Genomic DNA, 56,866 nt, shown 5'->3' with positions numbered 1-56,866 from the left:
CGGATTGATCCACGCAAAAAGTCTTGTACAGCAGGCGCTCACCGCAAGCCGAAAACGCAACCGCCCGTCCGTTTTGCAACGGCCGGGCGGCGGGAATGACGCAGCAACGCCTTAGTGGTCGTGGCGCGTGGCCTTGTCCAGGTAGCCCATGGCGAAAGCCGAGAGGACGAAGGTGAGGTGCATGATCACGTACCACATCAGCTTGTTGTCTTCGATGTTCTTGGCGTCCATGAAAATGCGCAGCAGGTGGATCGAGGAGATCGCCACGATGGAGGCGGCCACCTTGTTCTTCAGCGAACTGGCGTCCATCTTGCCGAGCCAGCTGAGCTTTTCCTTGCCTTCATCGATGTCCAGCTGCGAGACGAAGTTCTCGTAGCCGGAGAACATCACCATCACCAGCAGGCCACCGACCAGCGCCATGTCGATCAGCGACAGCAGCACCAGGATCAGGTCCGCCTCGGCGATGCTGAAGATGCTGGGCAGGATATGGAAGATTTCCTGGAAGAATTTGATGGTCAGCGCCAGCAGGGCCAGCGACAGGCCGATGTAGATCGGCGCCAGCAGCCAGCGCGCGGCGTACAGGGAGTTTTCGACGAATCGTTCCATGGTGCTCGCAGGTGAAGTATTGGGAAAAAGGGCCGCGGCAGTATAGCGGATGGCTTTTGCGAGTTTTCCCGGCTTTCTATGGATAAATATGTCTGTGGATAAATAGGCAACGGCCACGGTGTGGAACCGTAGCGAACAGGCGCCCCGCGAGCTTCAGCGGATTGTGCAGGGCCTGCGCAAGCGGCCGTCAGCCTTCGGGGCGGAACTGGAAGTTGCCGACATGGCGTGAGCGTTCGCCGTTCAGGCGGCGCAGTTCGCCCTGCAGGTGCAACTGCCAGATGGGGGGATCCTCCGCCACGATGTAGCCCTGCTGGGCCAGGCAGTCGGAGATTGCCTCAAGCACGCCTTCGGCCACGAAAGGCCCGCAGAACGGGCCCTGCGCCTTGATGGCGGTGGGCTGCGCGCCGGACATCCCGGCAGCGCACAACAAGGTCCAGAGTCCATTCTCTCCGGCCAGCGGCCTGATCTCGCACTCGATGCGCGTAGTCAGCCCCAGACAGGGGCGGATAAGGCAGAGGTTACGCGGCATGGCGGCACCCTCGCGGTTGTCCTGAGTTCGAGACTACACCCAGGTTCCGACACGCGAAAGCGCGGATTTATCCCGACATCTTGTAGACAACGGAGTGTAAAACGCGCGGACAGGACGCCGAAGCGGCGCCCCTGTCCTGACGTCAATCAGTCGACGTCCTTCTTCTTGCGGGCGCGCTCTTTCTCCACAGGAGCCTTTTCCACCGGCACCTTCTCCGCCTTCGGTTTGCTGGCGGGCTTGGCGGCGGCGGGCTCCTTGGCCGGTTTTTCCTTCTCTTCCTCGTCCATGCCCAGCTCGGAGATTTCCTTCAGGCGCTCGACGACACGGGCGTTGACGCTGCCCTTGGGGAAGTGGCCCTTGGCATCCGGCGCACCGGCAGGCTCGCCGACCAGCAGGCTCAGCGCCTCGTCGGCCTGGCGCACGGCGTAGATGTGGAACTGGCCGTTGCGCACCGCCTGCAGCACGCGCTCGTCGAGCATCAGGGTGGCGACGTTGGCACGCGGGATGATCACCCCCTGCTCGCCGGTCAGGCCACGCGCCTCGCAGAGGCGGAAGAAGCCTTCGATCTTCTCGTTGACCCCACCGACCGCCTGCACTTCGCCGAACTGGTTGATCGAACCGGTGATGGCGAAACATTGCCGCAGCGGCGTGCGCGACAGGGCGGAGATCAGCGTGCAGACCTCGCCCAGCGAGGCACTGTCGCCGTCCACGTAGCCATAGGACTGCTCCAGGGCGATGCTCGCGGAAATCTCCAGGGGGAATTCCTGGGCGTAGCGGCTGCCGAGGTAGCCGGTGAGGATCATCACGCCCTTGGAGTGGATCGGCTGGCCGAGGTTGACCTCGCGCTCGATATCGACGATGCCACTGCCGCCCGGATAGACGGTGGCGGAGATGCGCGCCGGCATGCCGAAGGCGGAGTCGCCGACTTCCAGCACGGTCAGGCCGTTGCACTTGCCCACCGCGGCGCCTTCGCTGTCGATCAGGATGATGCCGGCAAGGATGTCGTCGAGAATCCGCGCCGACACGCGGCCAGTGCGGGTTTCCTTGGCCTTCAGGGCACGCTCGATGTGTCCCAGGTCGGTCACTTCCTGGCCGGCCAGCTGGCGGATGAAGTCCGCTTCGCTGACCAACTGGAACAGGTCGCCGATGCGTGCCGAGAGGCGACCCTGGTGTTCAGCCAGGCGGGCGCTGTAGGTCGCCAGGCGCGCCACGGCTTCACGGCTGAGCGGCGCCAGGCCCTCTTCCGAGGTGCGGGTCTTGAGCAGCTGGGCGAACTGTTCGAGGCTGTCCTCGGCGAGCGGGATGTCCTCGTCGAAGTCCACCAGCACGCGGAACATCTCCTGGAAGTCCGGATCGAGGTCCTGCAGCGTGTAGTAGATCTGCCGCGAGCCGATGATGATCACCTTGATGTTCAGCGGGATCACCTGGGGCGTCAGGCTCATGGCGGTGAGGCGGCCGAGTTCGGCCAGGGGCGATTCCATCTTCAGCTGGCGCGACTGCAGCGCGCGCTTGAGGGCGTCCCAGACGAACGGCTCGCTCAGCAGCTTCTCCGCCTCCAGCACCAGGAAGCCGCCGTTGGCGCGGTGCAGAGCACCGGGGCGCAGCTGGCGGTAGCTGGTGTAGAGCGCGCCCTGGTCGGAGGCGTACTCGATGCGTCCGAACAGGTTGTCGTAGGTCGGGTGCGACTCGAACACCACCGGCGCGCCGCTGGTGGCATGGTGGCCGATCGCCTGGTTCGGCGCGTACTGCTCTTCCAGGCTCTGCTTGCGCTGCGGGTCGGTGCGCTCGGCGTCCACCAGCTGGTCGACCACGGTCTTCAGCAGGTTGAGCTGCATGGCCTGCAGGTAGGCGCTGACCCCGGAGTTGTTGTTGTACTTCTCCACCAACGGCGCCAGCAGTGGCTGCAGCGCCAGGGTGATGGTTTCCTCGTTGAGCTGGCGCAGCTGGTTGCTCGACTCGCGCTTCCACTGCGGCAGGCTGGAAAGCTCCTCGTTGAGGTGCTCCTCCAGGTCGGCGATGTCGGCATGGAAGCGCTCGCGCTCCTCTTCCGGCAGCTGGGCGAAATCGGCTTCATCCAGCGCCTTGCCGTCCTTCATCGGGGTGAAGGCGATGTTGGAGCTGTCGCGGTAGAGGGCGACCTCCTTCTCCAGCGCCAGGCGCTCGACGGTGTCCAGGGCCTTGTCGTAACGCTGGTTGAAGGCGCGGTCGATGGCGCTCTTCTTCTGCTGGTAGGCCGGGTTCTCGAACACCGAGGGGAAGGTGGAGAGCAGGTTGTCGATCAGGTGGTCGATATCGGTGCCGAACTCGGCAGCGCTGCCCGGCGGCAGCTCGATCACGCGCGGCTCGCGCGAATCGTCGAAATTGTTGACGTAGACCCAGTCGGCCGGCGTCGGCAGGCGCTTGCCCTCGGCCTTCAGATAGCGCTGCACAAAGGAGAAGCGACCGGTTCCCGGTTCGCCCATGACGAATACGTTGTAACCCGGACGCGGCATCGCCACGCCGAACTGCAGCGCCTCGACCGCGCGCTCCTGTCCGAGCACGCCCAGGAAAGGCTCCAGTTCTTCGGTGGTCTTGAAGGGAAACTGTTCGGGGGTGAAGGGGCGGGTCAGTTCATCGGGCGCCAGGCGCAGGCCGGCAGCAACGGAATCGGGCATTGGAGGTCCTTGCTTCGGGCGGCGCGAGGCCGCGGAGATTCGACCGCATTCTCGCGCCGCCCGCGCGCCACTGGCAAGGCAGTATTGGTGACAGTTTCAGTCCACCGCATCGGCGCAGCGCAGGCAGTGCTCGGCGGCCGGCAGCGCGCGCAGGCGGCGCTCCTCGATGGCCTCGCCGCAGCGCGCGCACTCGCCGTAGGTGCCGTCAGCCAGGCGCAGGCGCGCCAGGCCCACCAGGCGCATGCCCGCGTCGGCTTCGGCGAGCAAGGCGCGCAGCACGTCGTCGTTCTGCCGCTGCTGGGCCTGCTCGGCGAAGTCCGGGGAATGGCTGCGACCGAGGTCGCGGCGGATGGCTTCGGCACGCTTGGAATACTCGGCCGCCAACTGGTCCAGCGCTGGCCGTGGATCGAAATCGACCATGACTACTTCCTCGCAAGGGGAACTGATTCAAGTGTGGTCGGTTCCAAGACTTCCGCCGCTGATGCCGATCAACTGCCGGTCATCCCGGCCCATTCAGCCGTGACCGGCCATACTGGCTGCGGCAGCGGTTGCCTTGACACTCGCAAGGCATTGGAGAAAAGCTCTGACCAGGCGCTGTTTTGCTGTCAGCGACTGTTCACCGGTCCCCGACCTCAAAAAGAGAGAAAAACGATGAAAAGGATTCTGCTCGGTACCCTCCTCGCCACCGCCTCCCTGAGCGCCCTCGCCGATGCCCCCGGCAGCGACGGCTGCGGCTGGGGCAACATGCTGTTCAAGGGCCAGCGCGGCACCGCCACCCACGTCCTGGCAGCCACCACCAACGGCACCAGCGGCAACAACACCTTCGGCATGACCACCGGCACCAACGGTTGCCACACCAACGGCGCGCTGACCTACGGCGGCAAGCCGATGATCGTGCTCAGCAGCATGATGGACGAGCTCTCCGAAGACATGGCCAAGGGTGACGGCGAAGCGCTGACCACCTACGCCGTCGTGCTGGGCGTGAAGCCCGAGGACCGCGCACACTTCGCCCAGGTCACCCACGAGCACTTCGCGCAGATATTCAACAAGTCCGACGTCACCGCCGAAGACGTCTACGCCAACACCCAGGCCGTCCTGAAACAGGACAGCACCCTGGCCAAGTACGCCGAACAGGCCTGATGGCCAACGCGAGCCCGCCTCCTGAGGGCGGGCTCACCCTTCCCTCCCAGTAGCCCACTCGATGCCCAAACGCCTGTTGCCCTGGATGGCGCTGTGCGCCTGCACCCCACTGCTGGCTTCGCCGGCGATCGACTCACAACGCCTGCAGAGCCTGGCCGACGAGCCCTACTGGCTGGCCCTGGGTCACTACGAGCACGCCAAGCTCGGTGGCTGGCGCAGCTTCGTCGACGACCCGAAGTTCTTCCTCGCCAAGGACGGAGACCGCCATCCGCAGTCGGAACTGGCCGCCACCGTGAAGGCGCTCTACGCCCCGGCCAGCCTCGGCGACAAGCACGCCCAGTGCGTGTACCCGGCGCGCACCCGCTGGCTGCGCCAGCAATTGCAGCTCGATGACCTGCCGGCCGTGGAGTGCAAGGAATTCACCACCTGGTACCAGGACATCAACCCGCACAGCGCCGTGCTGGTGTTCCCGGCCGCCTACCTGAACAGCCCGTCCTCGATGTTCGGCCACACCCTGCTGCGCATCGACCAGGCCGACGTCGACTCCGACAACACCGCCCTGCTCAGCTACGCGCTCAACTTCGGCGCCTACATCGAGGGCATGGACAACAGCATCCTCTACGCCTGGAAGGGCCTGATGGGCGGCTATCCCGGCCTGTTCGCCCTGGTGCCCTACCGCGAGAAGCTCTCCGAATACAGCCGCCTGGAGAACCGCGACCTCTGGGAATACCGCCTGAACCTGACGCCGGAAGAAACTGCGCGCATGGTCGAGCACGTCTGGGAGCTGAAGCAGATCCGCTTCAAGTACTACTTCTTCGACGAGAACTGCTCCTTCCGCCTGCTGGAGCTGCTGGAGATCGCCCGCCCCGGAACTGAGCTCACCGACCACTTCCCGCTCACCGCCATCCCCACCGACACGGTGCGCGCAGTGAAGGACGCCGGGCTGATCGACCGGGTGGACTACCGCCCCTCCCGCGAGCGCGAACTGCTGGCCCGCGGTGAACCGTTGAGCCACGACGAGAAGGTGCTGGCCCGCCACATCGCCGACGACGACAGTCAGCTGCAAAGCCCCGAGTTCGCCGCCCTGCCCGCCGACCGCCAGGCGCTGGTGCAGGACACCGCCTTCCGCCTGGTGCGCTACCGCGCCACCGGCCAGGAACGCGACCAGTCCACTGCCTCGCGCAGCTACAACCTGCTCAAGGCGATCAACAAGAACCCACCGCCGGCGCTGGACGTGGAGCGCCCCGGCCAGCCGGAAAACGGCCACGAATCGCGCACCTGGCAGGTAGGCGCCGGCAGCCGCGACGGCGAAGCTTTCGCCCAGTACGGCCTGCGCATGGCCTACCACGACCTCGACGACAACGCCTACGGCTTCCCCCTCGGCGCGCAGATCGAGATCGGCCAGCTCAAGCTGCGCCAGTACGAAGGCAACCGCTGGCAGCTGCAGCAACTGGACCTGGTCACCATCCGCTCCATGACGCCGCGCAACGAGCTGCTGAAACCGCTGTCCTGGCAGGTTGCCGGCGGCTGGGAACGAGTGATCGGCAAGCACAGCGACAACGACCACGACACCCTGGTCGGCCACCTCAACGGCGGCGCCGGCGGCAGTTGGAAGCTCTCCGACGACCTGCAGGCCTATGCCCTGGGCACCGCGCGCATCGAGAACAACCAGGACTTCGCCGCCACCATCGCCCCGGCCATGGGCTTCGACACCGGCGTGCTGTGGAGCAACCCGCTGGGCAACCTCAGCCTCGAGGGCAAGGGCGACTACTTCCACAACGGCGAAGTGCGCCGCACCCTGAGCTTCGGCCAGCAGGTGGAACTGGGCCGCAACCTCGGCCTGCGCCTGTCGGCCCAGCGCGAATTCAGCCATGAGGCCAGTCCGCGCAACGAAGTGATGCTGGAACTGCGCTGGTACCACTACTGACCGGGGAAGGCGCGCTGCGGCCAATGCCGTGCGCGCCTTCGCCGGCGTCACTCCAGATAGGCAGCCACTTCTTCCGCACTGAGGAAACGCACCAGTTCCACCGACGGCTGATGCGCATCGTGCAGCCGATCGGCAAAGCCCGACCAGGAGCGTGACACACCCTCTGCGGTATCCAGCGCAATCAGTACGCAGCGGCCATGCCTGCGGCTATTGCTGCGCAGCGGCGCCTCGCCCCACGCCCAGGCCAGATTGTTGACCAGCTCGCCCTTCTCGAAGGCGAAGGCCTGCAGCCACAGGTACTGTGCGCTGTCTTCCCGCGGCACATCGGCAACCGGGAGCGGTGCCGCGACCCGCAACCCGAGCTGCTCACCATGGGCAGCCAACAGCGGCTGCAGCAGGGAGAACGCATGGAAGTTGCAATTGATACCCTGCGCACTCACCACCAGACCACTGCGCGTCGCGGGCAGCACAACCACCAGCTCGTCTTCGTAGGTCAGCGCCGCGGCATGGTCGAGGAAGTGCAGATTCTCGAAGGGCAGCGTGGTGTTGGATTTCACCATTGCATCGATGTCGCGGAGCAGCTCGCCATTGGCCAGGAAATCGCGGTGATTTTCCCGCGAACGCATCAGCATGGTCATCAGCGGCAGCACCAGCAGATCGACCGCAGGATGCGCGCTGTCGATGAGTAGCGACTGCGAAGGCGTCAGGCTATCGAGCCGCGCGCGGGCCTGCCGGGCGGCGGCCTGCGCTTCTTCGTCGTCCTCGACCTCTTCGTCAGCGCAGTACGGACGCAGCATCGCCAGCGCACGCGCCAACGCGCCGAGCACCGCGGCGAAGGCAATACGCGGGCTGGCACCACCTTCCACCCAACTGCCGCAGAACAGCGCCAGCAGCGATGCGCGGTTGGGATTGAGCTCGGGAAACAATGCCGCGCACTGGGCAAGCATCGTGTCCGCAAGGGGCGTGCCCAGGGTGTCGCGGTACAGCTCGCGGACATCGGAGCGGCGGACGAAATCCTGCGCCTCGACCCGATCCTCCGGTGCACTCACCGGCTGGCGCAGGAACTCGACCAGCGATTCTGGCAGAGTGGTTTCGCAGGTCATGGCGTCTCTCCACGGGCCGCCGGGTCATCGAGCTGATACTCCGCGACGCCTTGCTCGGCGAACCAGCGGATCACCGTCTCGCGCTGCATCACCCGCGCATGCACCGGCGCATTGCCGCCGCCGGTCAGCAGCCGGCCAAGGTCGCAATCCCGGTCGCGCAGCTGTTCCAGCAGCGCGATATCGCCGCTGCGCACCGCATGCGTCAGCGCCAGGCGTTGCAGCTCGGACTCACCGGCAATCCGCCCCTGCTCCAGCGCCGTGCGCCAGTCGCGTACCAGCGGCCGCAGCGAATCCTGCAGCTGTTGCGCCAGCGCTGCGCCCTCGGCGCCCGAGGTGGCCAGCTCATCCAGGGCCTCGAGTAGTTCCTGCCCGGCATCCGCACCCTCGGCGAACGGGTCTTCATCGAAGCCCAGCAACGCGAACAGGCCATACAGGTCGTCTGCCACCCTGGTCAGGGCATCCTCATGCAGACGCAGTTGCCAGGCTGGCGGCAAGGCGCGACTCCAGGCATAGATGGCGCCGAACTCTTCCGGCTCGACGCAGACGTAGATCCGCTCCAGGTACTCGAAACCACCGATGGGCAGGAAGCCCACGCGGCCGTCCCACTCCTGACCATTCTCCTCGGCGACTTCCTCGGCGCACTCCTGCTCGTGCGCCAGCCAGCCCCAGAGGTCGTTGTAGCCGTCGCTGTCCGGATAGAACAATTCGTTGAAGGAGTAAGGATGGAGGTGGCCGTCGTAGTCCACGCATAGCTCGTAATCCAGCCGGCCACCGAAACTGCAGCGCCACAGGGCGACCAGTTCACGCGGCAGTTGGCTGCCCAGGCGTTGTTCGACCTCGGCCAGTTGGGCATCGCTGATCGGCGGCTGCGCGTCATGGATAATGCGCCCGGCGAACCAGGCCAGGCGGTGGTCACGCAGCAGTTGCTGCTGGGCAGCCGTGAGCTCAGGCATGTTGACTCTCCCGGCGCAGCACATCGCGCGCGCTCATGAGGGCAACACCCAGCAGGTTCAGCCCGCGCCAGCGCGCCGGGTTGCCCGCGTCGGGATGATCGACCGCCAGGCCGATGCCCCAGATGGCGTCCACCGGGCTGGCCTCGACCAGCACGCGATCGCCCGTGCCCAGCAGGAATTCGCGCAGGGCCGGGTTCTGCCCGAACTTGGCGTGGTTGGCGCGAGTGACGATGGCCAGGCGCTCGGCGTTCCAGGCAGCCTCGTCGAAGCCGAGGATCTCGCGGCCGATGGATTTGGCCTCAGCCGGCGTGCGCGCCGCGAGAATCCGCGCCAGCGCCGCCTCGTCACCGAACAGTCGGGCCTTGCCGGCCATCATGTAGTGCTCGGCACTGGAGTAGGTCACTCCGTCGATCTCGAAGGCCGCTTCGAACCACTGGCTGAAGCAGCTCTTGTCGACTTCCACGGAGTGCTTCGGGCGATGCCCCCAGAAGTACAGGTACTTGAACGCCTCGCCCGCCTCGATGCGTCGGCACAGCTGCTCGACACTCATCGGTTCTTCCATGATCGGCTCCTTGCCGCTACCGCAAAACGCCGATTCTAGCGCACCCCATCGGTGATCCCGGACCAATCCAGGCCGAAGCGCGCCAGGTACTTGCGCAGGCGGTCGGCGTCGTTGGGGTTCTGCTTTTCCTGGCGCGAGACAGCGAACAGCTGGCGACCGGCGTCGGACAGGCTGCGCGCCTGCCGGCAGACGTCGATCACCGCTTCCAGCTGCAGACGGTCGAACAGGTCCAGCGCCTCGGCGCCCTCCTCCCCCAGCAAGCGATCCAGCAAGCTCTGCGCCTGGGTCGCGCCCCAGGAGCGGCGCAGCCGGCCGATCTCTTCCTCCACCAGCGCCTCGTCGATCCGTCCGCTGTCGGCCAGGGTCGCCATGCGCGTGATGGATGCCGACAGCTCGCGGAAGTTGCCGCTCCACAAGGCCTGCGCCGAGTTGGCGAAAGCCAGGTAGCGCGTGCGCGCCTCGCGGTTGAAGCGCACCAGGCGACCCTGCTCGCGGGCGTGGCGTTCCAGCTCGAAGTCGATGTTCGGCTCGATGTCTTCGCGGCGCCCGGCCAGCCCCGGCAGGTCGAAGGTCCAGAGGTTGATGCGGGCGAACAGGTCCTCGCGGAACAGCCCCTCGGCCACCCGCTCGCGCAGATCGCGGTGGGTGCCGGCGATCAGCTGGAAGTCGCTGCCCACCTCGCGGTCCGAGCCCAGCGGGAAGAAGCGCTTCTCTTCGATGGCCTTGAGCAGCATGGCCTGCTCGTCCAGGCCCAGTTCGCCGATCTCGTCGAGGAACAGCATGCCGCCATCCGCCGCGCGCAACAGACCTTCGCGGGCGTTCTGTGCGCCGGTGAAGGCGCCCTTGATGTGGCCGAACAGCGCGGACATGGCGCCGTCGCCGCGCAAGGTCGCGCAGTTCACCTCGACGAAACGGCCCTGGAACTGGTGCCGTGCGCGCTTGAGTTCGTACACGCGGCGAGCAAGGAACGACTTGCCGGCGCCGGTCGGGCCGATCAGCAGCATCGGCGCGCGGGAGCGCCCGGCAACCCGCTCGATCTGCTCGATGGAGCGGTTGAAGTCGGCGTTGCGCGTGGCGATGCCGGACTTGAGGAAGGCCAGGCTTTCCTCCTGCTCACGGCGAAAGCGCGTGGCGATGCGGTCGTAGCGCGACAGGTCGAGGTCGATGACCGTGACCGTCCCTTCCGGCTGCCGCGCCTCGTCCTTGCGCCGCGCCGGCGAGGCCTGCACCAGCCGCGCCGGCAGGTAGCGCGCCTCGGTGAGGAGGAACCAGCATATCTGCGCGACGTGGGTCCCGGTGGTGATGTGCACCAGGTAGTCCTCGTGCTCGGTATCAAAGGCGTAGCCGCCGACGAAATCGTGCAGCGCGCCGTAGACCTCCTCAAAGTCCCACGGGTTGCGCAGCGCCATGGGCTGCAGGCGCACCTCGGTCTCCGGGGAGACGAGCCGCACATCGGCGGCAATGCGCTCGGCCAGCCCGATATCCCGCGCATCCAGCCCATGGATCAGTTCCAGGCGGTCGACCAGCAGGTCCTGCTGTTGGCACAGGCCGACCGTTGGCCGCCATTTCTGCCAGCGCGCTGCGCCCTTGCCGACGCGATCCAGGGTGGAACCGAGGAAGCCGATGGCGACGGTTTTCTTGGCTTTCATCTTTTATCCATGAAGATAAATAACGATCTCAGGATATCCATAAAGTCCATAACCGGCCAATCGTCGAGAATGGACTCCCGCACCAAATAAATAATTAACTTGTTATTTATCAAATAGTTATAAGAAAAGAACACCACCCGAAAACAAACCTGGCACGCCCCTCGCTATATCTCCCTCGACCGCATCGCTGATGCAGCCCACGGGCAGGGACTACCACTCCCGCCGGTGCCCGAGCCCACCCCTGGTGTCGGCTTCGTGCATGCCGCTGCAGCAGTCACGGTCGATGGCGCGGTAGCTCAGCCCGGTAGAGCACTCCACTTCGCTGGAGCCGTCGCAGGTTCGAATCCTGCCCGCGCCGTTCGATAGCTCAGTCCGGTAGAGCAGCCATCCACGAAATGGCCTGTCGCGGGTTCGACTCCCGCTCGAACACTGCCCTGTTAAGGCAGCTACTCATGAAGGCAACACCCCGCCGGTGGGCGACGGGAGAGGCGCAAAGAGGCCAGGAAGGCCGGACACGCCAGGGACCCGAAGCCACCGCCGGCCCGCCCGGTACGAGGACCGGGCCCGCGACAAGGCAAGTGCTGGCCGATGGATTCGGCGCAATGGACAGGCAGTCCGCAGCACCTGGCTCTCGCAGGCCCCCGCCTCGCCACCCGACGGGCTGGCGGACACCGGCACCCAGCACAACAGAAGCACGCACAACAGAAGAAGGAAGAAAGATGAAACTGCTGAAGCGCTTTACCGTGAAGAAGAACGAACGCGGCCTGCTGTACTCCGAGGGCGATTTCCTGGCAGTCCTCGAGCCGGGCATCCACCGCCATCTGGACCTGTACAACCGCCTGAGCGTGGAAACCTTCAGCCTGAACACCCCGCTGTTCGAACACCGCCTGGCTGGCTACCTGCGCCAGTCCGAACCGGCGCTGGTCGAACGCTACTTCACCCGCATGGACCTGGCCGAGAACGAGGCCGGCCTGCGCTTCGAGGACGGCGTGCTGGCGGAAATCCTCGCGCCGGGCAGCCGCCGGCTGTACTGGAAAGGCCAGACCGAACAGCGCCTGGAGCGCATCGACCTGAGCCAGGAGTACCGCGTGGCTCCGGCGCTGTTGCAGCAGATGCAGGGCAACCTGCGCGGTCGCAGCGTGGTCGGCGTCGAGGCGCTGCTGGTGACCCTAGTACCGGCTTACCAGGTCGGCGTGCTGAAGGTCGACGGCGCGGTGGTCGAGTTGCTGCCGGCAGGCCAGTACGGTTTCTGGCGCTACAACCGCCAGGTCAGCGTGGAGCTGATCGATACGCGGATCCAGGCGCTGGAAGTCAGCGGCCAGGAAATCCTCACCCGCGACAAGGTGAGCCTGCGCCTGAACCTGGCCGCCAACTGGCGTTACAGCGACGTGCTGACAGCGTTTTCCAGCCTGTCCAAGCCGCTGGAACACCTCTACCGAGAGCTGCAATTCGGCCTGCGCGCGGCGGTGGGCACCCGCTCGCTGGATGAGTTGCTGGAAAACAAGCAGCTCATCGACGACTCGGTCAGCGCCTACCTGAAGGAGCGACTGCCGGGCACCGGCATCGAGGTCAGCGGCCTGGGCGTGCGCGACATCATCCTGCCGGGCGAGATGAAGACCCTGCTGGCCCAGGTGGTGGAGGCGGAGAAGGCGGCGCAGGCGAACGTGATCCGTCGCCGCGAGGAAACCTCGGCGACCCGCTCGCTGCTGAACACAGCCAAGGTGATGGAGGACAACCCCACCGCCCTGCGCCTGAAGGAACTGGAAACCCTGGAGCGGGTAGCCGAACGAATCGACCGCATCTCGGTATTCGGCGGCCTGGATCAGGTATTGAATGGACTGGTAACGCTGAAGCAGGCCTGACAAAGGCCTGCCCAGCGCAGGAGTCGGCACCGTGAAGAGCAACAAGCAACGCCGCCGGGAAATCCGCCAGGCGCGCGAGCAACGCAAGGCGAAGAAGGCCGCGCCAGCCTGGCATCCTTCGGGCCAGGTCGCTCCGCCCGGCAGCGTCCCGGTCAACCGCTCGAACCTGGCGCCTTACAACAGCTACGGCGACCCGTTGTTCGTGCGCCGTGGCTGGTACGAGGACCGGGGTTTCACCTGCCATGACTGCGGCGCCGAGCAGACCTGGACCGCCGCCCAGCAGAAGTGGTGGTACGAAGACTGTAAGGGACAGGTGTTTTCCACGGCGATACGCTGCCGCGCCTGTCGATTGAACAAACGAATTCGCGATGGCCGGGCACAACCCGCTACCGGCCAGCTCGCCAAGCAAATGAAGAGAGTCGAAACATGAGCACCAAGACCTTCCAACTGCTGGAAGTCGCCAACGGCAAACCGATCAAGCTCTGGACCCAGGGCGTGCCGGTGGAAGACGACGCCAGGCAGCAACTGATGAACACCGCGAAGATGCCCTTCATCTTCAAGCACCTGGCCGTGATGCCGGACGTGCACCTGGGCAAGGGGTCGACCATCGGCAGCGTGATTCCCACCAGGGGCGCCATCATCCCGGCGGCCGTGGGTGTGGATATCGGCTGCGGCATGATCGCCGCACGCACCTCGCTGATCGCCGCGGACCTGCCGGATAACCTGCACGGCCTGCGCACCGCCATCGAGAAGGCCGTGCCCCACGGTCGCAGCAACACCCGGGCAGGCCGCGACAAGGGCGCCTGGGAAAACGTGCCCGATCACGCCGACAACGCATGGCGCGCACTGGCCGGCCGCTTCAAGGTGATTACCGACAAGCACCCGAAACTGGAGAAAACCAACAACCGCAAGCACCTGGGAACCCTCGGTACCGGCAACCACTTCATCGAGGTCTGCCTCGACGAAGCGGATCGCGTCTGGTTCATGCTGCACAGCGGCTCGCGCGGCGTGGGTAACGCCATCGGCAACCTGTTCATCGAACTGGCCCAGGCGGATATGCGCCAGCACATCGCCAACCTGCCGGACCGTGACCTGGCCTACTTCGAGGAAGGCAGCCAGCACTTCGATGACTACGTGGAAGCCGTGGGTTGGGCCCAGGACTTCGCCCGGCAGAACCGCGAGCTGATGATGCAATCGGTGATCGCCGCCGCGCGGCAGATCATCCGCAAGCCGTTCGAGGCGAGCCTGGAAGCGGTGAACTGCCACCACAACTACGTGCAGAAGGAACGCCACTTCGGCGAAGAGGTACTGGTGACGCGCAAAGGCGCGGTGTCTGCGCAGAAAGGCCAGCTCGGCATCATTCCGGGATCGATGGGCGCCAAGAGCTTCATCGTCCGCGGCCTGGGCAACGAAGAGGCGTTCTGCTCGTGCAGCCACGGCGCCGGGCGGACCATGAGCCGCACCAAGGCGAAGAAGCTGTTCAGCGTCGAGGACCAGGTGCGCGCCACCGCCCACGTCGAATGCCGCAAGGACGCCGACGTGATCGACGAGATCCCGATGGCCTACAAGGACATCGACGCCGTGATGGACGCCCAGCGCGAGCTGGTGGAAGTGCTGCATACCCTGCGCCAGGTGGTCTGCGTGAAAGGATGAGGTGAGGACATGCTGCAACCCATGGAAAACCAGCACATGCAGGAACTGCGCAGCCGCCTGGAACAGGAGCGCTGCGTCTTCGACTTCCGTGTGCTGACACTCGACCCAACCGCCACGCCCGGCGAAGCGGAACATCGCCTGGCGTTGCAGCTGCTGTTCGAGTCCATCCAGGAACGCGCGCGCAACTGGCAGGCGGACGTCATCGCCCGCCACCCGCAATACGCCAACCATGAATGGGCGGACCTGACGCCGGACCTGGCGCGGGCCCGCCCACAGGCACTCGGCATCGAGGAAATACGCGAGCTGAACCGCGACGACGGTCCGCTGTGCCGCGCCTTCCGCGATCCGCCCTACGGCACACAGCTGCAGGTCGCGGACTTCCGCGAATGGCTGCAGGCACTGCGGCTGTATCCGGACGAAGGCCTGCAGGTGCTCGACTGGGTTGGCGACGGCGACGCCGAACCGCATCGCAGCAACTGGAGCTGCTACTTCGATGACGGCAAGGAATGGTGGGGCATCTGGTGCCTCACCCTGTACAACCCGCGACGACGAACATTGTCCGCGCTGGCCGCCAGCGCGACGGACTGAAAGAAAAAGGAATACCCCATGAACAGGGACGAACGACACCCGCTCCCCGCCGCCATGCGCGAAAGGGTGCTGGAAGAACTGGCAAGACTGGAACAGGAGCGCGGCGTGACCGTGCTCTACGCATGCGAATCCGGCAGCCGCGCCTGGGGCTTCGCCTCGCCGGACAGCGACTACGACGTGCGCTTCGTCTACGTGCACCAGCCGGACTGGTACCTGCGCGTGGAAGAGCCGCGCGACGTGCTGGAGCGCCCGCTGACTGACGAACTGGACCTCAGCGGCTGGGAGCTGCGCAAGACGCTGCGGCTGCTGCGCAAGTCCAACCCGACGTTGCTGGAGTGGCTGGACTCGCCGCTGGTGTACCGCAGCGAAGCAGCAGCGACCGAGGGCCTGCGTCAACTGGCGCAGGATTTCTACTCACCCGCCGCAGCGCGGGCGCACTACCTCTCGATGGCGAAGAAGAACTTCCGTGGCTATCTGCAGGGCGAAGAGGTTCGCTACAAGAAGTACCTCTATGTGCTGCGCCCGCTGCTGGCGGTGCGCTGGATCGACCAGGGCCTCGGTATGCCGCCGATGGTCTTCGAGACACTGATGGAAGCGACCCTCGACGACGCGGCGCAGCGCGCCGAAGTCGAGGAACTGCTGGTGCTCAAGCGCCAGGCGGTCGAGGCCGAATATGGCCCGGCGCGCCCGGCCCTGCACCGGCTGATCGAGGAACAGCTGCAACGCGCGGAAGCCCTCGGCGCACCCCGTGGCGGCTGCCACGAGCCGGAGCGCCTGGACCGTTTCCTGCGCGAACAGGTAAGGAAGCACGCGAGATGAACAAGCACCTGATCGAACTCGACGGCGCCGAAGGCGGCGGGCAGATTCTGCGCAGCGCGCTGAGCCTGTCGATGATCACCGGCAAGGCCCTGCGCATCGTCAACATCCGTGGACGCCGCTCGCGGCCGGGGCTGCTGCGCCAGCACCTGACGGCCGTGCGCGCGGCGGCGGAAATCTGCGGCGCGGTGGTGGAAGGCGACGAGCTGGGCTCGCGCAGCCTGACCTTCCGCCCCGGCACGATTCGCGGCGGCGACTACCGCTTCGCCATCGGCAGCGCGGGCAGTGCCGTGCTGGTGTTGCAGACGCTGCTACCGGCCCTGCTGTTCGCCGATGGGCCGAGCAGCCTGGCGATCAGCGGCGGTACGCACAACCCGCTGGCGCCGCCGGCGGATTTCATCGAGCGCAGCTGGCTGCCGTTGTTGCGGCGCATGGGTGCGACGGTGGCCTTCGAGTTGCTGCGCCATGGCTTCATGCCCGCCGGCGGCGGCGAATTGCGGGTACAGGTGGAGCCCGGCGAGTTGCAGCCGCTGCATCTGCCGCAGGCCGGTGCCGTACTTTCGCGCTCGGCCCGCGCCCTGCTGGCGGCCGTTCCCGGCCATGTGGCGGAACGCGAACTGGAGAAGGTGAAGCGGCATCAGGACTGGCACGCAGCCTCCGCACAGGTCGTCCGCCTGCCGGAAGACCGGGGCCCGGGCAACGCCCTGCTGCTGGAAGTCGAATGCGAGCAGCTCACCCTGGTGTTCTGCGCCTTCGGCCAGTCCGGGGTCAGCGCCGAGCGTGTCGCCAGCCAGGCGTTGCGCCAGGCCGATGACTGGCGCCGCAGCGGCACCAGCGTCGAGGAACACCTCGCCGACCAGTTGTTGCTGCCCATGGCGCTGGCCGGCGGCGGCAGCTTCAGCACGCCGGTTGCGAGCGATCATCTCTTGAGCAACCGCGCGGTGATCGAAGCCTTCCTGCCGGTGCGGATCGACTGCGCGGCAGGGCAGGCAGCTGGCCAGCACATCCGCATCACGCCGGCTTGACGCTTTCCTCACGAGCCGCCCAATAGAGTCGCGCCATGTCACCTCGAGTGGCGCCAACTCTTCCGGCGTGTGTGCCCGCCCTACCGGCACACGGGAGTCTCCATGGCGCAGCGCGCCGCCCTCGCCCTGCTCTGCGCCGCGCTGCTCGCCGGCTGCGAAACCACCCATGAAAGCCTCATCGCCCAGGGCTATCCGCCCGCCTATGCCGACGGCTATGACGACGGCTGCGGTAGCGGTCGCCAGGCGGCCGGCGCGATTACCGGCGAGTTCCGCAAGAACGTGCCGCGCTACCTCGATGAGCCGAAGTACGCCCTGGGCTGGAACGACGGCTTCCAGCAATGCCAGGCCATGCGCGCGAGCCAGGAACGCCAGGAGTACGAGGAACAACGCAACAGCGATCGGGACCGCGACTGGGAACAGCAGAAAGACCGCGCGCTGTCCCGCGCCCTGCGTGGCAACTGACCGCTGCGGCAACCATCCGCACCCACGCCGGAACGCCCGCTTGATTTCGGTCAAGCCGGCTCCCGCCCACCTGGCCTCTCCTTGAACTCAGAAGAAACCAAAAGCCTGAGACAAGGAGACTCCACATGCAGCCCATCAAACTGGCCCTGGGCAGTCTGCTGCTGGCCGTGAGCACGGCGGCGGCGCAAGCGAACGCCGACGTCCTGCGCGACAACGCCAACAGCATCTTCAAGCCCATCCCGGAGCAGGCCAGCGACAAGCTCGACCCCAACCAGATCGAACTGGGCCGGCAGCTGTTCTTCGAGCCGCGACTGTCGGCCAGCCACGTGATCAGCTGCAACACCTGCCACAACATCGGCACCGGCGGCGCCGACAACGTGCCTGCGTCCAGCGGTCATGCCTGGCAGAAAGGCGCGCGCAACTCGCCCACCGTGTTCAACGCGGTGTTCAACGTTGCGCAGTTCTGGGATGGCCGCGCCAAGGACCTGGAAGAACAGGCCAAGGGCCCGGTGCAGAACCCGGTGGAGATGCACAACACGCCTAAGAACGTCGAGGCCACGCTGCGTAGCATGCCGGAGTACGTCGCTTCCTTCGAAAAGGCCTTCCCCAGCGACAAGCAACCGGTCAGCTTCGACAACATGGCCCGCGCGCTGCAAGCTTTCGAGTCGACCCTGATCACCCCGGACTCGCGCTTCGACCTGTACCTCAAGGGCGACGACAACGCCCTCGATGCCAGGGAGAAAAAGGGTCTGCAGACCTTCATGAGCTCGGGCTGCATCAGCTGCCACAACGGCGTGAACCTGGGTGGCCAGGCCTACTTCCCGTTCGGCCTGGTGAAGAAGCCCGACGGCAAGATCCTGCCCACCGGTGACAAGGGCCGCTTCGAGGTGACCAAGACGCAGAACGACCAGTACGTGTTCCGCGCCGCGCCCCTGCGCAACATCGCGCTGACCGCGCCGTACTTCCACAGCGGGCAGGTCTGGGACCTGGAGGAAGCGGTGGCGATCATGGGCACCGCGCAACTGGGCAAGCAGTTGAACGCCGAGGAAGTCGGCGACATCGTCGCCTTCCTCAAGACCGCCACCGGCAAGCAGCCGAAGGTGGAATACCCGCTGCTGCCGCCAAGCACGGCGACCACGCCGAAGCCGGTGGACTGAGCGAAATGAAAAACGGGCCCGACGGGCCCGTTCTTCATTTCCGGGGAGTGGTCAGACCACGCCCTGAGCCAGCATCGCGTCGGCGACCTTGACGAAGCCGGCGATGTTGGCGCCCTTCACGTAGTTGATCCGGCCATTCTCCTCGCCATAGGCGACGCAGGCATGGTGGATGTTCTGCATGATGCCGTGCAGGCGCTGGTCCACTTCACCGGCGGTCCACAGCAGGCGCATGGCGTTCTGGCTCATCTCCAGGCCGCTGGTGGCGACGCCGCCGGCGTTGGAAGCCTTGCCCGGCGCGTAGAGAATGCCGGCCTCGAGGAAGATATCCACAGCCTCCAGGGTCGACGGCATGTTCGCGCCTTCGGCCACGCAGATGCAGCCGTTGGCCAGCAGGGTGCGCGCGTCGTTGGCGTCCAGCTCGTTCTGGGTAGCGCAGGGCAGCGCGATATCGCAGGCCAGCGACCACGGGCGCTCACCGGCAATGAAGCGCAGGCCGGGGCCAGTCATCTCGCTGAGGCGACCGCGACGGACGTTCTTCAGCTCCATCACCGCTTCCCACTGTTCCAGGGTCAGGCCGGCCTCGAAGAACAGGGTGCCTTCGGAGTCGGACAGCGAGATCACCTTGCCGCCCAGTTCCATGACCTTCTGCGCGGCGTACTGGGCCACGTTGCCGGAACCGGAGATGGCCACGCGCTGGCCGTCGAATCCGCTCTCGCGGGCCTTGAGCATCTCCTGGGCGAAGTACACGCAGCCGTAGCCGGTGGCTTCCGGGCGGATCAGGCTGCCGCCGTAGGACATGCCCTTGCCGGTCAGCACCGAGGTGAACTCGTTGGACAGGCGCTTGTACTGGCCGAACAGGTAGCCGATCTCGCGGGCGCCCACGCCGATGTCGCCGGCCGGCACGTCGAGGTCAGCGCCGACGTGGCGGAACAGCTCGCTCATGAACGACTGGCAGAAGCGCATGACTTCAGCGTCGCTCTTGCCCTTGGGATCGAAGTCCGAGCCGCCCTTGCCGCCGCCCATGGGCAGCGAAGTCAGGGAGTTCTTGAAGACCTGCTCGAAGGCCAGGAACTTCAGCACGCCCAGGTTCACCGAGGGGTGGAAGCGCAGGCCGCCCTTGTACGGGCCGATGGCGCTGCTCATCTGGATGCGGAAACCGCGGTTGACCCGCACTCGTCCGGCATCATCCACCCACGGTACGCGGAACAGGATCGCGCGTTCGGGCTCGACGATGCGTTCGACGATGCCGGCCTGCAGGTAGTGCGGATTGGCTTCGAGGAAGGGCCAGAGGGAGCGCAGCACCTCTTCCACCGCCTGGTGGAATTCGGGCTGATCGGGGTCGCGCCGCTTTAGGCGCTCGAGGAACGAGTCAACGGATTGCGTCATGTCTACACCGGTACTTTTCTGATTATGTGATGCTTTTTGCCGGCAGACTCTAACAATCCACGCCGCCCCGAGATAGTGCAGCGTGACGCTTTTATGAATCTTTATGGTGCAAAAATATAAATCCCACTTCTGCCGGACCGGCAGAAAAACAGATTCCTGTATACAAAATCAATAGGTAGTTGCACTCAACAAATCATGCCACCAGGACGCCCATGATGCCCACACGCCCGCTCGCGCTTCTCGCCGCCCTCACCTGCACCCTCGCCCTGCCTGCCCACGGGGCCATGAAACTGGGCAACTTCACCGAATCCGGCGCGCTGGTGGTGGCGGATACATTCGACGGCGAAGTGATCCACAAGTCGAAGTTCAGCACCGACGACCTGGAGCGCATGTCGCGCCAGCTGGAAGAACAGCAACGCACCCTGCAGGACCAGGCGCGGCAAATCGACACACTGCAGCGCCAGCTGGAGGAACAGCGTCGCGCCCTGGACGATCTCAAGCGCAGCCGCTGACCGTTGTCGGCGCGCGCCGCAAAAAAAAACGGGGCCCGAGGGCCCCGTTTTCCTGCAGAAGCGGCTTACGCCAGCTTCTTGTAACGCACGCGGTGCGGCTGCGAGGCAGCGTCGCCCAGGCGTTTCTTGCGATCGGCTTCGAACTCGGTGTAGTTACCTTCGAAGAAGACCACCTTGCCGTCGTCCTCGTAAGAGAGGATGTGGGTCGCGATGCGGTCCAGGAACCAGCGATCGTGGGAGATCACGATGGCGGCGCCGGGGAAGTCCAGCAGCGCTTCTTCCAGCGCACGCAGGGTTTCCACGTCGAGGTCGTTGGACGGTTCGTCGAGCAGCAGCACGTTGCCGCCCTGCTTCAGGGTCAGGGCCAGGTGCAGACGGCCACGCTCACCACCGGAGAGGTCCTTGACGAACTTCTGCTGGTCGCCGCCCTTGAAGTTGAAGCGACCGACGTAGCTGCGCGACGGGACTTCGTAGTTGCCGATCCTGATCTGCTCGAAGCCGTCGGACACCTGCTCCCACACGGTCTTGTTGCCATCGAGGATTTCGCGGCTCTGGTCGACGCTGGCGATCTGCACGGTTTCGCCGATCTCGATGCTGCCCGAGTCCGGTTGCTCCTTGCCGGTCAGCATGCGGAACAGGGTCGATTTGCCCGCGCCGTTGCCACCGATCACGCCGACGATGGCGCCCTTGGGAATGCTCAGCGACAGATCGTCGATCAGCTGGCGATCGCCATAGCCCTTGCTGACGTTGTGCAGCTCGATGACCTTGTCGCCCAGGCGCGGACCTGCCGGGATGTAGATTTCGTTGGTCTCGCTGCGCTTCTGGAATTCCTGCGATTGCATTTCCTCGAAGCGTTGCAGACGGGCCTTGGACTTCGACTGGCGAGCCTTGGCGCCTTGGCGAACCCATTCCAGTTCGGCCTTCATGGCCTTGGCGTGGGAGGCTTCCTGCTTGGCTTCCTGGGCCAGGCGGTTGGCCTTGGATTCCAGCCAGCCGGAGTAGTTGCCTTCGAAGGGGATGCCCTGGCCACGGTCCAGCTCGAGAATCCAGCCGGCGACGTTGTCGAGGAAGTAACGGTCGTGGGTGATCGCTACCACGGTGCCCGGGAAGTCGTGGAGGAAGTGTTCCAGCCAGGCGACGGAGTCGGCGTCCAGGTGGTTGGTCGGTTCGTCCAGCAGCAGCATGTCCGGGGCGGACAGCAGCAGGCGGCACAGGGCGACACGGCGCTTCTCACCACCGGAAAGGTGTTCGATCTTGGCGTCCCACGGTGGCAGGCGCAGGGCGTCGGCGGCGACTTCCAGCTGGCGCTCCAGGTTGTGGCCGTCGGAAGCCTGGAGGATGGCCTCCAGCTTGGCCTGCTCGGCGGCCAGGGCGTCGAAGTCGGCGTCCGGCTCGGCGTAGGCGGCGTAGACCTCGTCCAGGCGGGCCTGGGCGGCCTTGATCTGGCCGACAGCTTCTTCGACGATCTCGCGAACGGTGGCCTGCGGGTCGAGCTTGGGCTCCTGCGGCAGGTAGCCGACGTTGATGCCCGGCATCGGGCGGGCTTCACCTTCGATCTCGGTGTCGACGCCGGCCATGATGCGCAGCAGGGTGGATTTACCCGCGCCGTTCAGGCCGAGCACGCCGATCTTGGCGCCGGGGAAGAACGACAGGGAGATGTTCTTGAGGATTTCACGCTTGGGCGGCACGACCTTGCCGACCCGGTGCATGGTGTAGACGTATTGAGCCATGGATACCTGACTTCTGGGATGAATTGTGATCGGGATGGCCGGAACGGACGACGGCAGGTTCCGGGACGCCGGCTCACTGGCCGGAGCGGCAGCGCTCGAACGCTCGCGAGCGGACTGCCGGCGGGCGCGAACGGCCGATGGACGGCCCTTCGCGCGGGACTCTGCGGGGATGTACTTTATGCGTCGAACTTTTCGCTGCACATCACGCGCGCGTGCGGCAAAGCTACCGGAATGAACCGGGAAGGGCAAACGACGCTCGTCGGCCATACTGGCACTTCGCCGCCTTTCCGGGCATCCTAGCCTGCGCCGAATTCAGCCGTATCGCCCCAGGTCCTTAAGTCCTTGTCTATTTTCCCCCGTACACCTCCGGACGCCCTGGCCAGGCCTGGCCGCGTGGCGACCCGGACCGCGCTGGTGCTGCTGGTGCTGTTCATGCTCGGCTTGCTGGGCTGGCAGCTGCATCAGGAGTTCCGTAGCCAGGAGCGCTTCGAGCGCGAGCGGGTGGTGCTGCACGGCGAACAGATGGCCCAGCGGATCTCCCTGACCCTGGAGCTCAAGGCCGTGGCGGCCCAGGCCCTGCTGCAGCAGGAGCAGGACCGCGACCCCGGCGACGTCCACGCGCCGCTGATCGCTGGCCTGACACACATCTACCCGTCCTTCCACAGCCTGGTCCGGCTGAACGCCAGCGGCGTGCCCGTGCATGACTCCGCCAGCGGCATCAAGGACACCGCGTTCATCGAGGCCCTGCGCCAGCGCAGCACGCAGCAGACCTATCACTACGCCTTCAGCGAGGAAAACGGCGGCCACTTCTATGTCTGGCTGAAGGCCACCGAGGCGGGCGAAGGCGACAGCGTTATCCGCCTTGACGAAAAGGCTGCCCGACGTGGCTGGGCGGCGCAGATCCGCCCCGAATCACCGGACTGGATTCTGGTCGATGACGTCCAGCAGAAGGTCCTCGGCCGTTCCAGCGGCTTCCGCCCCGGCCCGCTGTCCGCCGCCTCGCCGCTGGAACAGGCGCAGAGCCTGGACGGCCTGGACATCCAGAACACCGACTGGCAGTTGCACCCGCAATTCGACGACCGGCAGATCCGCGCCACCCTGCTGCCGCGCCTGGCCGGCGAGCTGGCTCTGCTGCTGGTACTGGCGGGCGTTGCAGGCGCCGCCCTGCTGCGCCTGCAGCGCGAACAGCAGAACCTGCGGGCACTGACCGTGGAGTCGCAGCAGAGTCTGCGCCAGGCCGCGCAGGCTCTCGGCGCGATCGACGAGCGGGTGCTTGTGACCCGCGCCGACGGGCGCCTCGCCTACCTCAATCCACAGGCCGAGCAGCTGTTCGGCATCAGCGCCGACAAGGCCGGCGAGCATCACCTGCTGGAGCTGCTGCCCGGCCTGGGCAGCCTGCTGCATGGCGGCGATGCCGCGGCGGAGAACGGCTCCGAACTGGTGCGCGTCAACGATACCGGCCAGGCCCGGCTGTTCGCCGTCAGCCACCATTCCCTGGACGACAGCCCGCTGTCGCCGGAGCAGACCTGGGTGCTGCGCGGCAACCTGCCCCAGGGCGGGCAGGTCTGGGTACTGCGCGACGTCACCGAGGAACAGCAGGCGCTGCACATCCTCGAAGAGACCCGCCGGCGCTACCAGGACATCTTCGACGGCGTCGGCGTCGCCCTCTGCGTGCTCGACCTTTCCGCGCTGCGCCAGAGCCTGGTGGACCTCAACCTGCGCCGACAGAGCGACCTGCGCGAGTGGATCGCCTCGCAGCCCGAGCGCCTGCCCTGGCTGCTGCGCCAGGTACGCATCACCGAGATCAACAACGTCGCCAAGCGCCTGATGGGCGTGAGCACCACCGAACAGGCCTGGCAGGTTCTCGTCGGCGGCGCCGGCATGCGTCCGGACGGCGTGCGCAGCAAGGTCCTCGAAGCCGTGCTGCACGGCCACGGCATGGTCGAGCTGGAAGCCTGCATCCATACCCGCCAGGGCGAGCAACGCCATCTGTGGCTGCAGTTGCGCGTGCCGGAGATGATCCAGGACTTCCACGCCGTCACCCTGAGCCTGTCGGACATCACCAGCCGCAAGCAGGTCGAGCTGTCGCTGATCGAGCGCGAGAAGTTCTGGTCCGACGCGGTGCGCGCGGTGCCCGACACCCTCTACATCCACGACATCGCCGCGCGCCGGGTCATTTTCAGCAACCACAACCTCGGCCACCAGCTCGGCTACGACAACGACGAGCTGCGCGAGATGGGCGAACGCTTCTGGGAGAAGGTGCTGCACCCGGACGACGTCGAATACTATTGGCGCGTGCGCAACCTGCAGCAGGTGGTAGGCGACGGCCTGCTGCTGGACAGCCAGTTGCGCTGGCGCCACCGCGACGGCAGCTGGCACTGGTTCGACATCCGCGAGCAGGCCTTCACCCGCGACGCCTCCGGCCGCGTGGCGCGGCTGATCGGCGTGGCCAAGGACATCACCGACACGGTCGAGGCGTACAACTCCCTGCGCGAGAGCGGCCGCCGTTACCGCATGCTCGCCGAGAGCATCAGCGACGTGATCCTCTCCACCGACGCCCAGGTCAAGCTCAACTACCTCAGCCCGTCTATCCACCAGGTGCTCGGCTACAGCCCCGAGTGGGTGCTGTCCAACGGCTTCCAGCAGGTGGCCGCCAACCCGGCTCAGCTGGAGCGCCTGGATGAACTGCTGAACCGCGTGCAGGGCGCCATCGGCGAGCCCAAGCGCCTGGCCGAGCTGCGTGAAAGTGCCGAACCTCAGCTGTTCAGCCTCGACTGCCTGCACGCCGACGGCCACAAGATTCCCGTGGAGCTGCGCATTGCCCTGATGTGGGACGACCACGGCCGCTTCGAAGGCCTGCTCGGCGTCGCCCGCGACGTGAGCCAGCAGCGCCGCGCCGAGCGCGAGATGCGCATGGCGGCGACGGTATTCGAGCACTCCACGGCGGCGATCATGGTCACCGACCCAGCCGGCTACATCGTGCAGATCAACGACTCCTTCAGCCGCCTCACCGGCTACTCCGCCGAGGAGGTGCTGGACCAGCTGCCGCGCCTGCTCACCGCCGACCGCCAGGAAGCCAACCAGCTCAAGCACGTGATGGAAAGCCTGCTCAAGAGCGGCAGCTGGGAAGGCGAGATCCTGCAGAAGCGCAAGAACGGCGAGCTGTACCCCAGCTGGGTCGGCATCACCGCGGTGCATGACGAGGACGGCGACCTGGTCAGCTTCGTCTGCTTCTTCAGCGACATCAGCGAGCGCAAGGCCAGCGAGCGTCGCATCCATCGCCTGGCCTACTACGACGCCCTGACCCACCTGCCCAACCGCACGCTGTTCCAGGACCGCCTGCACACCGCCCTTTTGCAGGCCGAACGGCACCAGCAGTGGGTGGTGCTGATGTTCCTCGACCTCGACCGCTTCAAGCCGATCAACGACTCCCTCGGTCATGCCGCAGGCGACCGCATGCTCAAGGAAGTGGCAGAGCGCCTGAGCCTTTGCGTCAGCGACGACGACACCGTGGCGCGCATGGGCGGTGACGAGTTCACCCTGCTGCTGCCCGGCCAGAAGGACCGCGAGAAGGCGCTGCGCCAGGCGATCCAGGTCGCCGAGCAGATTCTCTCCAGCCTCGCCCGCCCCTTCACCCTGGAAGGCCGCGAGTTCTTCGTCACCGCCAGCATCGGCGTTGCGCTCTCGCCGCAGGACGGCGCCGAGCTCAGCCAACTGATGAAGAACGCCGACACGGCGATGTACCACGCCAAGGAAATGGGCAAGAACAACTTCCAGTTCTACCAGGCCGAGATGAACGCCCGCGCGCTGGAGCGCCTGGAGCTGGAAAGCGACCTGCGCCGCGCCATCGAGCTGCACGAATTCGTCCTGCACTACCAGCCGCAGTTCACCGGCGACGGCCGCCGCCTGACCGGCGCCGAGGCGCTGCTGCGCTGGCAGCACCCCAAGCGCGGGCTGATCCCGCCGGCGGAGTTCATCCCGGTGCTGGAAGAACTCGGCCTGGTCGCCCAGGTCGGCGACTGGCTGCTGGAGCAGGCCTGCCTGCAACTGCGCGCCTGGCACCGGGACAAGGTGCGGGTGCCGAAGATTTCCGTGAACCTCTCGGCCCGGCAGTTCGCCGACGGCCAGCTGGGCGAACGCATCGCCGGCATCCTTGAGGACACCGGGATCGCCCCGGCGTGCCTGGAGCTGGAACTGACCGAAAGCATTCTGATGAGCGACGTCTCCCAGGCGATGCAGATACTCCAGGGCCTGAAGCGCCTGGGCCTGGCGATTGCGGTGGACGACTTCGGCACCGGCTATTCCTCGCTCAACTACCTGAAGCAGTTCCCCATCGACGTGCTGAAGATCGACCGCAGCTTCGTCGACGGCCTGCCCCACGGCGAGCAGGACGCGCAGATCGCCCGCGCCATCATTGCCATGGCCCACAGCCTGAACCTGATGGTGATCGCCGAGGGCGTGGAGAGCCACGAGCAGCTCGAGTTCCTGCGCGAACACGGCTGTGACGAGGTACAAGGCTTCCTCTTCGGCCGCCCGGTGCCGGCCAACCAGTTCGCCGCGCTGTTCGCCAGCAACGCGCTGTTCCTGCTGGGCTGAACGCACAGCGGCGCAGGAGAGCGCCTTTGCAGGATGGGTGGAGCGCAGCGATACCCATGCTGTCGCGATGTCGGATCGATGGGTATCGCTTCGCTCCACGCCATCCTACGTCGAGTTTCTCCTGCACCTTCGGCAAGTGGCTCGTCACGCCATTTCGGCCACTCGCCCGCGCGCGATCCGGGCCTTGAACCCCGCTTGTCAGCCACATGACCGCCTTTCATGTGCCAGCACCGGCGCCTTGGGTTAGAATGCGCGCCTTTCCCCAGCACCCGATCCTTAAGAGGACCGCCATGTTCAGCCGTGATTTGACCCTCGCCCGCTACGATGCCGAACTCTTCGCCGCGATGGAGCAGGAAGCCCAGCGCCAGGAAGAGCACATCGAGCTCATCGCCTCCGAGAACTACACCAGCCCGGCGGTGATGGAAGCCCAGGGTTCGGTGCTGACCAACAAATACGCCGAAGGCTACCCGGGCAAGCGCTACTACGGCGGTTGCGAGTACGTCGATGTCGTCGAGCAGCTGGCCATCGACCGCGCCAAGGAACTGTTCGGCGCCGACTACGCCAACGTCCAGCCGCACGCCGGCTCCCAGGCCAACGCCGCCGTTTACCTGGCCCTGCTGTCGGCCGGTGACACCATCCTGGGCATGAGCCTGGCCCACGGCGGTCACCTGACCCACGGCGCCAGCGTTTCCTCCTCCGGCAAGCTGTACAACGCCGTTCAGTACGGCATCACCGACGCCGGCCTGATCGACTACGACGAAGTCGAGCGCCTGGCCGTCGAGCACAAGCCGAAGATGATCGTCGCCGGCTTCTCCGCCTACTCCCAGGTCCTGGATTTCGCCCGCTTCCGCGCAATCGCGGACAAGGTCGGTGCCTACCTGTTCGTCGACATGGCCCACGTGGCCGGTCTGGTCGCCGCTGGCGTCTACCCGAACCCGGTGCCGTTCGCCGACGTGGTCACCACCACCACCCACAAGACCCTGCGCGGCCCGCGCGGCGGCCTGATCCTCGCTCGCAAGAACGAAGAGATCGAGAAGAAGCTGAACTCCGCTGTCTTCCCGGGTGCCCAGGGTGGCCCGCTGGAGCACGTGATCGCCGCCAAGGCCGTGTGCTTCAAGGAAGCCCTGCAGCCCGAGTTCAAGGCCTACCAGCAGCAGGTCCTGAAGAACGCCCAGACCATGGCCAGCGTATTCATCGAGCGCGGCTTCGACGTGGTTTCCGGCGGTACCCAGAACCACCTGTTCCTGCTGTCCCTGATCAAGCAGGACATCACCGGCAAGGACGCCGACGCCGCCCTGGGTCGTGCCTTCATCACCGTGAACAAGAACAGCGTGCCGAACGACCCGCGTTCCCCGTTCGTCACCTCCGGCCTGCGCATCGGCACCCCGGCCGTGACCACTCGCGGCTTCAAGGAAGCCGAGTGCCGCGAGCTGGCTGGCTGGATCTGCGACATCCTGACCAACATGGGCGACGAGTCCGTGGTGGACGGCGTGCGCGAGAAGGTCAAGGCCATCTGCGCCAAGTTCCCGGTTTACGGCGCCTAAGCCCAGCCCGCGAACCGCGAAACGAAAAAGCCCGGCAGATGCCGGGCTTTTTCATGTCTGTCATTCGCAGAGTCCTGACCTGTGGGGCGCGTATCGCGCCAGCGTTATCCGCCGTCGGGTCATCGGCGGATAACCTGTCCCAGGTTATTCGCCCTACGCAGTGCCACCTTATTCAAACCCCTATAAAGAAGCTACGGCTGCCCGCCGGACTTCTGCTCCGGCTGCACCGGCACATCGCGCAGCTCGTTGAGCCGACGCACCAGCGTCTGCGCCTCCTCCGGGCTGGCGAAGCCCTTGAGCAGCACCTGCCCGTCGGTCACCACCCGCGTCACTCTGGGCAGCAGGCGTAGCTGTCCGTCGATGACCACCGCCAGGGCGTTGCCCTGCTCTTCCCGGGTCAGTTTCGCCAGGCGCTGGCTGGCTTCGGGAGTGAACAGCACGCGCACGGCCGGCGCGCCATCGGCCACGCTGGCCAGTTCGGCCCGCTGCACGTCGCGCTGGGTCAGGGCGGGATGAGTGGTCACCAGCACGGCCTTGCCCTGCGGGTCGGCCAGGGTGCGGGTGCTGGCCGTGGGCTTCTCGGCCACGGCATGGACATCGAACGTATGCTGCGGGGCCGACGGCGGCGCACCGGCACACGCACCCAGCAAAGAGGCGCCCAACAATGAGGCAAGGAGGATCGGAATAGAGCGTTTCATCGACGGAGAATCGGACAGGATGGCCCGGTCAGGCCAGGGTTATTGCCAAGGTCATGAACAGTCAGACCACCCACAGCGCACAAGTTGCACTCCCTTGGTCGGCGCTCGCGTCTAAGCTTGCAGACGAACGGATGCTGGCGGTCCGGTCAGAAATTCTCCGGCGCAGGACGAGCTGGTATCATGCGCGCCTTTTGCCGGTCACAAGAAAAGGCGCACGGCCCACCTGGGCATGCACCTTGCTTTTCCCGGCCAGAACGATAACGGCGCGAGAGCGTCACGGGGAGCCAAACATGCTGGAAAAGCTGTTCCAACTCAAGGCGCACAACACCACTGTGCGCACCGAGATCCTGGCGGGTATCACTACCTTCCTGACCATGGCCTACATCCTTTTCGTCAACCCGAGCATTCTCGGCGAGACGGGCATGGATAAGGGCGCGATCTTCGTGGCGACCTGCCTGGCCGCGGCCATCGGCTCGGCGGTGATGGGCCTGATCGCCAACTACCCGATCGCCCTGGCTCCCGGCATGGGCCTGAACGCCTTCTTCACCTACACCGTGGTCCTGCACATGGGCCACACCTGGCAGGTGGCCCTCGGCGCGGTGTTCCTCTCCGCGTGCATGTTCTTCATCATTTCGATCTTCCGCATCCGCGAGTGGATCATCAACAGCATCCCGCTGGCGCTGCGCTCGGCCATCGCTGCCGGCATCGGCCTGTTCCTTGCGCTGATCGCGCTGAAGGAGTCGGGCATCGTCGTCGCCAACCAGGCCACCCTGGTGGGCATGGGTGACCTGGCCAAGCCCGCGCCGCTGCTGGCGATCCTCGGCTTCATCCTGATCGTCGCCCTGGAAGCCCGTCGCGTGACCGGCGCGGTGATGATCGGCATCCTGGTGGTGACCTTCATCTCCATCGCCATCGGCGTCTCCCAGTTCGGTGGTGTGGTGTCGATGCCGCCGTCGCTGGCGCCGACCTTCCTGCAGCTGGATATCAAGGGCGCGCTGGACATCGGCCTGTTCAGCGTGATCTTCGCCTTCCTCTTCGTCGACCTGTTCGACAACTCCGGCACCCTGATCGGCGTCGCCAAGCGCGCCGGCCTGATGGGCAAGGACGGGCACATGCCGAAGATGGGCCGCGCCCTGATCGCCGACAGCTCCGCCGCCATGGTCGGTTCGCTGCTGGGCACCTCCACCACCACCAGCTACATCGAGTCGGCGGCTGGCGTTTCCGCTGGTGGCCGCACCGGCCTGACCGCCATCGTGGTCGCCGTGCTGTTCCTGCTGGCGCTGTTCTTCGCCCCGCTGGCCGGTAACGTGCCGGCCTTCGCCACTGCACCGGCGCTGTTCTTCGTCGCCGTGCTGATGGCTTCGGGCCTCGCCGAGATCGACTGGGACGACCTGACCGTCGCCGCCCCGGTGGTAGTGACCGCACTGGCCATGCCGCTGACCTTCTCCATCGCCAACGGCATCGCCTTCGGCTTCATCACCTGGACCGCCTGCAAGCTGCTGTCCGGCCGCTTCCGCGAGCTGAACCCGGCGCTGGTGATCCTGTCGATCCTGTTCGTGATCAAGCTGGGCTGGTTCAACGCCTGATCTGATTCTCCCGGCATGGGTATCGCTGCGCTCCACCCATCCTACAAGTGACACTGATGTAGGATGGTGTGGAGCGAAGCGATACCCATCAAATGCCGCCGCCTCCACACGAGTTACCCGCCCCATGAGCAGTCCGCGTTTCGATCCCTCCCAATACGACAGCCAACTGGCCAAAAAGGCCGCGCGCCTGCGCGAGCTGCTGGCGCCCTTCGCCGCGCCAGAGCCGGAGGTGTTCGATTCGCCCCGCGAGCATTACCGCCTGCGCGCCGAATTCCGCCTGTGGCGCGAGGGCGAAGCCCGCCACTACGCGATGTTCGAGCAGGGCGACAAGCACACGCCGATCCTCATCGAAGAATTCCCCATCGCCAGCCAGCGCATCAACGAACTGATGCCGCGCCTGAAGGCCGCCTGGGCCGAGCCGACGCTGGGCCACAAGCTGTTCCAGGTGGAGTTCCTCACCACCCTGGCCGGCGACGCAATGATCACTCTCTGCTACCACCGCCCGGTGGACGCCATCTGGCAGGCTGCCGCCGAGAAGCTGGCCAGTGAGCTGGGCGTGAGCATCGTCGGCCGCTCCCGTGGCAAGCGCCTGGTCGTCGGCCGTGACTACGTCAGCGAAGAACTGACCGTCGCCGGCCGTACCTTCCGCTACCGCCAGCCGGAGGGCGCCTTCACCCAGCCCAACGGCGAGGTCTGCCAGAAGATGCTCAACTGGGCGTACGAAGCCCTGGGCCAGCGCGAGGACGACCTGCTGGAGCTCTACTGCGGCAACGGCAACTTCACCCTGCCGCTGGCCACCCGCGTGCGCAAGGTGCTGGCCACCGAGATCAGCAAGACCTCGGTGAACGCCGCGCTGGCGAACCTGGCCGACAACGCCGTGGACAACGTCACCCTGGTGCGCCTCTCCGCCGAGGAGCTGACCCAGGCGCTGAATGACGTGCGCCCGTTCCGCCGCCTGGCCGACGTCGACCTGAAGTCCTACGCGTTCGGCAGCGTGTTCGTCGACCCGCCGCGTGCCGGCATGGACCCGGACACCTGCGAGCTGACCCGCCGCTTCGACAACATCCTGTACATCTCCTGCAACCCGGAGACCCTGGCGCAGAACATCGCCCAGCTGCACGACACCCACCAGGTGAGCCGCTGCGCGCTGTTCGACCAGTTCCCCTATACGCACCACATGGAAGCCGGCGTCCTGCTGACCCGCCGCTGAGCCTGCTTCGCCGCCGCCCAACCAAGGGTTGGGCGGCGAGCCAGCGCCAGGCGGCTACGCTTGCGGGACAATGACAAGAGGCACGTCCATGTCCCGCCTGATCCTTCCCCTGTTCTGCCTGCTGCTGGCCGCCTGCGCCGGCACCGACCCCGCCAACATCAGCGTCTCCCCCGCCGCCAACGGCCGGCAAAGCACCTTCTTCATCCAGGCCGTGCGCGCACAGGGTCACCGCGAGGACCTGGAAGATCGCTTCGATCTCGCCGTGCGCCGCGCGCTGGAAGCCAAGGGCTACCGCTATCAGGACAATTCAGGGGAGCTGCGGGTGATCTATGCCGTCGGACTGGATAGCCAGACCGGCATCGTCCAGCGCCCGGTGGTGACCGGCGCGGGGGTGATGACCCAGACGCAGATCACCGACCAGGAGCAGGCGCGCCTGGCGCTGCAGATTCTCGACGAGGCGAGCGGACAGGTGCTCTATCAGGCGCAGGTGGCGCGCCAGCTGCACGATCCGAAGATCACCCAGCAGGCCGTGGACGAAGGCATCGCCCGCCTGCTCAGGGACTTCCCCGCGCAGGCGGGGAACTGAGGATCAGCTGTAGTTCGACGGCGACTTGCGCACGAACTTGATGCTGTACTTGAAGTCGGCCTTGCGCGTGACGCTGATGGCGCGACGGGTGACGGTGTCGATGGTGATGTTCCAGTTGCCGGTGCTGGGCACCTTGATCTTGGCCGGGAACCGGTCGAACGCGCCGCCGTGGTAGACGTGGCGCCCGCCATTCTTGAAGCTGCGGAAGGCGGCATCGGTCATCAGGCGGATGTTGCAGGTCATGGAGCACTCGATGACGACCAGGTCGCCTTCGTTCAGGTGCTCACGTTGATGTACGAACTTCATGCTGGCTCCGCCTTGCTTCTACCGCGAAATCAATACGATAGCACGGAGCGGGGGTAACCCGGCAGCGCTGCCGCCGGCAGGCCGCGCCGCCTATCCGAAGCTCACAGTCCTTCGAAGTCCGCCTTGCGCTCCTCCGGCTCTTCCGGTTCGCGCACCACCACGGCGCGATGGCGCGACTGCCGCTCCAGCCAGTAGAGGGCGAAGATCGCCAGCGCCGAGATCACCCCGCGGTAGACCACGCCGGCCAGTTGCGCATCCCACTCCATGCCGCCTTCGGTCCAGGCGATCAGCAGGCGCGACAGCGTCAGGGTCAACTGCACCAGGATCACCAGGATCAGCGCCGGCCGCACCAGCAGGCGCCGACGCAGGGCAAAGACGAGGAACAGCGCGAGGGCGAACTGGTGACCGCCATAGAAGACGCGGGCGTCGCTCACCGACGACGGTTCCATCAGCAGCATGCCGCTGAGGTTGGCCATCTCATAGGGGCGAATCCAGTAGAGCAGTCCCAGGCCACCCCAGACCAGAGCCTGGACCAGCAGGACGAGACGGGCGAAGAGCATCCGATTTCTCCTTGGCCATGCAGCCATTGCCGAGCGTCCAGACCTGCGACCGGGAGTCGCGGACGCACCACCGATCAGCTAGAGACCCCGCACGGCGCGGCAAGTTCGGGCCAGCGCGTCATATGGGGAAACAAACACCGGGTGGGGGCTGAAGACGCTCGGGAGTATGCTCGGTCGCGTTCGTATTTCGAGGTTCCAACCATGCGCACCCTGCTTCTGCTCACCGCCCTTGTCGCCGGCGCCGCCCAGGCCGCCGAGCCGCTGACCATCGACGTGCACCGCGATGCCAACTGCAGCTGCTGCAAGGACTGGATCAAGCACCTGGAAAGCAACGGCTTCACCGTCAACGACCACGTCGAGGCGGACATGAGTGCAGTGAAGACCAGACTCGGCGTGCCTTACAGCATGGGCTCGTGCCACACCGGCGTGATCGACGGCAAGTTTGTCGAGGGCCACGTACCGGCGGCCGACGTGCTCAAGCTGCGCGAGCGGGCCGATCTGGTCGGCGCCGCCGTGCCGGGCATGCCGATGGGCTCGCCGGGCATGGAGATGGGCGACCGGCATGACGCCTACCAGGTGGTCGGGTTGAACAAGGCCGGCCAGCGCGAGGTGCTGGCGGACTACCCCGCTCACTGACCTGACACCGAGGCACTCCCTCACCCCTGAACGCTTGTGGAGGTGGGATGGGGCTTCCGACGCGCGGGGCACTCTCCAGGTTCCCGCGCGACATGGCTCCGCGAGCAGGATGGGGTGAGGGACTCCACAACGAGAAAGGCGGCCATCTGGCCGCCTTTTTCGTTCTCCGGTTCCTGTCACTCGCCCTTGGCCGGCAACAGGCCGTCGGCGCGGAACATCGCCTTGATCCCGCGCACGGCCTGGCGCAGGCGGTCGCGGTTCTCGATCAGGGCGAAGCGCACGTGGTCGTCGCCGTAGTCGCCGAAGCCGATGCCCGGCGACACCGAGACCTTGGCGTCCTTGAGCAGCTTCTTGGCGAACTCCAGCGAACCCAGGTGCGCATAGGCCGGCGGGATCTTCGCCCAGATGTACATCGACGCCTTGGGGTTCTCCACCATCCAGCCGGCCTCGTGGAGGCCCTTCACCAGCACGTCGCGGCGCTTCTGATACTGGTCGGCGATATCGCGCACGCACTGCTGATCACCTTCCAGCGCGGCGATGGCCGCCACCTGCAGCGGGGTGAAGGTGCCGTAGTCGTGGTAGCTCTTGATCCGCGCCAGGGCCGAGACCAACTCCGGGTTGCCGACCATGAAGCCGATACGCCAGCCGGCCATGTTGTAGCTCTTGGACAGGGTGAAGAACTCCACCGCGATGTCCTTGGCGCCCGGCACCTGCATGATCGACGGGGCTTTCCAGCCATCGAAGGTGATGTCCGCGTAGGCCAGGTCGTGCACCACCAGCACGTCATAGCGCTTGGCGAGGTCGACCACGCGCTCGAAGAAGTCCAGCTCCACGCACTGCGCAGTGGGGTTGGAGGGGAAGCCGAGGATCATCATCTTCGGCTTTGGGATCGATTCGCGGATCGCCCGCTCCAGCTCGTTGAAGAAGTCGATCCCCGGCACCAGCGGCACCGAGCGCACCTGGGCGCCGGCGATCACCGCGCCATAGATGTGGATCGGGTAGCTGGGGTTGGGCACCAGGATGGTGTCGCCGTGGTCCAGGGTGGCCAGCATCAGGTGCGCCAGGCCTTCCTTGGAGCCGATGGTGACGATGGCCTCGGATTCCGGGTCGATCTCGACCTCGTAGCGGTCGCGGTACCAGTGCGAGATGGCGCGGCGCAGGCGCGGGATGCCACGGGACGTGGAGTAGCCGTGGGTGTCTTCGCGCTGGGCGACCTGGCAGAGCTTCTCGACGATGTGCGGCGGCGTGGCCCCGTCCGGGTTGCCCATGGACAGGTCGATGATGTCCTCGCCACGGCGGCGGGCGGCCATCTTCAGCTCGGCGGTAATGTTGAAAACGTAGGGGGGCAGGCGATCGATGCGCGCAAAGCGACGAGCTGAACGGGGTTCAGTCATGGTGTCCTCTGATGAACGTAGGCGCCCGGAACCGTCCGAGCGACGCCGGCCACTGCGGTGGCCTGGAAAGCACGGTGCTGTGACCTGCGCTTTCTTGTCGGCGAACATATAGCTCGCTAGGCTGGCTGTCGAGTTTTTCTTTGCGCCGCTCAAGGGCGGCATCTGGAGGCCCATGTCCGCGCAACAGTACTGGCAGCTCGACGTCTTCGCCGACCAACCGCTCACCGGCAATGGCCTGGCGGTATTCCCCGACGCCCGTGGCATTCCCGCCCAGACCCTGCTGGCGCTGACCCAGGAGCTGCGCCAGTTCGAGTCGATCTTCCTGTTCCCGTCCGCCTCGCTGGACACCTACTCGGCGCGCATCTTCACCGTCGACGAGGAACTGCCCTTCGCCGGCCACCCGGTGCTGGGCGCGGCTGCGCTGCTGCACGACCTGCACCAGCGCGGCGAGGAAGAACACTGGACGCTGGAGCTGCCAGCCAAGCAGGTGAAGGTCGCCACGCGCCGTCGCGGCGCCGGCTTCCACGCCGAGATGAACCAGGGCGCCGCCGACTTCGGCAGCGTGCTCGACGATGACGCGCGCCGCTGGTTCGCCGAGGCCTTCTCGCTGAGTGCCAGCGATCTCGCCGACTACCCCGCCGCCGTGGTCAGCACCGGCCTGCCCTACCTGCTGCTGCCGGTACGCAGCGAGGCCCTGGGCCGCGTGCGCCAGCGCACGGATCTGGCAGCCGAGCTGGCCAAACTCAACGCCGCCTTCGTTTTCGTGCTGGATGTGGATAATCGCGAGGGCCGCACCTGGGATGGCGCCGGGGTCATCGAGGACGTCGCCACCGGCAGCGCCGCCGGCCCCGTTGCCGCCTACCTGGTGGAACTGGGCAAGGCCCGCCGCGGCGAGCTGTTCCAGCTGGCCCAGGGCCGCTTCGTCGGCCGCCCCAGTCGGCTCGACGTGCAGGTCGGCCAGGATGATGAGGTCCGCGTCGGCGGCGACGTGCAACTGCTCGCCCGCGCCGAGCTGCTGCACCGTTTCGCCTGACGACCGGGCTGGCGGCCAGCCCCACCCGCGACAACACTGAACCCACCTGTTCGATGGAGATGCCGCCATGCAATGGCGCAAAGGACGACGCAGCGACAACGTAGTGGATGCCCGCGATGACAGCGGCGGTGGTGGCATGGGCGGTGGCGGTGGCGGAGGCATGCGCATCGGCGGTCGCGGCCTGAGCCTGGGCGGCGTGGCCATCGTGGTGGTGATCGGCCTGCTCTCCGGGCAGGACCCGATGACCATCCTCGGCTCGCTGCTCGGCCAGATGGACGTCTCCCAGCAGCAGGCGCCGGCGCGGCCGACGCAAGGCAAGCCGGCCACCGGCAACGATCCACAGGTGGACTTCGTCCGCTCGATTCTCGGCGATACCGAGGACACCTGGGGTGAGATCTTCTCCCGCAGCAACCAGCAGTACGAACAGCCCAAGCTGATCCTGTTCAACGGCGGGGTGAACTCGGCGTGCGGCTTCGCCTCCTCGGCGGTCGGGCCGTTCTACTGCCCGGGCGACCACCGCGTGTACCTCGACCTCGGTTTCTTCCGCGAGATGGAACAGAAGTTCTCCGCCGCCGGCGACTTCGCCCAGGCCTACGTGATCGCCCACGAGGTCGGCCACCACGTGCAGAACCTGCTGGGCATCTCCGCGAAGATCAACGCCGCCCGCCAGCGCGGCGCGCGCATGGAAGGCGCCAACGGGCTTTCGGTGCGCCAGGAACTGCAGGCCGACTGCTTTGCCGGTGTCTGGGCCAATCACGCCCAGCAGCGCCTGAACTGGCTGGAGCCGGGCGACGTGGAAGAGGCGCTGAACGCCGCCAACGCCATCGGCGACGACCACCTGCAGCGCCAGGCGCGCGGCACGGTGATGCCCGATTCCTTCACCCACGGTTCGTCCGCGCAGCGCGTGCGCTGGTTCAAGATCGGCTTCGAGAGCGGTGCGCCGGGCAAGTGCGATACCTTCAAGGCACAGACGCTGTAACGCCGTTATCGGGCTCGCCCGTTGCACGGTCCTACAGATAACGGCTGAGCAGGTCGAGGAAGTACAGCGGGTCCAGCGGCTTGACCATGAAATCCAGCACGTTCAGCCGCATCGCCTCGATTACGTCGCGAGCATCGGCCTGGCCGGACAGGACGATGATCGGCAGGAAGGTGCCGACCTCGTTCAGTTCGCGGATCAGGTCCAGCCCCGCGCCCTGGTGCTCCATGCGCAGGTCGGTCACCAGCAGGTCGATGTCCGACTCGTCGCGACGGATGCGCCGCAGCGCTTCGACGGCGCTGCCGGCGGTCAGGCAGCGCAGGTTTGCCCCCTCGATCAGTTCGCGCAGCTCGGCCAGCACTTCAAGGTCGTCATCGACCACCAGCACCAGCGGCTTGCGCGGCGCCCGCGCGGTCACTTCGCGCAGCGCTTCGAGCTCCTCCTCGTCGAGGACCACAGGATTGACCATGAACGCCACACCGCAAGTAGAGGCTCGTTGACATCATTCTAGATGGCGATTGGCCTTTATTCCTGCAGTCCCGCACTCACCCTGCAGATAAAAAAGGGCCGCAACGAGTGCGGCCCTGGAAATACGCCGGCAGTACCGGCGTCGTGGGATATCAGCCCGCCTTGGCCAGGCCGGCCTGATCGAGGCGCTCGGCAATCTCGCCGAGGATCGCCGGGTCGTCGATGGTGGAAGGCGGCGCATAGCTCTCGCCGTCGGCGATCTTGCGCAGCACCGCGCGCAGGATCTTGCCCGAGCGGGTCTTGGGCAGGCGCTTGACCACCACCGCGCGCTGGAAGCAGGCCAGCGCGCCGATGCGCTCGCGCACCAGCGCCACCAGCTCGCGCTGCAGGTTGGCCTCGGTCGCCTGCGCGCCGTCCTTGAGCACCACCAGCCCCAGCGGCACATGCCCCTTGAGGTCATCCTGCACGGCGATCACCGCGCACTCGGCGACGGCCTCGTGCAGCGCCAGCAGCTCCTCCATCTCGCCGGTGGATAGACGGTGGCCGGAGACGTTAATCACGTCGTCGGTGCGGCCCATGATGTAGACGAAGCCCTCCTCGTCCACATAGCCGCCGTCGCCAGTGTGGTAGTAGCCGGGATAGGTCTTCAGGTACGCCTGCAGGTAGCGCGGATGATCGCTCCACAGTGTCTGCGCGCAGCCGGGCGGAAGCGGCAGGGCAATGACGATGGAGCCCTGCTCGTTCGCCCCGAGCAGCCGACCCTCGTCGTCCACCACCTGCACGTGGTAACCGGGCACCGCACGGTTGGTGGAGCCGGCGCGCAGGTCGTGGTCGCCCAGGCCGGTGCAGGGCGCGGTCACCGGCCAGCCGGTCTCGGTCTGCCACCAGTGGTCGTGCACCGGCTTGCCGGTGAGTTCCTCCAGCCAGTGCTGGGTGCTGCTGTCGAGCTTCTCGCCGGCGAGGAACAGGTGGCGCAGCGAGCTCAGGTCGTAACGTTTGAGCAGGTCGCCCTGGGGGTCTTCCTTGCGGATCGCGCGGATTGCCGTGGGCGCGCAGAACAGGCTGTTGACCTTGTGCTCCTCGATCACCCGCCAGTAGCTGCCCGCATCAGGGGTGCGCACCGGCTTGCCTTCGTAGAACACCGTGGTGCAGCCATTCATCAGCGGTCCGTAGACGATCAGCGAGTGGCCGACCACCCAGCCGACGTCGGAGACGCCCCACCAGACATCCCCCGGCTGCAGGCCGAAGATGGTCGGCAGTGCATAGCTCAGCGCTACCGCGTGGCCGCCGTTGTCGCGCACGATGCCCTTGGGTTTCCCGGTGGTGCCGGAGGTGTACATGATGTACAGCGGGTCGCCACTGGCGACTTCCACCGGGTCGGCCGGTTGCGCGTGGGCCAGGGTTTCGCGCCAGTCGAGGTCGCGGCCGGCCTTGAGCTCCGCCATCGCCTGCGGGCGTTGCAGCACCAGCACATGGGCCGGCTTGTGGCTGGCCAGCTCCAGGGCCTTGTCCACCAGCGGCTTGTATTCGATCACCCGCTCGAACTCCAGGCCGCAGGAGGCGGTGAGCACCAGCTTGGGTCTGGCGTCGTCAATGCGCAGCGCCAGTTCGTGGGGCGCAAAACCACCGAAAACCACCGAGTGCACCGCGCCGAGCCGGGCACAGGCGAGCATGGCCATGGCCGCCTGGGGCACCATCGGCATGTAGATGATCACCCCGTCGCCCTTCTCCACCCCCAGCGCGCGCAGGGCGCCAGCCAGGCGCGCGACTTCATCGCGCAGCTCCAGGTAGCTGAAGCGCTGCTGGGTATTGGTCACGGGGGAGTCGTAGATCAGCGCGGCCTGGTTGCCGCGGCCCAGCTCGATCTGCCGGTCGAGGGCGAGGTAGCAGGTGTTCAGGCGGCCATCGGCGAACCAGCGGTGGCTGCCGTCGGGCAGGGCCTGCAGGGTGTCCTGCGGCGCGCGGTACCAGGCCACGCGGCCGGCCTGTTCGGCCCAGAAGGCGGAAGGCTCCGCGATGGAGCGGTCATGGGACTGCCGGTAACTCATCGTCACTGCCTCTTATTGTTGTTATCGAGGTCGAACAACGAGTATGGACGGGGATCGCCACCCCACCATCAACCTTTGGTCGTAGTCCTGCCGCCCGCCCCGCAAGCGGGCCGGCAGTAATGCTTTGCAGGATTTTTCAGCGAAGCGGCACGACGGCGGATGGAGCGCTCTGGCACGGGAGCTGGAGAGTTTTCCGGCGGCGCCGCCACCGCATGTCGGCGACCACAGGTCGCACCTGCTACCGCCATGTGACAGGACTACACTGAGAGTCCCTTTTCACCTGACAGCACAGGGGTGAGCACCGTGAACATCCTCGTCCGTCCGTCCCGCTTGCGCAAAGACCAACCGTGGGAAGTCTGTCTCGACCAGCAGGCCGTGGGCTTCCGCAGCGAGCTCGAGGCGCGCAGTTTCGTCGCGACCCTCGAAGCCCGCCTGAAGGCCCCGCACCGGCTACCCGAACTGGTGCAACGCGCCGCCAGCTGATCAGGCCGCGCGTTCGCTGATCTGCCCGCTCAGCCAGCCGAGCACCGCGGCCACCAAGCCGCAGACGGTGATGACCACTGCCATCGGCAGTGCCGAGCCGTCGTGCAAAGCACCGACCAGCGCCGAAGCGCAGGCGGCGACGGTGAACTGCAGGCTGCCCATCAGCGCCGAGGCGCTGCCCGCGTGCCGACCCTGGCTGGCCATGGCGCAGGCCGAGGAGTTGGGCAGCAGGAAGCCCAGGCTGGCGATGGCGCCGAACAACGGTACCAGCAGCGGCCACAGGTGCTCGGGCTTGGCCAGGGTGATCGCCAGCAGCGCCACGCCGCAGCCGAAGTACACCCACACCGCCCGGCGCAGCCAGAACCCCGGCCCGCGATAGCGCAGCAGCCGCGCGTTGACCTGCGCCATCAGGATGAAGCCCGCCGCATTGCTGCCGAATATCCAGCCGTAGTGCTCGGCCGGCACGCCGTAGAGTTCGATGAAGACGAAGGGCGAGCCAGCGATGTAGGAGAACATCCCGGCGATGGCCACGCCGCCGGTAAGCGCATAGGTGATGAAGGAGCGGTCGCGGAACAGCGCGCGGTACTGCTTCAGTGCTCCGCGCAACGGCGGGCGAGGTCCGCTCGGGATGGTCTCGGGCAGCCACAGGGCGATGGCGCCGCCGGCCAGGGCGCTGAACAGCGTCAGGCAATAGAAGATCGACTGCCAGCCGGACAGGCTCAGCAGCAACCCGCCACCCAGCGGCGCGAGGATCGGCGCCAGGCCCATCACCAGCATCAGCTGCGAGAAAGCCTTGGCGGCGGCGATCGGGTCGCACAGGTCACGCACCACCGCCCGCGAGATCACCATCCCCGCGCAGCCACCCAGGGCCTGGACGAAGCGCGCGCCGATCAGCCATTCCAGGTTCGGCGCGAAGGCGCAGGCGAGCGACGCCAGGGTGAAGATGCTCACCCCCAGCAGCAAGGGGATGCGCCGGCCGATGCGGTCGGCCAGCGGGCCGTAGAGCAGTTGGCCGATGGCGAGGCCGGCGAAGTAGGCCGACAGGCTCAGCTGGATGTGCTCGACGTCGGTGCCGAAGGCCTGCGCCAGCGCCGGGAAGCTGGGCAGGTAGAAGTCGATGGCCATGGGCCCGAAGGCGCTGAGGGCGCCGAGGATCAGCAGGATGCGGAGGTTCATGGATCACCTGGTCACACGCGTCCACCGAAGGGCGGCAGAGACCGCAGGCAGGCAGGTGTGGCTAACGGATTGGCGCGCAGGGAAGGCGCGGCGAAGCCTTGCATTGTGGCGAGCGCCGGAAAATTAGCAAGCTCCCTAAGCAACTCCCCAGGCAACTCCCGAAACAATGGGAGAAGCGGGTCCGGCCACACCGGCCGGGCCCGCTTTCGCATCAGGCTTCGTGCGCGCCCTCTGGCTCGGGCTTGGCCTTGGCCTTGCGGCCGCCGACCTTGTCCGCGGCCGACTCCACCAGCATGTAGAACATCGGGATGAGGAAGGTCGCCAGCAGGGTCGCGGCGAGCATCCCGCCGATCACCCCGGTGCCGATGGAATGGCGACTCGCGGAACCGGCGCCAGTGCTGATGGCCAGCGGCACGCAACCCAGGATGAAGGCCAGTGAGGTCATCACGATGGGGCGGAAGCGCAGCTTGGCCGCCTCCAGCGCCGCTTCGACCGGGCCCATACCCTGCTCCTCGCGGCACAGCACGGCGAACTCGATGATCAGGATGGCGTTTTTCGCCGCCAGGCCGATCAGGGTCACCAGGCCGACCTGGAAGTACACGTCGTTATCCAGCCCACGCAGCCAGATCGCCAGGATCGCACCGAACACCGCGAAGGGCACCGCAGTGACCACCGCCAGCGGCAGGGTCCAGCGTTCGTACTGGGCGGCGAGGATGAGGAACACCAGGATCAGGCCGAAGATGAACGCGGTGCTGCCCGAACCCTGGGTCGCCAGTTCCTGGTAGGCCGAGCCGATCCAGGCCAGCGAGTAGTCCTCACCCAGCACCTGGTCGGCCACTTCCTGCATGGCCGCCAGCGCCTGGCCGGAGCTGTAGCCGGGCGCCGGGCCGCCGAGCAGCTTGGCCGCCGGGAACACGTTGAAGCGCGCGTAGGAGTCCGGGCCGAGGATGCGCTTGACCGAGACCAGCGTGGTCAGCGGCACCAGATCGCCGGTGGACGAGCGGACGAAGACCTGGCTGAGGTCGTCCGGCTTGCGGCGGAACTCCGGCTCCGACTCCAGGGAGACCTGCCAGGTCCGCCCGTAGAGGGTGAAGTCGTTGACGTAGTAGCTGCCGAAGGTGGACTGCATGGCCGTGAACACGTCGTCGATGGCCACACCCAGGGAACGCGCCTTGGTACGGTCCAGGTCGACGTAGTACTGCGGCACGTTGGCGTTGAAGGTGGTGTTCAGCCCCGCCAGTTCAGGGCGCTTGCCGGCCGCTGCAAGGAACTTGGTGGTGATCTCCTCGAGCTGCTCGGAGGTGCCGCCGCTGCGGTCCTGGATGTAGGCCTCGAAGCCGCCGGTGGTACTCATGCCGGTGATCGGCGGCGGGTTGAAGGACATCACCACACCGTCTTCCTGGCCCGCCCCCATCTTCATGAACTCGCGGGTCAGGTTGCGTGCGTCCAGCTCGGGCGTGTTGCGCTCCTTCCAGTCCTTCAGGGTGACGAAGGACACCCCGGCGTTGCTGCGGGTGCCGAAGGTGAGGATGTCGAAACCGGCAAAGGTCACCACGTCGGCCACGGCCGGATGCTTCATCAGTTCCTGGGTCACGTCGCCGGTGAGCTTCTCGGTACGGCTCAGCGAAGCCGCCGGTGGCAGGAAGTAGGCGTTGAGCACGTAACCCTGGTCTTCGTCAGGCACCAGCGAGCCGGGCACCCGACCGAACAGGATGACCAGCAGCGCGATCATGCCGCCGAACAGTATCAGGCCGAGAGCTGCCCGCTTGAGGAAGAACTGCACCCCGGCGCCGTAGCCGTTGGTGATGCGTTCGAAGGCGTTGTTGAACCAGCGGAACGGCGCAGCCGGCTCTTTGTGCTCGGGCTTGAGGATCAGCGCGCAGAGCGCAGGAGAGAGCGTCAGCGCGACGATGCCGGAGATCACCACCGACACGGCGATGGTGATCGCGAACTGCTTGTACATCTGGCCCGCCAGACCGCCGAGGAAGCCGACCGGGATGAATACCGCGCAGAGCACCAGCACGATGGCGATGATCGGCCCGGTCACTTCCTCCATGGCCTTGATCGCCGCCTCTTTCGGGCTGAGCTTCTCGGTGCGCATTACCCGCTCGACGTTCTCCAGTACCACGATGGCGTCGTCCACCACGATGCCGATCGCCAGCACCATGCCGAACAGCGACAACAGGTTGATGGAGAAGCCCATCAGGTACATGCCGGCGAAGGTGCCGACCAGCGACACCGGGATCGCCAGCACCGGGATCAGCGTGGCGCGGATGTTCTGCAGGAAGATGAACACCACCACCATCACCAGGATCAGCGCCTCGATGAAGGTATGGATCACCTCCTCGATGGACACCTTCACGAAGGTAGTGGTGTCGTAGGGAATCTTGAAGGCGATGCCCTGCGGGAAACGCTTGGCCAGCGCTTCCATGTGCGTACGCACGGCCTCGGCGGTGTCCAGGGCGTTGGCGCCCGGTTGCAGGTAGATACCGAAGGCAGCGTTCTGCTGGCCGTTGAGCGAGGTAACCAGGGAGTAGTCCTGCGCGCCCAGCTCGACCCGCGCCACGTCCTTGAGCAGCAGGCTGGCGCCAGTGGAATCACTGCGCAGGATGACGTTCTCGAACTCCTTCGGATCGGTGAAGCGACCCTGCGCGGTGGCCATGTAGGTGAAGTCCTGCGGCTCCTTCATCGGCTGCTGGCCGAAGCTGCCGGCGGCGAACTGCGAGTTCTGCTCGCGCACCGCGTTCACCACGTCGGTGGGCGTAAGGTTGTACTGCGCCAGCTTGTCCGGCCGCAGCCAGATGCGCATCGAATAGTCCTTGGAACCGAACTGGCTGACGTCGCCGACACCGGGAATCCGCTTGAGGTCGTCGATCACGTTGATCAGCGCGTAGTTGCTGATGAAGATCGGGTCGCGGGAGTTGTCCGGCGAAAACAGCGTCACCACCTGCAGGATGTCGGAGGATTTCTTCTCCACCTTCACGCCCTGCCGGCGCACTTCCTCGGGCAGCTTGGCGAGCGCCGCCTGCACCTTGTTGTTGACGTCGATGGTGGCCTGGTCGGGGTCGGTGCCGACCTCGAAGTACACGGTCAGGCTCATGGCGCCGCTGGCGTCGGAGTTGGACAGCTGGTAGATCATGCCCTCCACGCCGTTGATTTCCTGCTCCAGCGGAGCGGCCACGGTTTCGGCGATGACCTGGGAGCTGGCGCCCGGGTAGGAGGCCGTCACGGAGACTTCCGGCGGCACGATTTCCGGGTACTGGGCGATGGGCAGCGCGCGCATGGCCACCAGGCCCGCGAGCAGGATCACGATGGAAATCACCATCGCGAACACCGGACGTTCGATGAAGAAGCGCGAAATCACGATGGGCGCTCCTTAGGACTGGGACGAAGCGGTATTGGCGGCAGATTCCTGCGCGCCACCTTCCACGGCCTTGACCGGCTGGTCGGGGCGTACCTTGAGCAGCCCGTCGACTATCACCCGATCACCGTCATCCACACCGGCATCGATGATCCAGCGGCCATCCACGGTCTTGGTCGTGGTCACCTGGCGCACGCGGGCGAAACCGTCCTTGTCCACCACGTAGACGAAGGTGCCGCGCGGCCCCTGGGCCAGCGCGCGCTCGGGCAGGGTCACGGCGTTGCTCTGGGTGATGCCGGTGATCAGGATGCGCACGAACTGGCCGGGGATCAGCAGGTTGTGCGGGTTGGGCACCACGGCGCGGGCGTTCACCGTGCCAGTGCCGGTATTGACGAAGCTGTCGGTGAAGTCGACGACGCCTTCGATGGGGTACTTGCTGCCGTCGCCGAAGCGCAGCTCGGCGGTCAGCTTGCCGTCCTTGGGCAGGAGGTAGCGGCCGCTCTTCACGCCATCGTTCATCTGTGTCGCCTGGGTGTCGGGGTAGGCGAAGTTGACGTACACCGGGTCGAGCTGGGTGAGCTTGGTCAGCAGGCTGGAGTTCGGGTCGCTGGCCACCACCAGGCTGCCTTCGGAGCGCACTTCCTTGCTCGCCATGCCGGAAATCGGCGCGGTGACCGTGGTGTAGTTGAGGTCGATCTGCTTGGCCTGGACGTTGGCGCGGGCGGCCTCGACGTCGGCCTTGGCCTGTTCGAAATCGGAGGTGTAGCGGTCCAGCTCGCTTTCGCTGGCGAAGCCCTTGGCCTGCAGCTCGCGGATCCGCTTGAGGTCACGCTCGGTCTGCCGGTAGCGCGCCTGGGTCTGTGCCAGCGACCCCTTGGCCTGGCCCAGCGCGGCCTGGTAGGGGCGCGGGTCGATGCGGAACAGCACCTGGCCTTCCTTCACCGGCCGGCCTTCCTCGTAGGTGCGGCGCTGCAGGATGCCGCTGACCTGGGCGCGCACTTCCACTTCGCGATAGCCGGCGGTCCGCGCGGCGTACTCGAAGGTCAGCGGCACCGGAGCACTCTTGGCCACTTCGACCGTCACTGCCGGGGGCGGGGGCGCTGCCGCAGCCGGTTTGTCCTCGGCCTGGGCCCAGGCAGCGAACAGGACTGGCAACCCAACGACAGCAAGCGCGACGGGCAAACGACGGGCAAACGGCATGTAACCTCTCCATGGAAATGACTGACGGCGGAACCCCAAAAAGACGACGACTGCGTGACTTTTACCTACGCCAGTGTCTGTAAAGCACTGTTAGCGCAATAAAATCAGTAAACTGCCTGTCACCCAGTGATCCTAGCCTGTATACCACCAAGCGCCATGCGAAGAACTAAAGAAGATTCGGAACGAACCCGTCAGACGATTCTCGACTCGGCTGAAGGCCTTTTCTTTGCGAAAGGCGTCTCAAATACCAGCCTGGAAGAGATCGCGCGCGCCGCTGGCGTCACCCGCGGGGCGGTGTACTGGCACTTCCAGAACAAGGCGCACCTGTTCAACGACATGCTCAACCAGGTCCGCCTGCCGCCTGAGCAACTGGCGCAGCGGCTGTCCGGGTGCGACGGTCACGACCCGATCGAATCGCTGTTCCAACTCAGCGTGGAAGTGGTCGAGAACCTCGCCCGCGACGAGCAGCGCCGACGCATCCTCACCATCCTCCTGCAGCGCTGCGAGTTCACCGATGAGCTGCGCGATGCCGAGGAACGTCACAACCAGTTCGTCCGGCAGTTCATCGAGCTTTGCGAGCAGCTGTTCAGCCGCGAGGACTGCCGCACGCGGCTGATGCCCGGCGTGACGCCCAAGATTGCCTCGCGCGCGGTGCACGCGATGATCTTCGGCCTGCTCAGCGACTGGCTGCGCGACCCGGCCCTGTTCGACCCGCTGCAGGAAACCCGCGAACTGTTCGACGCCGTGTTCCGTGGCCTGGTGCGCGACTGGCACCCGGCACAGGCGTAAGGGCCGGCAGAACGCCGGCCCGGAAGGGATGAAACCTCAGGCCGCCTCGGCCTCGTAGCCTTCCTCGCGGATCGCCGCGAGGATCGCGGGTTCGTCCAGCCGGCTGGCAACGCGGACTTCACCGGCGCCCAGGTCGACCTGCACGTCCGCTGCGGCGTCCAGCGCCTGTACCGCCTGGGTGATGGCCCGCACGCAGTGGCCGCAGCTCATGCCTTTGACATTGAAGGTGTGCATGGAATGTCTCCTCTGATGGATTGAAGCGTTGGATGCAGTCTCGACCTTGCCACCGTGGCAAGGTCAAGCCTCTCGCGTTGCACTCGCCTTGCACTTGTCCTACGTCAGGCTCTCAGCCAAGCTGCGGAAACAGCTGACTCGTCGGAGAACGCCATGCGCCGTTCCCTTTTAATCGCCGCCGGCTTCGCCGCCGCCCTGCCCTTTGCCGGAACGCCTTCGAGCGCCTGGGCCGATGGCATGCCCGAGGAACCCTCGGCGCCGCCCGTACCCACCTCCCCGGCCACGCCACCGCCAAGCACGCCCGGTTCCTGGCCGGTGCCCGACGCCCAGCCGGTGGCCTATGCCGTGCTGATCGTCAGCCGTGAACGGCTGGACACCGGCACCGCCTGCGACATCGATCTGTATGTCCAGGACGAAAAGGTCTCGCGTCTGCAGCCCGAAGGCGAAATCGCCCTCAACCTGCCGCCGGGCGAGGTCTCCCTGCGCCTGCAGACCGCCAACTCCGGCCTCTGCCGCAGCGGCATCCAGCCGTTGCGCGCCCAGTCCGTGCAGCTGCACGCCGGCGAAGTGCGCAAGTTCCGCATCGCCAACAGCGAGAGCGGGCTGTATCTCATGCCGGTCTCCAGCGGCAGCTGATTCCGGTCACGGCTTTGACCTGCGACAAGCTGGCAGCGAACGAGGGTTGACCTTGCCCTCGTGTCAAGGTTGATGCTATCGGGGAACTTCAGGGAGAAGCCCCATGAACAGCGCCAACCCCATCGAACTCGACCTCCCCGTCTCCGGGATGACCTGCGCCAGTTGTGCAGGACGCGTCGAGCGCGCCCTGCGCAAAGTGCCCGGCGTGCAGGACGCCAGCGTCAACCTCGCCAGCGAGCAGGCCCGCGTGCAGCTCGCCGCGCCATCCAGCGGTGAGACCCTGCCGGCGCTGGTCGCCGCTGTCGAACAGGCCGGCTACCAGGTACCGGCCCATAGCCTGGAACTGGCCATCGACGGTATGACCTGCGCCAGCTGCGTCGGCCGCGTCGAACGCGCCCTCAATAAGGTCCCCGGCGTGCGCTCGGCCAGCGTCAACCTGGCCAGCGAGCGCGCCCACGTCGAACTGCTCGGCGCGGTGGACGCCGCCGCGCTGATCACCGCCGTCGACAAGGCGGGCTACAAGGCCCGCCCCATCGAACCCGATCAGCCCGCCGTGGATCCGGCCGTGGCCCGTCTGGCGCGCGAGCGCTGGTGGCTGGCCGCCGCCATCCTGCTGTCGCTGCCGCTGGTGCTGCCGATGGTGGGCGACTGGTTCGGCCAGCACTGGATGCTGCCGGCCTGGGTGCAATTCCTCCTCGCCACGCCCGTGCAATTCCTTATCGGCGCACGCTTCTATGTGTCCGCCTACAAGGCAGTGCGCGCCCGCAGCGGCAACATGGACCTGCTGGTCGCCCTCGGCACCAGCGCCGGCTACGGCCTGAGCCTGTACCTCTGGTACGCCGCCGCTCCGGGGCAGATGCCGCACCTGTACTTCGAAGCCAGCGCCGTGGTCATCACCCTGATCCTGCTCGGCAAGTACCTGGAAAGCCGCGCCAAGCGCCAGACCGCCGCCGCCATCCGCGCCCTCGAGGCCCTGCGCCCGGAACGCGCCACCCGCGTGCGGGACGGCGTCGAGGAAGACGTCGCCATCGCCGAACTGCGCCTGGGTGACGAAGTGCTGGTGCGCCCTGGCGAACGCTTCCCGGTGGACGGCGAAGTCCTCGCCGGGCAGAGCCACGCCGACGAAGCCCTGATCACCGGCGAAAGCCTGCCGGTGCCCAAGGACGTCGGCGATCCGGTCACCGGTGGTGCGATCAACGGCGAAGGCGTACTGCGCGTGAAGACCACCGCGCTGGGCGGCGAGACCGTGCTGGCCAGAATCATCCGCCTGGTGGAAGACGCCCAGGCCGCCAAGGCGCCGATCCAGAAGCTGGTGGACAAGGTCAGCAACGTGTTCGTCCCGGTGGTGATCGGCATCGCCCTGCTCACCCTGGTCGGCTGGCTGATCGCCGGCGCCGGCTGGGAACAGGCACTGATCAACGCCGTGGCCGTGCTGGTCATCGCCTGCCCCTGCGCCCTCGGCCTCGCCACCCCGACCGCGATCATGGCCGGAACCGGCGTCGCGGCGAAATACGGCATCCTGATCAAGGACGCCGAAGCCCTGGAAGTCGCCCACGCCGTGACCGCCGTGGCCTTCGACAAGACCGGCACCCTGACCTCCGGCCAGCCGCGCATCACCAACCTCGCGGCGAACGGCGCCGAGGCCAAAGCCCTCGCCCTGGCCGGCGCCCTGCAGCGCGGCAGCGAACACCCGCTGGCCCGTGCCGTGCTCGACGCCTGCGCCGAACGCAGCCTGAACCCTGCCGCCGCCGAGGCCACCCAGGCCCTGACCGGCCGGGGCATCCAGGGCCGCATCGACGGCCGCCTGCTGGCACTGGGCAACCGCCGGATGCTCGACGAAGCCCAGCTTCAGCCCGGCGCGCTCACTGAATCGGCACAGCGCTGGGAAGCAGAAGGCCGCACGCTGTCCTGGCTCATCGAACGCGAGCCGCAGGCACGGGTGATCGCCCTGTTCGCCTTCGGCGACAGCCTCAAGGAAGGTGCGAAGACCGCCATCGACGCCCTGCGCGAGCGCGGCATCGCCAGTCACCTGATCACCGGCGACAACCGTGGCAGCGCCAAGGTCGTGGCCGACGCCCTGGGCCTGGACGACGTACACGCCGAGGTTTTGCCCGGCGACAAGGCTGCCGTGGTCGGCGCGCTGCGCCAGCAAGGCAAGGTCGTGGCGATGGTCGGCGATGGCATCAATGACGCCCCGGCACTGGCTGCGGCAGACGTGGGCATCGCCATGGGTGGCGGCACCGACGTCGCCATGCACGCCGCCGGCATCACCCTGATGCGTGGCGACCCGCGCCTGGTTCCGGCGGCGCTGGACATCTCCCGGCGCACCTACGCGAAGATCCGCCAGAACCTGTTCTGGGCCTTCATCTACAACCTGGTGGGCATCCCGCTGGCCGCCTTCGGCCTGCTCAACCCCATGGTCGCCGGCGCGGCGATGGCTGCCTCCAGTGTCAGCGTGGTGAGCAACGCCCTGCTGCTCAAGCGCTGGAAACCGCGTGATCACCAATAAGCCCCACGCCCCCGCCCGAGAAGCGGGGGCGTTCGTTCAGGAGACATCGGCATGAACATCGGCGAAGCGGCGAAGAAAAGCGGCCTGACCGCGAAGATGATCCGCTACTACGAATCCACCGGCCTGCTGGCCCCCGCCGGCCGCAGCGCCAGCGGCTACCGCCACTACAGCGAGCAGGACCTGCACACCCTGGCGTTCATCCGCAGCTCGCGGGACTTCGGCTTCTCGCTGGAGGAAGTCGGCCAACTGCTTGCCCTCTGGCAGGACCGCGCCCGCGCCAGCGCCGATGTGAAGGCCCTGGCCGCCCGGCACATCAACGAACTCAACCGCAAGATCGCCGAACTCAGCAGCCTGCGCGACACCCTGCAGGAGCTCAGCGACCACTGCCAGGGCGACCACCGCCCGGACTGCCCGATCCTCAAGGACCTGGAGTCGGGGAATTGCTGTCACTGAAGGCTATTCCATCCCGTAGGGTGCATAACGCCGCAGGCGTTATGCACCCTACGGGATAACGGCGGATAAAGCGTTCCGCTTTATCCGCCCTACGCGCTGGCCACCGCACGGCGACGCCAGATAGAGGCCGGCAGCACGGTCACGGCGAGGCCGACGAACACCAGCACGCAAGCCATCCAGTCCTGGGTGGTGAGGTCTTCGCCAAGGAACAGCCAGCCCGACAGCAGGCCCGACACCGGCACGGCCAGGGCGAAAGGCGTGACCTGGCTGGCCGGGTAGCGGCGCAGCAGGAAACTCCACAGGCCGAAGCCGACGGTGGTGGCGAAGAAGGCGATGTAGAGCAGCGCGCCCATCCCGCTCAAGCTGATGTTCAGCACGGCGTGCTCGATGGCTTCCTGGCCTTCAAATATCCACGAGAGGACCAACAGCGGCAGTGGCGGGATCAGGCTGACCCAACTGATCAGGCGCAGCATGTCGCTGGCGCCGGAGCGCTTGGTGGCGATGTTGGAGAAGGCCCAGGCCAGCGCGGCGGCAATCACCAGCAGGAAGGCTACCAGGCTGTCGCCCATGGGGCGCTCCAGGCCGATCAGCAGCAGGCCACCGGCGGCCAGCGCCAGGCCGATCAGGGCGCGCGGGCTGGGACGCTCGCCGAGGAAGGCGGCGGCGATCAGCACGGTGAAGAACACCTGACTCTGCAGCACCAGCGACGACAGGCCGGCGGGCATGCCGATGTGCATGCCGACGAACAGCAGCCCGAACTTGACCACACCCAGCAGTACGCCGATCTGCACGATACGCCAGAACGGCGCCGGCAGCGGGCCGCGCAGGAAGATCAGCGGCAGCGCCGCCAGGGCGAAGCGCAGGGCGCAGAACAGCAGCGGCGGGAAGTCGTGCAGGCCGACCTTGATCACGACGAAGTTGACGCCCCAGATCAGGGTGACCAGCAGGGCGAGGAGAACGTGGCGGAGGGGCATGGCAGAGCGCTCGGGGTGGGATCAGGCAAAACTAACAGCCCGCGTCTGAAATGTATGGATACAGTTGAGGGCTTACAGTTCTTTCGCAGGACCAGACGGGAATCCACCCAAGCCAAAGCAGGAACCGTGCGTAGGATGGTGTGGAGCGAAGCGATACCCATCAATCCCGGGAAACCATCAGCATGGGTATCGCTGCGCTCCACCCATCCTACGCAGAGCATGACGGCGATATCGGCGAAAAGGATTTACGGGGTATCGATACGCAGCTTCGGCCAGTTCGCCGGCCAGTTCTTCGCGGCGATACGCTCGCGGTAGAGGTGCGGCTTGGCGCGGAAGTGCTCGGTGGGCCGGACCCGCAGCGCCCAGAGGTCGTCGATCCCCAACGGCGCCAGCAGCTCCAGGGAATCCCCCCGCAGTCGCAGCGCTACCGCCGTGCAGACCTCCGGCCAGCGGCACATCGCATCGGCGCAATCCCTGTAGGGCGCATCGCCATTGCGCCGGTGCATCCGCGCCTGGTTGCGCACCGACCAGGGCTGGTCCGGGCAGGCCTCCAGCAGCCGGCGCTCCCAGGCGTAATCCGCCTCGGGCTCCAGGCTGTCGGTCGCGAAATACAACACGTCGATATCACCAAGCGGCGTGGGCTCGTCATAGCCATGCAAGGCGTCCCACACCGCGTTGCGCACAAATCCGGCAGCGATCCAGGCGCCTTGCGGGCCGTGATCGCGCACCACGCGCAGCAGGTGCAGGCGTTGAGGTTGCCCGGCGATCAGCGCAAGCAGCTCAGATTCGCCGGGCAATGGGCTCAGGCCTGTTCCCACGGCGGAGGCGGCGGCTCGTCGCGTTGCTGCGGAGCGTCCTGGGCGGCGCGGCCGGCTTCGCGGCGCTCCTGCTCGCGCATGGCCTCGGCAATCTCGCGCAATACCGAATCCACGTCCGCCTCGTCTTCCGGATCGTCGAAGTGCCCGGTCAGCGGGGTGTCCGGCTGCAGCTTGCCGTCCTCGTAGAGGGCCCACATTTCCTTGGCGTAGTGGGTGTACTTGAGCTCCGGGGCGAAGCGGCCGAAGTAGGCGGCCATGTTGCCCACGTCGCGCTCGAGCATGCGGAAGGCGTGGTTGTTGCCGGCGGCGTCCACGGCCTGCGGCAGGTCGATGATCACCGGACCGTCCGGGCCGACCAGCACGTTGAATTCCGACAGGTCGCCGTGCACGAGGCCCGCGCAGAGCATCATGACGATCTGGCGGATGAGGAATTCGTGGAAGTCACGGGCCAGCTCAGGCTCCATCACCACGTCGTTCAGGCGCGGCGCGGCGTCGCCCTCTTCGTCGGCGACCATCTCCATCAACAGCACGCCGTCGAGGAAATCGTAAGGCTTGGGTACGCGTACCCCGGCGTTGGCCAGGCGGAACAACGCAGCCACCTCGGCGTTCTGCCAGGCGTCTTCCTGCTCCTTGCGACCGTACTTGGTGCCCTTGGCCATGGCGCGGGCCTGGCGGCTGTTGCGCACCTTGCGGCCTTCCTGGTACTCGGCGGCCTGGCGGAAGCTGCGTTTGTTGGCTTCCTTGTAGACCTTGGCGCAGCGCAGCTCGGCGCCGCAGCGCACCACGTAGACTGCTGCTTCCTTGCCGCTCATCAGCGGGCGCAATACTTCATCGATCAGGCCGTCTTCGATCAACGGCTCCAGGCGTTTCGGGGTTTTCATCAGGCTTCCTGGCGTACCTCTCTGGGGCGCTGCGCTCCTTATACGGCAATCCTCGACAACCGCCCAGCGCGATCAGGGTTCAGGCGGCGTCAGCTCGATGCTTTCCACCACCGCGTCTTCCAGCCGCTGCAGTTCCAGCCCCAGCGCCTCGTCGCTGTCGGCGTAGCGCTGGGCGATGTTGGCAAAGCCTTCGGCGACCTCGCTGAAGGCCTCGGCCACGCGCGGGTCGAACTGTTTGCCGGCGCCGGCCGTGATGCGTCCGGCGGCCTCCTCCGGGGTCAGCGAGGTGCGGTAGGCATGGCGGCAGGTGAGTTCGTCATAGCAGTCGATCAGCGAGAGCATCCGCGCGCCCAGGGGAATCTGCTCGCCGGCCAGCCCCTCGGGGAAGCCGCTGCCGTCCCAGTGTTCGTGATGGCTATAGGCGATCTCCTTGGCGTACCGCAGGAATTCCGCCGGGGAGCCCAGCTTGCGCTCGGCAGCCTCGAGGGCGTCACGACCGACTGTGGTGTGGCTTTCGAGGATCAGCCGGTCGGCCTCTTCCAGTTGGCCGGGGCTGTGCAGGATGCGGTCGGGCACGGCGACCTTGCCGATGTCGTGCAGCTGCGCCGAGCGCACCAGCAGCTCGATGTTCTCCACCGACAGCTCGGCAGCGAACTCGCTGTGCAGGGACAACGCGCTACCCAGCAGGCGCATGTAGTGCTCGATGCGCACCAGGTGGTTGCTGTGGGGGTTGTCGCGCAGGTCGCAGAGGGTCGCCATGGCTTCCAGGGTGGCGTCCTGGATGGCCTGCAGTTCGCGGGCGCGGCGGCGCACCTCCAGCTCCAGGTACTCGCTCTTGTCGCGCAGGAAGTCGGCGTTGGACTTGAGGTTCAGGTGCGCGCGGATGCGCGCCAGGGTCACCGGCGGGCTGATCGGCTTGGTCAGGTAGTCCACCGCGCCCAGGTCCAGCCCCTTCTGTTCATCGGCGGCGCTGACCATGCCGGTGAGGAAGATCACCGGGATGTCGCGGGTCAGCGGGTCGGCCTTGAGCTGGCGGCAGACTTCGTAGCCGTCCATCTCCGGCATCATGATGTCGAGCAGCACCAGGTCCGGGCGCGGGTCGCTCTGCATCAGGCGCAGCGCCTTCGGCCCGCTGGAGGCGACGCGCACCTGATAGCGGTCCATGAGCAGCTCGCTCATGAGCATCAGGTTGTCGGGCTGATCGTCCACCACCAGGATCATCTCCTGCTCCGGCCGGTCCAGCATGCTATCCATCGCAACTCCTCGCATCGGTCAGATTCGTGACATGCCATGGGTGATCGGACCACGGCCCTGTCCGCGTGTTCCTGTCGCACCTTTCTTGTCTATCCGCCCCGTCAGATCCGGATGTCGCGCTCCCTCGCGAGATTCACCAGACTTTCCAGGGCCCGCTCGAACTCGAAACGCCGAACGCTCGTGGCAATGCCTTCGTAGCCCTCATTGAAGACGCTGCGCAGCAGGCTTGCACGTTCGCCGAGCAACCGTCCGGCGCGCGGGTCGTCCGCCGCCAGCAGGTGCGCCAGGCGCCGGCAGACCTGCTCAACCTCGGCGACGTTGCCGCTCTCCAGCAGCGCCGGAGCGGCCGAGGCCGCCGGCAGCATCGGCACCGGCAGCGGTTCGTGGCTGATGTTCTGCAGGCTCAGGCTGACCGAGTCGTCCACCCGGCCCATGGGTAGCCGGCACCAGAACAGGCTGCCGCGGTTCGGCTCGCTTTCCACCCCGACGCTGCCGCCCATCGCCTCCGCCAGTTTCTTGCAGATCGCCAGGCCCAGGCCGGAGCCGCCATAGCGGCGGGTGATCGAGCTGTCCGCCTGCTGGAAGGACTCGAACAGACGCTCCTGCTGCGGCTCGGTGATGCCGATGCCGGTGTCGCGGAAGGCGAAGTAGAGCTGCAGGCTGTCTTCGTCCTCGTCTTCCAGGCGGACGATCAGCACCACCTCACCCTGCTCGGTGAACTTCAGCGCGTTGTTGCCATAGTTCATCAGGATCTGCCGCAGGCGCAGCGAATCGCCCACCACCTGGGCCGGCACCCGTGGGTCGATCTCGCAGCGCACCGCCAGGCCCTTGCTCGCCGCACGGATGTTGAACAGGTCGAACAGCTCGCCGAGCAGGCGCTCCAGGTCGAAGCCGATGTGTTCGAACTCCAGCTTGCCGGCCTCCACGCGGGACAGGTCGAGGATGTCGCTGATCAGTTCCAGCAGGTACTGGCCCGACCCCTGGATCTTGCCCAGGTAGTCCACCTGCTGCGGGTCCAGGGTGGTTTCCTGGAGCAGGTGCGCCAGGCCGATGATGATGTTCAGCGGCGTGCGGATCTCATGGCTCATGTTGGCCAGGAAGTCGCTCTTGAGCTGCGCAGCCTCTTCCGCCAGGTCGCGGGCCTCGGCCAGTGCCAGCTCGGTGGACTTGCGTGCGGTGACGTCGCGGCTGACGCCCACCAGCCCGAGCAACCGCCCCTGGTCGTCGTGAAAGGCGCTGCGCAGGGTATCGAAGAGCACCCGCCGGCCATCGGGATAGACCACCCAGCCTTCGCTGGCGTAGGGCTCGCGCTCGGTCAGCGCCTGGCGGTCGCGCTCCTGGCGTCCGGTGCCGGCGGCACGGCTGAACATCTGCTGGTCGCTGCGCCCGACTATGTCCTCCGGCGCGCGCCCCAGGCAGTCGGCGAACGCCTGGTTGACCCCCAGGTAACGGCCCTGGGTGTCCTTGAACCAGATCGGATCGGGGATCGAGTTGATCAGCGCCAGCAGCGTGCTGCGCTGGCGCCGCTCCTCCGCTTCGGCGCGGGCGCGCTCGGTCACCTGGATCGACAGCCGGCGGTTCCACACCAGCACGAAGGTCAGCAGGGCGAGGAAACCCACCACCCACGGCCAGGCGATCTGCAGCAGGTTCATCCAGTCGAAGACATCCAGCGACGGCAGCCAGCGCGCCTGGATCGCCTCCTGCTCGTTGCGGGTGATGTTGCCCAGCGCGCGGTCCAGCAGCGGCACCAGGGGCTCCAGCGCCTTGCGCGTGGCGAAGCGCACCTGGCTGTTGCCCAGCCCGCTGTCGCCGCGCACCTCCATGTTGGAAAGGCTGAGCTGCTCGATCAGGAAGGTGGTGGTGATGAGGTTGCCGACATAGGCATCGGCGCGCCCGGTGGAGACCGCCTTGAGCGCGCTGGGGGAATCCTCCACCAGTACGAAGTCGATCCCCGGCACCGCCTTGGTCAGCAACTCGTGGACGGCGTAGCCCTGCTCAACAGCCACGCGGCGGCCGGACAGGTCGTCCAGCGTGCGGATGGTGCTGTCGCGCCGGGCGAAGATCAGGCTGCTGGTGGTGACGTAGGGCTGGGTGAAACTCAGGAAATGCTGGCGTTCCTCGGTGGCCGCCATGGACGGCAGCA

Annotated in this window: 47 protein-coding genes, 1 tRNA gene and 2 pseudogenes (1 of these 50 running past the window's edge); 25 read left to right on the top strand and 25 right to left on the bottom strand. The window is 66.5% G+C overall.

Annotation, left to right across the window (positions count from 1 at the left end; genetic code table 11):
* Positions 1-111: 111 nt before the first annotated feature.
* The 4 genes from IB273_RS17555 to IB273_RS17540 form a co-directional block, all read right to left on the bottom strand.
* A complete protein-coding gene (locus IB273_RS17555; protein ID WP_017521628.1) occupies positions 112-606 on the bottom strand; it encodes a TIGR00645 family protein in 495 nt (164 codons plus the stop codon).
* Positions 607-793: 187 nt separating this feature from the next.
* Positions 794-1,135: a hypothetical protein gene (locus IB273_RS17550; protein ID WP_081517330.1), complete on the bottom strand. Its 342-nt coding sequence runs from the start codon at positions 1,133-1,135 to the stop codon at positions 794-796.
* Between the two features lie 146 nt (positions 1,136-1,281).
* Positions 1,282-3,789, bottom strand: a complete 2,508-nt coding sequence (locus tag IB273_RS17545) for a Lon protease family protein (RefSeq protein ID WP_081517329.1) — start codon at positions 3,787-3,789, stop codon at positions 1,282-1,284.
* 96 nt (positions 3,790-3,885) lie between these two features.
* A complete protein-coding gene (locus IB273_RS17540) occupies positions 3,886-4,209 on the bottom strand; it encodes a TraR/DksA family transcriptional regulator (RefSeq protein ID WP_045217219.1) in 324 nt (107 codons plus the stop codon).
* Between the two features lie 231 nt (positions 4,210-4,440).
* On the opposite strand from IB273_RS17540, the gene IB273_RS17535 reads away from it, so the two are divergent.
* Together IB273_RS17535 and IB273_RS17530 are read left to right on the top strand one after the other, a co-directional pair.
* Positions 4,441-4,929, top strand: coding sequence for a DUF3015 domain-containing protein (locus tag IB273_RS17535; RefSeq protein WP_038803701.1), 489 nt, complete (start codon positions 4,441-4,443; stop codon positions 4,927-4,929).
* Between the two features lie 61 nt (positions 4,930-4,990).
* Entirely contained in the window at positions 4,991-6,856 is a 1,866-nt protein-coding gene (locus IB273_RS17530) for a DUF4105 domain-containing protein (protein WP_192224650.1), read from the top strand.
* 47 nt (positions 6,857-6,903) lie between these two features.
* Here the strand turns inward: IB273_RS17530 and IB273_RS17525 are convergent, their stop codons facing one another.
* The 4 genes from IB273_RS17525 to rtcR are packed head-to-tail and all read right to left on the bottom strand — an operon-like array spanning position 6,904 to position 11,123.
* Positions 6,904-7,959: a hypothetical protein gene (locus IB273_RS17525; RefSeq protein ID WP_192224649.1), complete on the bottom strand. Its 1,056-nt coding sequence runs from the start codon at positions 7,957-7,959 to the stop codon at positions 6,904-6,906.
* Positions 7,956-8,912: an SMI1/KNR4 family protein gene (locus IB273_RS17520; RefSeq protein WP_192224648.1), complete on the bottom strand. Its 957-nt coding sequence runs from the start codon at positions 8,910-8,912 to the stop codon at positions 7,956-7,958. The genes IB273_RS17525 and IB273_RS17520 overlap by 4 nt, the downstream gene beginning before the upstream one ends.
* The gene (locus IB273_RS17515; protein WP_192224647.1) at positions 8,905-9,474 is read right to left on the bottom strand and encodes an NADAR family protein; all 570 of its coding nucleotides are present in this window, start codon (positions 9,472-9,474) and stop codon (positions 8,905-8,907) included. The genes IB273_RS17520 and IB273_RS17515 overlap by 8 nt, the downstream gene beginning before the upstream one ends.
* A gap of 35 nt (positions 9,475-9,509) precedes the next feature.
* Entirely contained in the window at positions 9,510-11,123 is a 1,614-nt protein-coding gene (gene rtcR, locus IB273_RS17510; RefSeq protein ID WP_192224646.1) for an RNA repair transcriptional activator RtcR, read from the bottom strand.
* Positions 11,124-11,408: 285 nt separating this feature from the next.
* Between rtcR and IB273_RS17505 the strand changes: the two genes are divergently transcribed.
* From IB273_RS17505 to IB273_RS17465, 9 genes are all read left to right on the top strand, one after another.
* Positions 11,409-11,481 (top strand) — tRNA-OTHER (locus IB273_RS17505).
* Between the two features lie 361 nt (positions 11,482-11,842).
* Positions 11,843-12,985, top strand: coding sequence for a slipin family protein (locus IB273_RS17500; RefSeq protein ID WP_151189391.1), 1,143 nt, complete (start codon positions 11,843-11,845; stop codon positions 12,983-12,985).
* Positions 12,986-13,016: 31 nt separating this feature from the next.
* Complete coding sequence (locus tag IB273_RS31775; RefSeq protein ID WP_192224645.1) at positions 13,017-13,415, top strand: zinc-ribbon domain containing protein; 399 nt, start codon at positions 13,017-13,019, stop codon at positions 13,413-13,415.
* On the top strand, positions 13,412-14,638 hold the full coding sequence (locus IB273_RS17490; RefSeq protein WP_192224644.1) for an RtcB family protein: 1,227 nt from the start codon (positions 13,412-13,414) through the stop codon (positions 14,636-14,638). The genes IB273_RS31775 and IB273_RS17490 overlap by 4 nt, the downstream gene beginning before the upstream one ends.
* A gap of 9 nt (positions 14,639-14,647) precedes the next feature.
* Positions 14,648-15,226 carry a hypothetical protein gene (locus IB273_RS17485; protein WP_192211200.1) on the top strand — a complete coding sequence of 193 codons (579 nt, stop codon included), beginning with the start codon at positions 14,648-14,650 and terminating at the stop codon, positions 15,224-15,226.
* An 18-nt stretch (positions 15,227-15,244) separates the two neighbouring features.
* A complete protein-coding gene (locus IB273_RS17480) occupies positions 15,245-16,045 on the top strand; it encodes a nucleotidyltransferase domain-containing protein (protein WP_192211140.1) in 801 nt (266 codons plus the stop codon).
* Entirely contained in the window at positions 16,042-17,067 is a 1,026-nt protein-coding gene (gene rtcA, locus IB273_RS17475) for an RNA 3'-terminal phosphate cyclase (RefSeq protein ID WP_192224643.1), read from the top strand. Before IB273_RS17480 ends, rtcA begins: the two co-directional genes overlap by 4 nt.
* Before the next feature lie 102 nt (positions 17,068-17,169).
* The gene (locus tag IB273_RS17470) at positions 17,170-17,529 is read left to right on the top strand and encodes a hypothetical protein (protein ID WP_192224642.1); all 360 of its coding nucleotides are present in this window, start codon (positions 17,170-17,172) and stop codon (positions 17,527-17,529) included.
* Between the two features lie 125 nt (positions 17,530-17,654).
* Positions 17,655-18,686 (top strand): cytochrome-c peroxidase, encoded by a 1,032-nt coding sequence (locus IB273_RS17465; RefSeq protein ID WP_081517316.1) that lies wholly within the window; start codon positions 17,655-17,657, stop codon positions 18,684-18,686.
* Positions 18,687-18,737: 51 nt separating this feature from the next.
* Here the strand turns inward: IB273_RS17465 and gdhA are convergent, their stop codons facing one another.
* On the bottom strand, positions 18,738-20,072 hold the full coding sequence (gene gdhA / locus IB273_RS17460; RefSeq protein WP_192211143.1) for an NADP-specific glutamate dehydrogenase: 1,335 nt from the start codon (positions 20,070-20,072) through the stop codon (positions 18,738-18,740).
* Between the two features lie 215 nt (positions 20,073-20,287).
* On the opposite strand from gdhA, the gene IB273_RS17455 reads away from it, so the two are divergent.
* A complete protein-coding gene (locus tag IB273_RS17455; RefSeq protein WP_225595075.1) occupies positions 20,288-20,584 on the top strand; it encodes a hypothetical protein in 297 nt (98 codons plus the stop codon).
* Positions 20,585-20,649: 65 nt separating this feature from the next.
* On the opposite strand, the gene ettA is transcribed toward IB273_RS17455, so the two are convergent.
* A complete protein-coding gene (gene ettA / locus IB273_RS17450) occupies positions 20,650-22,314 on the bottom strand; it encodes an energy-dependent translational throttle protein EttA (protein WP_192224641.1) in 1,665 nt (554 codons plus the stop codon).
* Positions 22,315-22,746: 432 nt separating this feature from the next.
* Between ettA and IB273_RS17445 the strand changes: the two genes are divergently transcribed.
* Positions 22,747-26,910 (top strand): EAL domain-containing protein, encoded by a 4,164-nt coding sequence (locus IB273_RS17445; protein ID WP_225610234.1) that lies wholly within the window; start codon positions 22,747-22,749, stop codon positions 26,908-26,910.
* A 290-nt stretch (positions 26,911-27,200) separates the two neighbouring features.
* Positions 27,201-28,454 (top strand): serine hydroxymethyltransferase, encoded by a 1,254-nt coding sequence (gene glyA / locus IB273_RS17440; RefSeq protein ID WP_024763060.1) that lies wholly within the window; start codon positions 27,201-27,203, stop codon positions 28,452-28,454.
* A gap of 191 nt (positions 28,455-28,645) precedes the next feature.
* On the opposite strand, the gene IB273_RS17435 is transcribed toward glyA, so the two are convergent.
* Positions 28,646-29,041: a SecDF P1 head subdomain-containing protein gene (locus IB273_RS17435; RefSeq protein WP_318652487.1), complete on the bottom strand. Its 396-nt coding sequence runs from the start codon at positions 29,039-29,041 to the stop codon at positions 28,646-28,648.
* Between the two features lie 401 nt (positions 29,042-29,442).
* On the opposite strand from IB273_RS17435, the gene IB273_RS17430 reads away from it, so the two are divergent.
* The 3 genes from IB273_RS17430 (at position 29,443) to IB273_RS17420 (ending at position 32,534) form a co-directional block, all read left to right on the top strand.
* On the top strand, positions 29,443-30,738 hold the full coding sequence (locus IB273_RS17430; RefSeq protein ID WP_081517309.1) for an NCS2 family permease: 1,296 nt from the start codon (positions 29,443-29,445) through the stop codon (positions 30,736-30,738).
* A 124-nt stretch (positions 30,739-30,862) separates the two neighbouring features.
* Positions 30,863-31,948 carry a tRNA (uridine(54)-C5)-methyltransferase TrmA gene (gene trmA, locus IB273_RS17425; protein WP_192224639.1) on the top strand — a complete coding sequence of 362 codons (1,086 nt, stop codon included), beginning with the start codon at positions 30,863-30,865 and terminating at the stop codon, positions 31,946-31,948.
* A gap of 88 nt (positions 31,949-32,036) precedes the next feature.
* Positions 32,037-32,534 (top strand): DUF4136 domain-containing protein, encoded by a 498-nt coding sequence (locus IB273_RS17420; protein ID WP_192224638.1) that lies wholly within the window; start codon positions 32,037-32,039, stop codon positions 32,532-32,534.
* 3 nt (positions 32,535-32,537) lie between these two features.
* Here IB273_RS17420 and IB273_RS17415 read toward each other — a convergent pair whose 3' ends face one another.
* Positions 32,538-32,840 carry a DUF1883 domain-containing protein gene (locus IB273_RS17415; protein ID WP_017521653.1) on the bottom strand — a complete coding sequence of 101 codons (303 nt, stop codon included), beginning with the start codon at positions 32,838-32,840 and terminating at the stop codon, positions 32,538-32,540.
* A gap of 101 nt (positions 32,841-32,941) precedes the next feature.
* Positions 32,942-33,400 (bottom strand): DUF4345 family protein, encoded by a 459-nt coding sequence (locus IB273_RS17410; protein WP_081517307.1) that lies wholly within the window; start codon positions 33,398-33,400, stop codon positions 32,942-32,944.
* Between the two features lie 184 nt (positions 33,401-33,584).
* Here IB273_RS17410 and IB273_RS17405 point away from each other — a divergent pair.
* Positions 33,585-34,036 (top strand): annotated as a pseudogene (locus IB273_RS17405) (DUF411 domain-containing protein).
* 176 nt (positions 34,037-34,212) lie between these two features.
* Here IB273_RS17405 and alaC read toward each other — a convergent pair.
* Positions 34,213-35,430, bottom strand: a complete 1,218-nt coding sequence (gene alaC, locus IB273_RS17400; RefSeq protein ID WP_081517305.1) for an alanine transaminase — start codon at positions 35,428-35,430, stop codon at positions 34,213-34,215.
* A 172-nt stretch (positions 35,431-35,602) separates the two neighbouring features.
* Between alaC and IB273_RS17395 the strand changes: the two genes are divergently transcribed.
* Together IB273_RS17395 and IB273_RS17390 are read left to right on the top strand one after the other, a co-directional pair.
* On the top strand, positions 35,603-36,463 hold the full coding sequence (locus IB273_RS17395; RefSeq protein WP_192224637.1) for a PhzF family phenazine biosynthesis protein: 861 nt from the start codon (positions 35,603-35,605) through the stop codon (positions 36,461-36,463).
* A gap of 67 nt (positions 36,464-36,530) precedes the next feature.
* Positions 36,531-37,442, top strand: coding sequence for a neutral zinc metallopeptidase (locus tag IB273_RS17390; RefSeq protein WP_192224636.1), 912 nt, complete (start codon positions 36,531-36,533; stop codon positions 37,440-37,442).
* Positions 37,443-37,473: 31 nt separating this feature from the next.
* Here IB273_RS17390 and IB273_RS17385 read toward each other — a convergent pair whose 3' ends face one another.
* A complete protein-coding gene (locus tag IB273_RS17385; RefSeq protein ID WP_081517302.1) occupies positions 37,474-37,908 on the bottom strand; it encodes a response regulator in 435 nt (144 codons plus the stop codon).
* A 151-nt stretch (positions 37,909-38,059) separates the two neighbouring features.
* A complete protein-coding gene (locus tag IB273_RS17380; RefSeq protein WP_192224635.1) occupies positions 38,060-39,955 on the bottom strand; it encodes a propionyl-CoA synthetase in 1,896 nt (631 codons plus the stop codon).
* A 303-nt stretch (positions 39,956-40,258) separates the two neighbouring features.
* Here IB273_RS17380 and IB273_RS17375 point away from each other — a divergent pair, with 303 nt between their 5' ends.
* Positions 40,259-40,438 carry a hypothetical protein gene (locus IB273_RS17375; RefSeq protein WP_045217315.1) on the top strand — a complete coding sequence of 60 codons (180 nt, stop codon included), beginning with the start codon at positions 40,259-40,261 and terminating at the stop codon, positions 40,436-40,438.
* On the opposite strand, the gene IB273_RS17370 is transcribed toward IB273_RS17375, so the two are convergent.
* From IB273_RS17370 to IB273_RS17360, 3 genes are all read right to left on the bottom strand, one after another.
* Positions 40,439-41,614, bottom strand: coding sequence for a multidrug effflux MFS transporter (locus IB273_RS17370; protein WP_081517300.1), 1,176 nt, complete (start codon positions 41,612-41,614; stop codon positions 40,439-40,441).
* Between the two features lie 211 nt (positions 41,615-41,825).
* Positions 41,826-44,978 carry an efflux RND transporter permease subunit gene (locus IB273_RS17365; protein WP_081517299.1) on the bottom strand — a complete coding sequence of 1,051 codons (3,153 nt, stop codon included), beginning with the start codon at positions 44,976-44,978 and terminating at the stop codon, positions 41,826-41,828.
* Between the two features lie 12 nt (positions 44,979-44,990).
* The gene (locus IB273_RS17360) at positions 44,991-46,175 is read right to left on the bottom strand and encodes an efflux RND transporter periplasmic adaptor subunit (RefSeq protein WP_081517298.1); all 1,185 of its coding nucleotides are present in this window, start codon (positions 46,173-46,175) and stop codon (positions 44,991-44,993) included.
* A 156-nt stretch (positions 46,176-46,331) separates the two neighbouring features.
* Between IB273_RS17360 and IB273_RS17355 the strand changes: the two genes are divergently transcribed.
* Positions 46,332-46,964, top strand: a complete 633-nt coding sequence (locus IB273_RS17355; protein WP_081517297.1) for a TetR family transcriptional regulator — start codon at positions 46,332-46,334, stop codon at positions 46,962-46,964.
* A gap of 36 nt (positions 46,965-47,000) precedes the next feature.
* On the opposite strand, the gene IB273_RS17350 is transcribed toward IB273_RS17355, so the two are convergent.
* Positions 47,001-47,198 (bottom strand): heavy-metal-associated domain-containing protein, encoded by a 198-nt coding sequence (locus tag IB273_RS17350; RefSeq protein WP_081517296.1) that lies wholly within the window; start codon positions 47,196-47,198, stop codon positions 47,001-47,003.
* 153 nt (positions 47,199-47,351) lie between these two features.
* On the opposite strand from IB273_RS17350, the gene IB273_RS17345 reads away from it, so the two are divergent.
* From IB273_RS17345 to cueR, 3 genes are all read left to right on the top strand, one after another.
* A complete protein-coding gene (locus IB273_RS17345; RefSeq protein ID WP_192224634.1) occupies positions 47,352-47,834 on the top strand; it encodes a hypothetical protein in 483 nt (160 codons plus the stop codon).
* Between the two features lie 103 nt (positions 47,835-47,937).
* Positions 47,938-50,343 (top strand): heavy metal translocating P-type ATPase, encoded by a 2,406-nt coding sequence (locus IB273_RS17340; RefSeq protein ID WP_192224633.1) that lies wholly within the window; start codon positions 47,938-47,940, stop codon positions 50,341-50,343.
* Between the two features lie 51 nt (positions 50,344-50,394).
* Positions 50,395-50,796 carry a Cu(I)-responsive transcriptional regulator gene (cueR, locus tag IB273_RS17335; RefSeq protein WP_192224632.1) on the top strand — a complete coding sequence of 134 codons (402 nt, stop codon included), beginning with the start codon at positions 50,395-50,397 and terminating at the stop codon, positions 50,794-50,796.
* An 88-nt stretch (positions 50,797-50,884) separates the two neighbouring features.
* Here cueR and IB273_RS17330 read toward each other — a convergent pair.
* From IB273_RS17330 to IB273_RS17310, 5 genes and pseudogenes are all read right to left on the bottom strand, one after another.
* Positions 50,885-51,770, bottom strand: a pseudogene (locus IB273_RS17330) (EamA family transporter); the annotation flags it as partial.
* A gap of 245 nt (positions 51,771-52,015) precedes the next feature.
* Positions 52,016-52,567, bottom strand: coding sequence for a nucleotidyltransferase family protein (locus IB273_RS17325; RefSeq protein ID WP_192224630.1), 552 nt, complete (start codon positions 52,565-52,567; stop codon positions 52,016-52,018).
* Between the two features lie 5 nt (positions 52,568-52,572).
* Positions 52,573-53,469: a PA4780 family RIO1-like protein kinase gene (locus tag IB273_RS17320; protein WP_045217128.1), complete on the bottom strand. Its 897-nt coding sequence runs from the start codon at positions 53,467-53,469 to the stop codon at positions 52,573-52,575.
* A gap of 72 nt (positions 53,470-53,541) precedes the next feature.
* A complete protein-coding gene (locus IB273_RS17315) occupies positions 53,542-54,723 on the bottom strand; it encodes a two-component system response regulator (protein ID WP_151189374.1) in 1,182 nt (393 codons plus the stop codon).
* A 101-nt stretch (positions 54,724-54,824) separates the two neighbouring features.
* Positions 54,825-56,866 carry the 3' portion of an ATP-binding protein gene (locus tag IB273_RS17310; RefSeq protein ID WP_192224629.1) on the bottom strand. Its footprint extends 310 nt past the window's final position, so only the last 2,042 of its 2,352 coding nucleotides appear in the window; its start codon lies off the right edge, out of view; it ends in the stop codon at positions 54,825-54,827.

The organism is Pseudomonas sp. PDM19 (assembly GCF_014852215.1).
In the GTDB taxonomy this organism is placed as follows: Bacteria; Pseudomonadota; Gammaproteobacteria; order Pseudomonadales; family Pseudomonadaceae; genus Pseudomonas.
Note: the sequence above shows the minus strand (reverse complement) of the source record. Positions and strands in the feature narration are given on the sequence as shown.

Excerpts from the sequence above, each read along its gene's own strand:
- IB273_RS17555 (WP_017521628.1), bottom strand. The coding sequence starts at position 606 with ATGGAACGATTCGTCGAAAACTCCCTGTACGCCGCGCGCTGGCTGCTG.
- IB273_RS17550 (WP_081517330.1), bottom strand. The coding sequence starts at position 1,135 with ATGCCGCGTAACCTCTGCCTTATCCGCCCCTGTCTGGGGCTGACTACG.
- IB273_RS17545 (WP_081517329.1), bottom strand. The coding sequence starts at position 3,789 with ATGCCCGATTCCGTTGCTGCCGGCCTGCGCCTGGCGCCCGATGAACTG.
- IB273_RS17540 (WP_045217219.1), bottom strand. The coding sequence starts at position 4,209 with ATGGTCGATTTCGATCCACGGCCAGCGCTGGACCAGTTGGCGGCCGAG.
- IB273_RS17535 (WP_038803701.1), top strand. The coding sequence starts at position 4,441 with ATGAAAAGGATTCTGCTCGGTACCCTCCTCGCCACCGCCTCCCTGAGC.
- IB273_RS17530 (WP_192224650.1), top strand. The coding sequence starts at position 4,991 with ATGCCCAAACGCCTGTTGCCCTGGATGGCGCTGTGCGCCTGCACCCCA.
- IB273_RS17525 (WP_192224649.1), bottom strand. The coding sequence starts at position 7,959 with ATGACCTGCGAAACCACTCTGCCAGAATCGCTGGTCGAGTTCCTGCGC.
- IB273_RS17520 (WP_192224648.1), bottom strand. The coding sequence starts at position 8,912 with ATGCCTGAGCTCACGGCTGCCCAGCAGCAACTGCTGCGTGACCACCGC.
- IB273_RS17515 (WP_192224647.1), bottom strand. The coding sequence starts at position 9,474 with ATGGAAGAACCGATGAGTGTCGAGCAGCTGTGCCGACGCATCGAGGCG.
- rtcR (WP_192224646.1), bottom strand. The coding sequence starts at position 11,123 with ATGAAAGCCAAGAAAACCGTCGCCATCGGCTTCCTCGGTTCCACCCTG.
- IB273_RS17500 (WP_151189391.1), top strand. The coding sequence starts at position 11,843 with ATGAAACTGCTGAAGCGCTTTACCGTGAAGAAGAACGAACGCGGCCTG.
- IB273_RS17490 (WP_192224644.1), top strand. The coding sequence starts at position 13,412 with ATGAGCACCAAGACCTTCCAACTGCTGGAAGTCGCCAACGGCAAACCG.
- IB273_RS17485 (WP_192211200.1), top strand. The coding sequence starts at position 14,648 with ATGCTGCAACCCATGGAAAACCAGCACATGCAGGAACTGCGCAGCCGC.
- IB273_RS17480 (WP_192211140.1), top strand. The coding sequence starts at position 15,245 with ATGAACAGGGACGAACGACACCCGCTCCCCGCCGCCATGCGCGAAAGG.
- rtcA (WP_192224643.1), top strand. The coding sequence starts at position 16,042 with ATGAACAAGCACCTGATCGAACTCGACGGCGCCGAAGGCGGCGGGCAG.
- IB273_RS17470 (WP_192224642.1), top strand. The coding sequence starts at position 17,170 with ATGGCGCAGCGCGCCGCCCTCGCCCTGCTCTGCGCCGCGCTGCTCGCC.
- IB273_RS17465 (WP_081517316.1), top strand. The coding sequence starts at position 17,655 with ATGCAGCCCATCAAACTGGCCCTGGGCAGTCTGCTGCTGGCCGTGAGC.
- gdhA (WP_192211143.1), bottom strand. The coding sequence starts at position 20,072 with ATGACGCAATCCGTTGACTCGTTCCTCGAGCGCCTAAAGCGGCGCGAC.
- IB273_RS17455 (WP_225595075.1), top strand. The coding sequence starts at position 20,288 with ATGCCCACACGCCCGCTCGCGCTTCTCGCCGCCCTCACCTGCACCCTC.
- ettA (WP_192224641.1), bottom strand. The coding sequence starts at position 22,314 with ATGGCTCAATACGTCTACACCATGCACCGGGTCGGCAAGGTCGTGCCG.
- IB273_RS17445 (WP_225610234.1), top strand. The coding sequence starts at position 22,747 with ATGCTCGGCTTGCTGGGCTGGCAGCTGCATCAGGAGTTCCGTAGCCAG.
- glyA (WP_024763060.1), top strand. The coding sequence starts at position 27,201 with ATGTTCAGCCGTGATTTGACCCTCGCCCGCTACGATGCCGAACTCTTC.
- IB273_RS17430 (WP_081517309.1), top strand. The coding sequence starts at position 29,443 with ATGCTGGAAAAGCTGTTCCAACTCAAGGCGCACAACACCACTGTGCGC.
- trmA (WP_192224639.1), top strand. The coding sequence starts at position 30,863 with ATGAGCAGTCCGCGTTTCGATCCCTCCCAATACGACAGCCAACTGGCC.
- IB273_RS17420 (WP_192224638.1), top strand. The coding sequence starts at position 32,037 with ATGTCCCGCCTGATCCTTCCCCTGTTCTGCCTGCTGCTGGCCGCCTGC.
- IB273_RS17415 (WP_017521653.1), bottom strand. The coding sequence starts at position 32,840 with ATGAAGTTCGTACATCAACGTGAGCACCTGAACGAAGGCGACCTGGTC.
- IB273_RS17410 (WP_081517307.1), bottom strand. The coding sequence starts at position 33,400 with ATGCTCTTCGCCCGTCTCGTCCTGCTGGTCCAGGCTCTGGTCTGGGGT.
- alaC (WP_081517305.1), bottom strand. The coding sequence starts at position 35,430 with ATGACTGAACCCCGTTCAGCTCGTCGCTTTGCGCGCATCGATCGCCTG.
- IB273_RS17395 (WP_192224637.1), top strand. The coding sequence starts at position 35,603 with ATGTCCGCGCAACAGTACTGGCAGCTCGACGTCTTCGCCGACCAACCG.
- IB273_RS17390 (WP_192224636.1), top strand. The coding sequence starts at position 36,531 with ATGCAATGGCGCAAAGGACGACGCAGCGACAACGTAGTGGATGCCCGC.
- IB273_RS17385 (WP_081517302.1), bottom strand. The coding sequence starts at position 37,908 with ATGGTCAATCCTGTGGTCCTCGACGAGGAGGAGCTCGAAGCGCTGCGC.
- IB273_RS17380 (WP_192224635.1), bottom strand. The coding sequence starts at position 39,955 with ATGAGTTACCGGCAGTCCCATGACCGCTCCATCGCGGAGCCTTCCGCC.
- IB273_RS17370 (WP_081517300.1), bottom strand. The coding sequence starts at position 41,614 with ATGAACCTCCGCATCCTGCTGATCCTCGGCGCCCTCAGCGCCTTCGGG.
- IB273_RS17360 (WP_081517298.1), bottom strand. The coding sequence starts at position 46,175 with ATGCCGTTTGCCCGTCGTTTGCCCGTCGCGCTTGCTGTCGTTGGGTTG.
- IB273_RS17355 (WP_081517297.1), top strand. The coding sequence starts at position 46,332 with ATGCGAAGAACTAAAGAAGATTCGGAACGAACCCGTCAGACGATTCTC.
- IB273_RS17350 (WP_081517296.1), bottom strand. The coding sequence starts at position 47,198 with ATGCACACCTTCAATGTCAAAGGCATGAGCTGCGGCCACTGCGTGCGG.
- IB273_RS17345 (WP_192224634.1), top strand. The coding sequence starts at position 47,352 with ATGCGCCGTTCCCTTTTAATCGCCGCCGGCTTCGCCGCCGCCCTGCCC.
- IB273_RS17340 (WP_192224633.1), top strand. The coding sequence starts at position 47,938 with ATGAACAGCGCCAACCCCATCGAACTCGACCTCCCCGTCTCCGGGATG.
- cueR (WP_192224632.1), top strand. The coding sequence starts at position 50,395 with ATGAACATCGGCGAAGCGGCGAAGAAAAGCGGCCTGACCGCGAAGATG.
- IB273_RS17320 (WP_045217128.1), bottom strand. The coding sequence starts at position 53,469 with ATGAAAACCCCGAAACGCCTGGAGCCGTTGATCGAAGACGGCCTGATC.
- IB273_RS17315 (WP_151189374.1), bottom strand. The coding sequence starts at position 54,723 with ATGGATAGCATGCTGGACCGGCCGGAGCAGGAGATGATCCTGGTGGTG.